The sequence below is a fragment of the Labrys sp. WJW genome, from assembly GCF_001676615.1.
GTDB classification, from domain to species: domain Bacteria; phylum Pseudomonadota; class Alphaproteobacteria; order Rhizobiales; family Labraceae; genus Labrys; species Labrys sedimenti.
On sequence record NZ_LYXZ01000049.1, the window covers coordinates 1 to 50,326 of the forward strand.

At 64.9% G+C, this 50,326-nt stretch carries 56 protein-coding genes, 1 pseudogene and 1 riboswitch; of the genes and pseudogenes, 34 read left to right on the plus strand and 23 right to left on the minus strand.

Going from position 1 to position 50,326, the window contains the following annotated elements; all coding sequences use genetic code 11:
* The 9 genes from BA190_RS25930 to BA190_RS25970 form a co-directional block, all read left to right on the plus strand.
* The coding region (locus tag BA190_RS25930) for an SDR family oxidoreductase (RefSeq protein WP_156771386.1) at nucleotides 1–261 on the plus strand (261 nt) is incomplete at its 5' end.
* Nucleotides 262–399: 138 nt separating this feature from the next.
* Entirely contained in the window at nucleotides 400–666 is a 267-nt protein-coding gene (locus BA190_RS25935) for a hypothetical protein (protein ID WP_068294658.1), read from the plus strand.
* 11 nt (nucleotides 667–677) lie between these two features.
* Nucleotides 678–1,259, plus strand: a complete 582-nt coding sequence (locus tag BA190_RS25940; protein WP_082980043.1) for a DUF924 family protein — start codon at nucleotides 678–680, stop codon at nucleotides 1,257–1,259.
* 244 nt (nucleotides 1,260–1,503) lie between these two features.
* Complete coding sequence (locus tag BA190_RS25945) at nucleotides 1,504–2,262, plus strand: heme ABC transporter permease (protein WP_068294661.1); 759 nt, start codon at nucleotides 1,504–1,506, stop codon at nucleotides 2,260–2,262.
* Nucleotide 2,263: 1 nt separating this feature from the next.
* On the plus strand, nucleotides 2,264–2,467 hold the full coding sequence (gene ccmD / locus BA190_RS25950) for a heme exporter protein CcmD (protein WP_245314960.1): 204 nt from the start codon (nucleotides 2,264–2,266) through the stop codon (nucleotides 2,465–2,467).
* Nucleotides 2,464–3,057, plus strand: a complete 594-nt coding sequence (locus BA190_RS25955; protein ID WP_068294664.1) for a DsbE family thiol:disulfide interchange protein — start codon at nucleotides 2,464–2,466, stop codon at nucleotides 3,055–3,057. The genes ccmD and BA190_RS25955 overlap by 4 nt, the downstream gene beginning before the upstream one ends.
* 37 nt (nucleotides 3,058–3,094) lie before the next feature.
* Nucleotides 3,095–3,598, plus strand: coding sequence for an RNA pyrophosphohydrolase (locus BA190_RS25960; RefSeq protein WP_068294667.1), 504 nt, complete (start codon nucleotides 3,095–3,097; stop codon nucleotides 3,596–3,598).
* Nucleotides 3,598–4,095 (plus strand): RNA pyrophosphohydrolase, encoded by a 498-nt coding sequence (locus BA190_RS25965; RefSeq protein WP_068294669.1) that lies wholly within the window; start codon nucleotides 3,598–3,600, stop codon nucleotides 4,093–4,095. The genes BA190_RS25960 and BA190_RS25965 overlap by 1 nt, the downstream gene beginning before the upstream one ends.
* A gap of 175 nt (nucleotides 4,096–4,270) precedes the next feature.
* Entirely contained in the window at nucleotides 4,271–4,681 is a 411-nt protein-coding gene (locus BA190_RS25970; protein ID WP_202908525.1) for a thioesterase family protein, read from the plus strand.
* 99 nt (nucleotides 4,682–4,780) lie between these two features.
* Here the strand turns inward: BA190_RS25970 and BA190_RS25975 are convergent, their stop codons facing one another.
* Nucleotides 4,781–5,671, minus strand: a complete 891-nt coding sequence (locus BA190_RS25975; protein ID WP_068294673.1) for a DMT family transporter — start codon at nucleotides 5,669–5,671, stop codon at nucleotides 4,781–4,783.
* A 208-nt stretch (nucleotides 5,672–5,879) separates the two neighbouring features.
* Nucleotides 5,880–6,314, minus strand: coding sequence for a group III truncated hemoglobin (locus BA190_RS25980; protein ID WP_068294677.1), 435 nt, complete (start codon nucleotides 6,312–6,314; stop codon nucleotides 5,880–5,882).
* Between the two features lie 135 nt (nucleotides 6,315–6,449).
* On the opposite strand from BA190_RS25980, the gene BA190_RS25985 reads away from it, so the two are divergent.
* The 3 genes from BA190_RS25985 to BA190_RS25995 all read left to right on the plus strand — a co-directional run bounded on the left by BA190_RS25985 (nucleotide 6,450) and on the right by BA190_RS25995 (nucleotide 10,584).
* Entirely contained in the window at nucleotides 6,450–7,766 is a 1,317-nt protein-coding gene (locus BA190_RS25985) for a S41 family peptidase (RefSeq protein ID WP_068294808.1), read from the plus strand.
* 247 nt (nucleotides 7,767–8,013) lie between these two features.
* On the plus strand, nucleotides 8,014–9,678 hold the full coding sequence (locus tag BA190_RS25990) for a GSCFA domain-containing protein (RefSeq protein WP_256390552.1): 1,665 nt from the start codon (nucleotides 8,014–8,016) through the stop codon (nucleotides 9,676–9,678).
* Between the two features lie 30 nt (nucleotides 9,679–9,708).
* Nucleotides 9,709–10,584, plus strand: coding sequence for a phytanoyl-CoA dioxygenase family protein (locus BA190_RS25995; RefSeq protein WP_068294683.1), 876 nt, complete (start codon nucleotides 9,709–9,711; stop codon nucleotides 10,582–10,584).
* Nucleotides 10,585–10,848: 264 nt separating this feature from the next.
* On the opposite strand, the gene BA190_RS26000 is transcribed toward BA190_RS25995, so the two are convergent.
* Entirely contained in the window at nucleotides 10,849–11,199 is a 351-nt protein-coding gene (locus BA190_RS26000) for a GFA family protein (protein ID WP_068294685.1), read from the minus strand.
* 208 nt (nucleotides 11,200–11,407) lie between these two features.
* Here BA190_RS26000 and BA190_RS26005 point away from each other — a divergent pair, with 208 nt between their 5' ends.
* Nucleotides 11,408–12,727 carry an LLM class flavin-dependent oxidoreductase gene (locus BA190_RS26005; protein ID WP_068294688.1) on the plus strand — a complete coding sequence of 440 codons (1,320 nt, stop codon included), beginning with the start codon at nucleotides 11,408–11,410 and terminating at the stop codon, nucleotides 12,725–12,727.
* Nucleotides 12,728–12,890: 163 nt separating this feature from the next.
* Here BA190_RS26005 and BA190_RS26010 read toward each other — a convergent pair whose 3' ends face one another.
* From BA190_RS26010 to BA190_RS26040, 7 genes are all read right to left on the minus strand, one after another.
* The gene (locus tag BA190_RS26010) at nucleotides 12,891–13,718 is read right to left on the minus strand and encodes an aldo/keto reductase (RefSeq protein ID WP_068294691.1); all 828 of its coding nucleotides are present in this window, start codon (nucleotides 13,716–13,718) and stop codon (nucleotides 12,891–12,893) included.
* A gap of 154 nt (nucleotides 13,719–13,872) precedes the next feature.
* Complete coding sequence (locus BA190_RS26015) at nucleotides 13,873–14,853, minus strand: aldo/keto reductase (protein ID WP_068294694.1); 981 nt, start codon at nucleotides 14,851–14,853, stop codon at nucleotides 13,873–13,875.
* Between the two features lie 343 nt (nucleotides 14,854–15,196).
* Nucleotides 15,197–16,162: an ROK family protein gene (locus BA190_RS26020; RefSeq protein ID WP_068294696.1), complete on the minus strand. Its 966-nt coding sequence runs from the start codon at nucleotides 16,160–16,162 to the stop codon at nucleotides 15,197–15,199.
* 3 nt (nucleotides 16,163–16,165) lie between these two features.
* Nucleotides 16,166–16,870 (minus strand): ribulose-phosphate 3-epimerase, encoded by a 705-nt coding sequence (locus BA190_RS26025; RefSeq protein ID WP_068294700.1) that lies wholly within the window; start codon nucleotides 16,868–16,870, stop codon nucleotides 16,166–16,168.
* Complete coding sequence (locus BA190_RS26030; RefSeq protein ID WP_068294703.1) at nucleotides 16,867–17,673, minus strand: alpha/beta fold hydrolase; 807 nt, start codon at nucleotides 17,671–17,673, stop codon at nucleotides 16,867–16,869. The genes BA190_RS26025 and BA190_RS26030 overlap by 4 nt, the downstream gene beginning before the upstream one ends.
* A gap of 177 nt (nucleotides 17,674–17,850) precedes the next feature.
* Nucleotides 17,851–18,687 carry a sugar phosphate isomerase/epimerase gene (locus BA190_RS26035; RefSeq protein WP_068294706.1) on the minus strand — a complete coding sequence of 279 codons (837 nt, stop codon included), beginning with the start codon at nucleotides 18,685–18,687 and terminating at the stop codon, nucleotides 17,851–17,853.
* A complete protein-coding gene (locus BA190_RS26040) occupies nucleotides 18,687–19,763 on the minus strand; it encodes a Gfo/Idh/MocA family protein (protein WP_068294709.1) in 1,077 nt (358 codons plus the stop codon). Before BA190_RS26040 ends, BA190_RS26035 begins: the two co-directional genes overlap by 1 nt.
* Nucleotides 19,764–20,120: 357 nt before the next feature.
* On the opposite strand from BA190_RS26040, the gene BA190_RS26045 reads away from it, so the two are divergent.
* The gene (locus BA190_RS26045; RefSeq protein ID WP_068294712.1) at nucleotides 20,121–21,293 is read left to right on the plus strand and encodes an ROK family transcriptional regulator; all 1,173 of its coding nucleotides are present in this window, start codon (nucleotides 20,121–20,123) and stop codon (nucleotides 21,291–21,293) included.
* A 33-nt stretch (nucleotides 21,294–21,326) separates the two neighbouring features.
* Here BA190_RS26045 and crcB read toward each other — a convergent pair whose 3' ends face one another.
* From crcB to BA190_RS26060, 4 genes are all read right to left on the minus strand, one after another.
* On the minus strand, nucleotides 21,327–21,764 hold the full coding sequence (gene crcB, locus BA190_RS26050) for a fluoride efflux transporter CrcB (protein WP_068294715.1): 438 nt from the start codon (nucleotides 21,762–21,764) through the stop codon (nucleotides 21,327–21,329).
* Between the two features lie 290 nt (nucleotides 21,765–22,054).
* Nucleotides 22,055–22,177: a hypothetical protein gene (locus BA190_RS37090; RefSeq protein WP_256390553.1), complete on the minus strand. Its 123-nt coding sequence runs from the start codon at nucleotides 22,175–22,177 to the stop codon at nucleotides 22,055–22,057.
* Nucleotides 22,178–22,251: 74 nt separating this feature from the next.
* Nucleotides 22,252–22,311, minus strand: a riboswitch (Fluoride riboswitch).
* Between the two features lie 29 nt (nucleotides 22,312–22,340).
* Nucleotides 22,341–23,930 carry an ABC-F family ATP-binding cassette domain-containing protein gene (locus tag BA190_RS26055; RefSeq protein WP_068294718.1) on the minus strand — a complete coding sequence of 530 codons (1,590 nt, stop codon included), beginning with the start codon at nucleotides 23,928–23,930 and terminating at the stop codon, nucleotides 22,341–22,343.
* Between the two features lie 94 nt (nucleotides 23,931–24,024).
* Nucleotides 24,025–24,948 carry a LysR family transcriptional regulator gene (locus BA190_RS26060; protein ID WP_068294721.1) on the minus strand — a complete coding sequence of 308 codons (924 nt, stop codon included), beginning with the start codon at nucleotides 24,946–24,948 and terminating at the stop codon, nucleotides 24,025–24,027.
* A 124-nt stretch (nucleotides 24,949–25,072) separates the two neighbouring features.
* On the opposite strand from BA190_RS26060, the gene BA190_RS26065 reads away from it, so the two are divergent.
* Together BA190_RS26065 and BA190_RS26070 are read left to right on the plus strand one after the other, a co-directional pair.
* The gene (locus BA190_RS26065; protein WP_068294724.1) at nucleotides 25,073–25,684 is read left to right on the plus strand and encodes a glutathione S-transferase family protein; all 612 of its coding nucleotides are present in this window, start codon (nucleotides 25,073–25,075) and stop codon (nucleotides 25,682–25,684) included.
* Between the two features lie 138 nt (nucleotides 25,685–25,822).
* Nucleotides 25,823–26,830 carry a pyridoxamine 5'-phosphate oxidase family protein gene (locus BA190_RS26070; protein ID WP_068294727.1) on the plus strand — a complete coding sequence of 336 codons (1,008 nt, stop codon included), beginning with the start codon at nucleotides 25,823–25,825 and terminating at the stop codon, nucleotides 26,828–26,830.
* Here BA190_RS26070 and BA190_RS26075 read toward each other — a convergent pair.
* A complete protein-coding gene (locus BA190_RS26075) occupies nucleotides 26,817–27,884 on the minus strand; it encodes a YeiH family protein (RefSeq protein WP_245314961.1) in 1,068 nt (355 codons plus the stop codon). The two genes, BA190_RS26070 and BA190_RS26075, sit on opposite strands and share 14 nt — an antisense overlap.
* Before the next feature lie 263 nt (nucleotides 27,885–28,147).
* Here BA190_RS26075 and BA190_RS26080 point away from each other — a divergent pair, with 263 nt between their 5' ends.
* Nucleotides 28,148–29,035 (plus strand): LysR family transcriptional regulator, encoded by an 888-nt coding sequence (locus tag BA190_RS26080; protein WP_068294730.1) that lies wholly within the window; start codon nucleotides 28,148–28,150, stop codon nucleotides 29,033–29,035.
* Between the two features lie 9 nt (nucleotides 29,036–29,044).
* Here BA190_RS26080 and BA190_RS26085 read toward each other — a convergent pair whose 3' ends face one another.
* Entirely contained in the window at nucleotides 29,045–29,968 is a 924-nt protein-coding gene (locus tag BA190_RS26085) for a DMT family transporter (RefSeq protein ID WP_068294733.1), read from the minus strand.
* A gap of 69 nt (nucleotides 29,969–30,037) precedes the next feature.
* Here BA190_RS26085 and BA190_RS26090 point away from each other — a divergent pair, with 69 nt between their 5' ends.
* On the plus strand, nucleotides 30,038–30,922 hold the full coding sequence (locus tag BA190_RS26090; RefSeq protein WP_068294736.1) for a LysR substrate-binding domain-containing protein: 885 nt from the start codon (nucleotides 30,038–30,040) through the stop codon (nucleotides 30,920–30,922).
* 112 nt (nucleotides 30,923–31,034) lie between these two features.
* Entirely contained in the window at nucleotides 31,035–31,460 is a 426-nt protein-coding gene (locus tag BA190_RS26095; RefSeq protein WP_068294739.1) for a cupin domain-containing protein, read from the plus strand.
* Between the two features lie 6 nt (nucleotides 31,461–31,466).
* On the opposite strand, the gene BA190_RS26100 is transcribed toward BA190_RS26095, so the two are convergent.
* Nucleotides 31,467–32,336 (minus strand): LysR family transcriptional regulator, encoded by an 870-nt coding sequence (locus tag BA190_RS26100; protein WP_068294742.1) that lies wholly within the window; start codon nucleotides 32,334–32,336, stop codon nucleotides 31,467–31,469.
* A gap of 170 nt (nucleotides 32,337–32,506) precedes the next feature.
* Between BA190_RS26100 and BA190_RS26105 the strand changes: the two genes are divergently transcribed.
* The 8 genes from BA190_RS26105 to BA190_RS26140 all read left to right on the plus strand — a co-directional run bounded on the left by BA190_RS26105 (nucleotide 32,507) and on the right by BA190_RS26140 (nucleotide 39,491).
* Nucleotides 32,507–33,238: a transglycosylase domain-containing protein gene (locus tag BA190_RS26105; RefSeq protein WP_082980046.1), complete on the plus strand. Its 732-nt coding sequence runs from the start codon at nucleotides 32,507–32,509 to the stop codon at nucleotides 33,236–33,238.
* Between the two features lie 257 nt (nucleotides 33,239–33,495).
* Complete coding sequence (rpmF, locus tag BA190_RS26110) at nucleotides 33,496–33,681, plus strand: 50S ribosomal protein L32 (RefSeq protein ID WP_068294749.1); 186 nt, start codon at nucleotides 33,496–33,498, stop codon at nucleotides 33,679–33,681.
* Nucleotides 33,682–34,128: 447 nt separating this feature from the next.
* Complete coding sequence (locus BA190_RS26115) at nucleotides 34,129–34,689, plus strand: F0F1 ATP synthase subunit delta (RefSeq protein WP_068294752.1); 561 nt, start codon at nucleotides 34,129–34,131, stop codon at nucleotides 34,687–34,689.
* Entirely contained in the window at nucleotides 34,689–36,215 is a 1,527-nt protein-coding gene (atpA, locus tag BA190_RS26120; protein WP_068294755.1) for a F0F1 ATP synthase subunit alpha, read from the plus strand. Before BA190_RS26115 ends, atpA begins: the two co-directional genes overlap by 1 nt.
* A gap of 29 nt (nucleotides 36,216–36,244) precedes the next feature.
* A complete protein-coding gene (locus BA190_RS26125) occupies nucleotides 36,245–37,120 on the plus strand; it encodes a F0F1 ATP synthase subunit gamma (protein ID WP_068294758.1) in 876 nt (291 codons plus the stop codon).
* Between the two features lie 39 nt (nucleotides 37,121–37,159).
* Nucleotides 37,160–37,564, plus strand: a complete 405-nt coding sequence (locus BA190_RS26130; protein WP_068294760.1) for an organic hydroperoxide resistance protein — start codon at nucleotides 37,160–37,162, stop codon at nucleotides 37,562–37,564.
* Between the two features lie 37 nt (nucleotides 37,565–37,601).
* Entirely contained in the window at nucleotides 37,602–39,032 is a 1,431-nt protein-coding gene (gene atpD, locus BA190_RS26135) for a F0F1 ATP synthase subunit beta (protein ID WP_068294763.1), read from the plus strand.
* Nucleotides 39,033–39,089: 57 nt separating this feature from the next.
* Entirely contained in the window at nucleotides 39,090–39,491 is a 402-nt protein-coding gene (locus BA190_RS26140) for a F0F1 ATP synthase subunit epsilon (protein ID WP_068294766.1), read from the plus strand.
* 164 nt (nucleotides 39,492–39,655) lie between these two features.
* Here the strand turns inward: BA190_RS26140 and BA190_RS26145 are convergent, their stop codons facing one another.
* Complete coding sequence (locus BA190_RS26145) at nucleotides 39,656–39,868, minus strand: hypothetical protein (protein WP_068294769.1); 213 nt, start codon at nucleotides 39,866–39,868, stop codon at nucleotides 39,656–39,658.
* 296 nt (nucleotides 39,869–40,164) lie between these two features.
* Between BA190_RS26145 and betI the strand changes: the two genes are divergently transcribed.
* From betI to betA, 3 genes are all read left to right on the plus strand, one after another.
* Complete coding sequence (gene betI, locus BA190_RS26150; protein WP_082980047.1) at nucleotides 40,165–40,797, plus strand: transcriptional regulator BetI; 633 nt, start codon at nucleotides 40,165–40,167, stop codon at nucleotides 40,795–40,797.
* 151 nt (nucleotides 40,798–40,948) lie between these two features.
* Nucleotides 40,949–42,412, plus strand: a complete 1,464-nt coding sequence (gene betB, locus BA190_RS26155; protein WP_068294771.1) for a betaine-aldehyde dehydrogenase — start codon at nucleotides 40,949–40,951, stop codon at nucleotides 42,410–42,412.
* A gap of 120 nt (nucleotides 42,413–42,532) precedes the next feature.
* Nucleotides 42,533–44,191 carry a choline dehydrogenase gene (gene betA, locus BA190_RS26160; RefSeq protein ID WP_068294774.1) on the plus strand — a complete coding sequence of 553 codons (1,659 nt, stop codon included), beginning with the start codon at nucleotides 42,533–42,535 and terminating at the stop codon, nucleotides 44,189–44,191.
* Between the two features lie 98 nt (nucleotides 44,192–44,289).
* Here the strand turns inward: betA and BA190_RS26165 are convergent, their stop codons facing one another.
* Nucleotides 44,290–45,312: a Tim44 domain-containing protein gene (locus BA190_RS26165; RefSeq protein WP_068294777.1), complete on the minus strand. Its 1,023-nt coding sequence runs from the start codon at nucleotides 45,310–45,312 to the stop codon at nucleotides 44,290–44,292.
* Nucleotides 45,313–45,738: 426 nt separating this feature from the next.
* Between BA190_RS26165 and obgE the strand changes: the two genes are divergently transcribed.
* Nucleotides 45,739–46,788 (plus strand): GTPase ObgE, encoded by a 1,050-nt coding sequence (gene obgE, locus BA190_RS26170; protein WP_068294780.1) that lies wholly within the window; start codon nucleotides 45,739–45,741, stop codon nucleotides 46,786–46,788.
* A gap of 69 nt (nucleotides 46,789–46,857) precedes the next feature.
* Complete coding sequence (locus BA190_RS26175) at nucleotides 46,858–47,340, plus strand: hypothetical protein (protein ID WP_068294783.1); 483 nt, start codon at nucleotides 46,858–46,860, stop codon at nucleotides 47,338–47,340.
* A gap of 221 nt (nucleotides 47,341–47,561) precedes the next feature.
* Here BA190_RS26175 and BA190_RS26180 read toward each other — a convergent pair whose 3' ends face one another.
* Nucleotides 47,562–48,023 carry an Hsp20 family protein gene (locus BA190_RS26180; RefSeq protein WP_068294786.1) on the minus strand — a complete coding sequence of 154 codons (462 nt, stop codon included), beginning with the start codon at nucleotides 48,021–48,023 and terminating at the stop codon, nucleotides 47,562–47,564.
* Nucleotides 48,024–48,232: 209 nt separating this feature from the next.
* On the opposite strand from BA190_RS26180, the gene BA190_RS26185 reads away from it, so the two are divergent.
* Both BA190_RS26185 and BA190_RS26190 read left to right on the plus strand, forming a co-directional pair.
* Complete coding sequence (locus BA190_RS26185) at nucleotides 48,233–48,490, plus strand: DUF1272 domain-containing protein (protein ID WP_068294789.1); 258 nt, start codon at nucleotides 48,233–48,235, stop codon at nucleotides 48,488–48,490.
* Between the two features lie 99 nt (nucleotides 48,491–48,589).
* A complete protein-coding gene (locus BA190_RS26190; protein ID WP_068294792.1) occupies nucleotides 48,590–49,210 on the plus strand; it encodes an urease accessory protein UreE in 621 nt (206 codons plus the stop codon).
* A 93-nt stretch (nucleotides 49,211–49,303) separates the two neighbouring features.
* On the opposite strand, the gene BA190_RS26195 is transcribed toward BA190_RS26190, so the two are convergent.
* The 3 genes and pseudogenes from BA190_RS26195 to BA190_RS36520 form a co-directional block, all read right to left on the minus strand.
* The gene (locus tag BA190_RS26195; RefSeq protein WP_068294795.1) at nucleotides 49,304–49,603 is read right to left on the minus strand and encodes a GCG_CRPN prefix-to-repeats domain-containing protein; all 300 of its coding nucleotides are present in this window, start codon (nucleotides 49,601–49,603) and stop codon (nucleotides 49,304–49,306) included.
* Nucleotides 49,604–49,686: 83 nt separating this feature from the next.
* Nucleotides 49,687–50,139, minus strand: a complete 453-nt coding sequence (locus BA190_RS26200; RefSeq protein WP_068294798.1) for a periplasmic heavy metal sensor — start codon at nucleotides 50,137–50,139, stop codon at nucleotides 49,687–49,689.
* Between the two features lie 2 nt (nucleotides 50,140–50,141).
* A pseudogene (locus BA190_RS36520) lies at nucleotides 50,142–50,326 on the minus strand (hypothetical protein); the annotation flags it as partial.

Consider the following 50,326-nt stretch of genomic DNA (forward strand, 5'->3'; position numbering starts at 1 on the left):
GCCGCCTCCAAGGAGTTCGGCGAGCGCGGCATCTCGGTGACCGCCATCGGCCCCGGCCCGATGGACACGTCCTTCTTCTATCCGGCCGAGGGCGCCGATGCCGTCGCCTACCACAAGAGCGCGGCGGCCCTGTCGAAATTCTCCAAGACCGGCCTCACCGACATCGAGGACATCGTGCCCTATATCCGCTTCCTCGTCTCCGACGGCTGGTGGATGACCGGACAGACCATCCTGGTGAATGGCGGCTACACCACCAAGTGAGACGAAGCCAGCGGCGGGTCGGTGGCCCGCCGCTGCCGGGTTCGATGCCTTCGGCAGCACAAGGCCATGCTGATCGGCAACCCCGACGTGCTTCTCGCCAAGAATCCGAGTGTGTTTTCATGAGATGGAGAGCCGTGCATGCATATGGCGATGGTGATCGGCGGTGGCCTTGTTCTGCTCGGCCTGTTCTGCCTCTTCGGTAGGCTCTGGGGCGGCTCGATGCCCGATCTCGCGCTTGCCGCCAAGGCGTTCGTTCCGGTCTGGCTGATCATCTCGCTCGTCAACATGTGGGTCGGCGTCACGAAGGCGGGATATTCGGTGCGGGACGAATTGCCGATTCTCGTCATCGTCTTCCTCGTGCCGGCGTTGGTCGCCGGCCTGGCGATCTGGCGCCTGGCTCGCTGAGTACCGGCGCAATGAAACGTCCCGGCATTTTGCGGTCGCTGCATCGGAGCGGCAATGATCCACGGGGGCCGGAGGGCGTGGTGGCCTTCTGGCAGGCCTCAGCAGGCCAATGGTTCGCCAAGGATCCTGCCTTCGACACAGATTTTCGCAGGCGCTTTCTCGATCTTCACATGGCGGTCGCGGCGCGTCGGCACGATGATTGGGGCACGACGGCGCAAGGATCTCTGGCCCTGCTGATCCTGACCGACCAGTTTCCCCGCAACGCCTTTCGTGGCACCGGGCATATGTATGCGACCGATCCCCTCGCCCGCCACTATGCCCGCGCTGCGCTCGATACTGGCCATATGGAGCAGGTCGAGCCCGCGTTGAGGCTGTTTTTCTGCCTGCCCTTCGCCCATTCGGAAGCGCTCGCCGACCAGGACCTGTCGGTGGTGCTCAACGCCAGGCTCGGTCGATCCTGGCTCGATCATGCCGAGGGACATCGGGACATCATCCGCCGCTTCGGCCGGTTTCCGCATCGAAACGCCATCCTTGCCCGCACCACGACGGCAGAGGAAGCTGCCTTCCTCGAAGACGGAGGCTTCCGGGGTTGAGGGGGGCAACGCGGCCGGGGATTGGTCGGTTGCCGAGTTGCGTCGAATTTCGTCACGGATTGGAGGAAGTCCTTCGCGCTAGAGCAAAGCGTTCAGGTGTGAACGCTCATTTGCTCCAACTCTTTGGTTCGACGCGTCTTTGCGATTTGAAATGATTCGTTCAAACCGCAAAACGCTTTGGCTCTCGGATATTTGTGTTCCCTTCGTCATTGTTTCGCCGCCGCTGCGAAGCTAAAACAGACGCATGTGGAAATACGCCAATCCCACCCTGTTCATGGGCCTTGCCGGCCGCCTCCTGCCGTGGCTGGCAGGGGTAACGGTGCTGTTGTTCGCCGCCGGCCTCTATGGCGCCGCCTTCGCGCCGGACGATTACCAGCAGGGCGCCACCGTGAAGATCATGTATATCCACGTGCCCTGCGCCTGGCTGGCCATGGCCGGCTGGGGGGCGATGTCGCTTTCGGCGCTCGGCGTGCTGGTCTGGCGCCACCCGCTCGCCGAAGTGGCGATGAAGGCGGCCATGCCGATCGGCGCCGCCTTCACCTTGCTGTGCCTGATCACAGGTTCGCTCTGGGGCCAGCCGATGTGGGGCACCTGGTGGGTCTGGGATGCACGCCTGACTTCCGTGTTGGTGCTGTTCCTGATGTATCTGGCACTGATGGCGCTGTGGCACGCCATCGAGGATCCGGGCAAGGCGGCGCGGATCTCGGCCGTGCTGGTGCTGGTCGGGGCCGTCAACATTCCCATCATCAAATTCTCGGTCGAGTGGTGGAACACCCTGCATCAGGGCGCCTCGGTGTTCCGCATCGGCGGCTCCACCATCTATTCCTGGAACATGCTCTGGCCGCTGCTCGACATGGCGCTGGCCTTCACCCTGCTGTTCGTCACGCTGCATCTGGCGGCGATGCGCAACGAAATCCTGCGCCGCCGCATCCGCACCATGCGCCTGATGGCCGCGGCCGGCGTCACCCCGGCCATGACCGCTTCGCTGCCGGTGGAGGCCTGAGATGATAGTGCTCGGCATGGATCTCGGGCCGCACTGGGTCTTCATCGTCTGGGCCTACGGCCTGGCGGCGGCGGTGATCGCAGCGCTGATCACTTGGGTGGTGCTGGATCACAAGGCCCAGCACCGAACCTTAGCTGAATTGGAAGCCCAGGGCCTGCGCCGCCGTTCGCGCCGGGACGCCAAGCCGGACGGACAATTGCCATGAGCGACAGCCAGACCCTGCCGCCGGCGCCGCGCCGCCGCGCGTTGGTGTTCCTGCCCCTGATCGTGTTCGCGGCGCTTGCCGGCCTGTTCTTCTACCAGCTCCGCTCCGGCGGCGACCCCTCGGCGCTGCCCTCCACCCTGATCGGCAAGCCGGTGCCGCAGATGAGCCTGCCGCCGCTCGCCGAGCTCGTGCGGGACGGCAAGGCACTTCCGGGCCTTGCCACCGCCGATCTCAAATCGGGCGGCGTCAGCGTGGTCAACATCTTCGCCTCCTGGTGCGGCCCCTGCCGGGACGAGCATCCGGTGCTGATGAAACTGGCCGGCCTCGGCAAGGGACGCCTGGTCGCGATCAACTACAAGGATGATCCTGACAATGCCCGCCGCTATCTCGGCACCTTCGGCAACCCCTATGAAGCGGTAGGCGTCGATGTGAACGGCCGCTCTGCCATCGACTGGGGCGTCTATGGCGTGCCGGAGACCTTCGTGGTCAATGGCAAGGGTGAGATCGTCGACAAGATCGTCGGCCCGCTGAGCGAAGACAGCCTGAGGACCAGGCTGCTGCCTGCGATCGAGGCCGCCTCCAAATCCTGACCTGCGATTTCCAGATCTGCGACATTCGGGCCCTGCAATGACCGACCGCTCCACGCTTCCCTACCGCCCCTGTGCCGGCGCGGCGCTGTTCAATGCGCAAGGCAAGGTCTTCGTCGGCCGCCGCAAGCCGCGCGCCGGAAGCGCGCCCGGCAGCTTCGAATGGCAGATGCCGCAGGGCGGCATCGACGAGGGCGAGGACCCCCGCGAGGCGGCGATCCGCGAACTCCATGAGGAGACCAATGTGCGCTCGATCGCCTTTCTGGCCGAGGCGCCGGACTGGTATTCCTACGATTTGCCAGCCGAGGCGGTTGGCGGCGGCTGGACGGCGCGATATCGTGGCCAGACCCAGAAATGGTTCGCCTTCCGCTTTACCGGTCCGGACAGCGAGATCGACGTGCTCCGGCCGGCCGGTGGCAAGCACCAGGCCGAGTTCGAGGACTGGCGTTGGGAAGACCTTGCCGCCTTGCCTGGCTTGATCGTGCCGTTCAAGCGCGGCGTCTATGCCGAGGTGGTGGCGGCCTTCCGGTATCTGGTGGCGTGATGGATGCGACGAAACCCTATCGGCCGAATGTCGGTATCGCCCTGTTCAATGCCGAGGGGCTGGTGCTCGCGGGCCGGGCCGAGACCTCCGGGCCGGAGCTGATCGTGCCGGGCCTCGAATGGCAATGCCCACAAGGCGGGATCGACGAGGGCGAGGACATCGTCGCGGCCGCCAAGCGCGAGCTCTGGGAGGAAACCAATGTCCGCAACGCCTCCGTGCTGGCGGTGACGGAGGAATGGTGGCCTTACGACTTCCCGCCCTATGACGGACCGCCGCACAAATTGTCGCCCTTTCGCGGCCAGAAGCAACGCTGGGCGGCCTTGCGCTTCGAGGGGCAGGACAGCGAGATCGACGTCGTCAATCTGCCGACGGGCGAGCCGCAGGAATTCTTCGGCTGGCGCTGGGAAAGGCTGGCGCGGCTGCCCGACCTGGTGACGCCGCATAAGCGCCCGGTCTATCTGCTGATGGCGCAGGCCTTTGCCGGATTCGGGGCCTGACGGGCCTGGAACCTTTCGCCGACCCACCTGTTCAGCGTAGATCCATTGGACGGATTGGCGCCATGCCATGCTTGTGCCAAGCTATGCTGCTTCAATGGCACTTGGGCTGTATCGGGGGCTGCATTTCGGAGGTGGCGTCCCCATATGCCGATTTTGGCGCGGAGGCGCGGAAGCGATGTTTCGGAACGTCATGCCCTATGATTATACCGTCGGTATCGATCGCTCGGATATCGACTTCATGGGCCATGTCAACAATGCCAGCTACCTGAAATGGGTGCAGGCGGCGATCATCAGCCATTGGGAGCGCCTGGCGCCCGCCGAGGCGCTGAAGAAGCATGCCTGGGTGGCGCTCCGCCACGAGATCACCTATCGCAAGCCGGCCTTCCTCGAGGACGACGTGATCGCTACCGTCATTCTCGAGAAGGTGCATGGCGCGAAGGCCTTCTACGGCATCATCATCAAGCGCGGCGAGGAAGTGCTCGCCGAGGTGAAGTCGAGCTGGTGCTGCCTGGACGTGGCCACCAAGCGGCCGAAGCGGCTTTCGAGCGCCATCATCGAGCGTTTCCTCGGCAGGCCGGCGAACTAAAGCGTTTTGCGATTAGGCGGAATCATCTCGAATCGCATAGACGCGTCGCACCAAAGAGCGAGAGCAAAACAGCCTAAACGCGCTTTGCACTAGAGAACCTCAGGCTTCCACCACTGGCTTGCGTGCCGGGAAAAGCTGGTCGCGCGAGGCGATGAGCGCCCCGCCGACGATAAGCAGCACGGCAAGCGCCAAGGCCAGGCTCGGCGAAGCGATACCGACGGCGACCAGGATCAGCGTCGACAGCACAGGCGTGGCATAGGAAGCGACGCCCAGCAGGCGGATGTCGCCATGCTTGACCCCGCGATCCCAGGCATAGAAGGCCAGACCCACCGGTCCGAGGCCAAGCCCGACGATGGCGAGCCATTCCTTGGCATCAGGCCACACCGTGGTCTCGAACAGGCCGTGGCAGATCAGCGCCAGCACGCAGGTCACCCCGCAAAAACCCACCACCGCATCCGTCGGCACCGCCTTGAAACGGCGCGACAGGACCGAATAGCCCGACCAGATGAAGGCGCAGGCGAGCGCCAGCGCATAGCCCGGCGCATTGGCCGTCTCGAAGCCCGACACTCCCTTTGCGAGGGCGAGTGCCAGCACGCCGGCGAAGCCGAGCAGGGCGCCGGCGACATGATACCAGCGCAGCCGCTCGCCGGGTAGCATGGCGGAGAACAGCACGATCAGGAGCGGCCAGAGATAGGCGATGAGGCTGGCTTCGGCCGGCGGTGCCCGCTTGAGCGCTTCGAAATAGACGGCGTGATAGCCGAACAGGCCGCCGACACCGAGTGTCCAGACCGGCCAGGGCTGGCGCAGGGCCGCCGTGGCGCCTGGCCGGAAGGGCCAGGAGGCCGCGCCCATCAGTGTCGCTACCGCAAAGGTCAGCCCGAGCAGTTCGAAGGAGGGGATGCGGTAAGTGAGCGCGGTGGTCAGGGCCAGGACGGACCAGAGCAGGATGGCGATCAGGCCGATCAGGGTGGCGAGCAGTTTGGCGGGCATGGACGGTTCTTTCGGTTGCGCCTGCTATGCCGCAAAATCGGGAAAGGCGCCATCCGGGATTTTTGGGCGACGTGCCAGCCATATGTCTGCTGGAGGCTATTCTGATGCCGTCATTGCGAGCGGAGCGAAGCAATCCAGTCCAGGCCGAGGAGCGCTCACGATTTCTGGATTGCTTCGCTCCGCTCGTAATGACAGTCAGCAAGGTTATTTAAGCCGGCAGCCTTCTCGCCTGGTGCCGCGGCGGCCGGATCTCGCCGCGCTGGGTGCCGATCGACATCTCGAAACTGTCGGCGATGCGGCGGGCGCGATCGATGAACAGCAGGGCGGCGTCGCGGGGCAGCACGTCGAGGGCCATGCGCTCGAACAGATCGAGCCAGCGATCGAAATGCCGGCCTTCCAGCGGCAGCATCAGATGGGGGCGGAGCGGGCGGCCGTCATAGCGGCCGCTGCGCAGGATGACCGATGACCAGAAGGCGCAGAGCTTGGCCAGATGGTCGTCCCAATCGGCGACCTTTGCATTGAAGATCGGCCCGATCAGATCATCCTGCCGCACCCGGCCATAGAAGGTGTGGACCAGGCGCTCGATCATCGCCTCGCTGACCGCGGTGCCGTTCGGCTCGCTCATATTGATGCTGGCTGCCATGGCCGTCTCTATGCCGCAAAAGACAGGCCGGTACCAATGCGCTGGTGTCGCAGCAGCTATTTTTCGGCGGTGGTACTGACATTCGAACCGCGCGTCACCATGTAATTGGAAATCATTGGAAGAGTGGAGGCCGCCATGCGCATGCGTCCACTTGCGATAGCTGTTCTTCTTCTTGGCTTGATTGCAGTTCCGGCCAGGGCTCAACAACAGCCGGACCCTGAAAACCCGGACAACGATACTCGCGAGCAACTTTACGAGCTCGGTCGTTTCATTGCGATCTATCAGCGGGTGCTCGCCACTTATGTCGACAAGCCCGCACCGGACGTGCTGATCCAGGGCGCCATCGGCGGCATGATGTCGAAGCTCGATCCCCATTCACGCTATGTCGATCCCAAGGCCATGTCCGACATGCAGCAGGAGCTTGCCGGCAAGCGCGTCGGGCTTGGCCTCGAAGTCGAGGTGCTGGGCGGGCTGGTCAAGGTGGAACATGTCCTGGACGCCACGCCAGCTGCCACGGCGGGACTGAAGGCAGGAGACATCATCCTCAAGCTGGACGGCGATGTCGTGCGGGGGCTGAGCCCGGCAGCGATGCTGCAGCGCATGGAAGGGCCGGTGGGCAGTTCCGCCATCCTGACCATCCGGCGGCGCGGCAATGCGGTGCCGCTGTCCTATACGCTTACGCGCGAGATCATCCGGGCCGAAAGCGTGCGCTTCGAGGTGATGGGAGAGGATGTCGGCTATATCCGCATCCGGGAATTCAACGAGCAGACGCCCGATAGCCTGAGGCGGATCGCCGAACGCCTGCCGACAGCCTTCCGGCCCGGTGCCTTGAAGGGCATCATTCTCGACCTGCGCAACAATCCTGGCGGTCTGCTCGATCCGGCTATCATGGTGTCGGCAGCTTTCATCGGCAAAGGGGTGCTGCTGTCGATCCGCGGGCGCGAGCCCGACCAGTCGAAGGTCTATATCGCCCATGGCGAGGACATCACCGGCGGCGTGCCGCTGGTGGTGCTGATCAATGGCGGTACCGCCTCGGCGGCGGAGATCGTCGCCGGTGCCTTGCAGGATTTCAAGCGTGCCACCATCCTGGGCACGCGCTCCTTCGGCAAGGGCTCGATCCAGACGGTCACCCGCCTGCCCGACGACAGTGCCCTGGTGCTGACCACGGCGCGCTACTACACCCCGCTCGGCCGCTCGATCCAGGCACAGGGCATCGAGCCGGACATCGCCGTGCGGCAGCAGGATCCGACCGGTGCCGGCCTCGGCCACGCCACGCTGGGCGAAGCAGGCCTGACGGGCCATCTCAAGGGAACGGGGCCCAGGGACGAGAGCGGCTCATCCTTCTATGTGCCGCCAGACCCCACCGACGACGTCCAGCTTCACATCGCCCTCGACATGCTGCGCAGCACGGAACGCGAGCGCAGTGAATTGTGGCGGCCTCCCGGGAACTGAGCGGCGGCGCTTCGGGTGAAACAATGCGCTGCCTGGTGTCGGACCGGGAAGGCGTTTTGCAACCCTCGGCTGCGGCCCAGGGTCGATATGCGCCGGTGACGTGCGGGACAGCGGCGGGAAGCCGGGGGACGCAGCCACAAAATCGTCACAAAGCTGTCTCTTGACGCCGAGCAACATTCTATGGACTCATAGAAGTCATCGAGTCAGGAGAACATAGCTCAGTTCGAACAAAATCATAAGAGGTCCCGTGCCGCTATACAAATCGTCTGCTGTAGATGCAATCAAGCTTCGTAAGGCGAATGAATACAGTTTCTGGGGGGCGAGAAATGCTGCTAATCGAGTTGAGCCGATTGCCAGTCCGCATTTTGATTTTGAGTTAGATCTGGAGCCGGGTGACAAGATCTTCACTGTTGGATCGTGTTTCGCACGCAATGTGGAAGGTCGGCTTGCTACCGCGGGCTATCGCCTGCCGATGCGGGATTTGATGGACGATCGCAGCTTCGCGGGCGTGCATCCGCGGGCGCTCAACAACTTCAGTACGCCGTCCATCTGGAACGAATTGGGCTGGGCTACCGGGGAATTGCAGTTCGATGCCGATCAGGCCATCGTCGAATATGGCTCCGGCAAATGGCTCGATCTGCACGTCACCCACAATGTGCAGCCCGCACCGCGGGAGACGGTACTGCGCCGACGCTCGGCCATCACCAAGGCCTATGGCAGCTTCAAAGATTGCAAGCTGATCATCGTCACGCTCGGCCTGGTCGAAGTCTGGTACGACAATGTGGCTGGCACCTATCTCAACAGCCTGCCGCCGCCGCCGCTGGTCCGCCGCTACCCCGAGCGTTTCGAGCTTCATGTGCTCTCTCATGACGAGACGCTGGACTATTGCGACCGGGCCATCGGCTTGCTGCGCAAATATGGGCGGAGCGATGCGGTCGTCCTGATGAGCGTATCGCCGGTGGCGCTCGGGATTACGCATCGTCCCGAAGACGTGATGGTGGCAAATTGCTACAGCAAGTCCGTCCTGCGCACGGTCACCGAGGAAATGGTCGCGCGCTACGACAATGTGCACTACTTCCCCAGCTATGAATCCGTGCTCCAGAGCGACCGGCAGATTGCCTGGATGAATGATTTCACCCATGTCAGCGAGACGCTGATCGCTCATAATGTCGACCGCCTGGTCCGGCACTTCGACGCAGGCGGCGTGGGCGACGACGGCCTGGAGAGCGCCCAGGCCAGTATCGAGGCGGGCGGGGCATCGGCGGCGCATTTGCATGCCGTCGAGGCGCGCAAGGGCGATCCGAGCTCGGCGGCGCGCTTCTTCTCCGAATTCGGTGAGTGGTCGGGGAAGTCACCGACCTTTGCGACCGAGCACATCGAGTGGCTGGTCGATCAGAAGCAGGCCGCCAGGGCGCTGGAGATCGCTTCGCTGACCGATGCCCGCTCCGAGCGGATCAAGATGGCGAAGGCGCGTGCCCTGTTGATGCTCAAGCGCAACCGGGAGGCGCTGGACATCCTCTACGATCCAAAGCTGGAGGAAGCGCGGTCAAGCCGCTACTGGTCGCTTCGGGTCGAAGCGGAAGGAAACAATGGCGATATCGCCGCGCTGGAGACCACGCTCAGTGGCTGGTCGCGCGCCCTGCCCAAGCACGCTTCGCAGGCGCGGATCCATGTGGCGCGCGCCTTGCTGGCGCAATCGTCGGTTGGGCGTGCGCTGGAACTGCTCGAGCTTGCGCTGGTCGACAATCCCAAATCGGCGCTTGGCCATATCCTTTCCGCCGAGGCGTATCTCCTGCGTGGTGATCTTGCCGCCGCCAGGCAGAGCTTCGCCCAGGCGGAGCCGGCAACGCCCAGCGAAAACCGCCGCTACAACAAACTGAAGGACAGGATCGGCGAATTGGTCGGTGCGTAATTGATTTGAAGCAGGAGCTTGGGGGCGCCTATGCTAAGCGAAGTTCAGAAAAACTCATTCGTCGACAAGGGCTATTGCACCGTCCAGATAGACCTGGACGCCAAATGGACGAACTGGGCGATCAACCTGACCTGGAGCCAGATCGACAGCCATTTCGATCGTGACGATCCCAAGACCTGGATCGGCGAGATCGAGGACGATTGCCGGTCCGCCACGCTCGCCAAACGCCGCGGCCGGCTGAAGTTCAAGGATAATGTGTTCCGGCATCCCGAACTGATCCGGATGATGTACGGCAACGGTCCGGTGATGTCGGCCGTGCGCAGCCTGATCGGCGATCGCTGCGTCGGTCGCCATGCGACGCGCGGCCTCTATCCGATCTTTCCGACCCCGCAATCGAGCGACACGATCAAGGGTGGGATGGATGCGCATCCCTTCCAGGTGAATGCCGTGCTCTATCTCGACGACGTTGCCGAGGATGGCGGCGCCTTCAGCGTCTGGGAAGGGAGCCACTACATCATGGCGAAGGCGTTTGCCGGCCGCGCATCCTACAAATTGCTCGATAATGTCGAAGCCTTGCGCCTGGAAGCGGAGGCCCGTTGCCGTCATGTGATGCTGCCCGGGGCGCGCGGCACGCTGGTGCTGTGGCACCATCGGCTCCTGCACACGCCGACGACGAACCGGACCGACAAGATTCGTTATGCCTTGCTCGCGGACTACTACCGTGACGACTGGCTCGACCAGGCCGACGAGCCCCACACGGACGATTTCTGGGAAGGGTGGCCGCTGTCTGCGTCGCCATCGTCGAGGCCCGCTTACGAGCCTGAAGAGCCCGGCTTGACCATTTCGCCGCGAAACACAAGGACGCGCCGAAACAAGGAGGTGGCGCAATCAGGCGCTTCGGCCTGAAGGGGGGGGCGCTCTCACATGAGGGTGCCGCCTGCCGCTGCATGAGGGCGATGCGCCGGCGCTAGAGCGTTTTGCGATTTGGTGGAATCACCAAGAATCGCAAAGACGCGTCCCATCAAAGAGTGAGAGCAATGCAGCGCTTCCGTCTAAACGCGCTTTGCTCTAGAGCAAAGTGCGGTTTCTCGGAATCGCACTTTTTCTCTATCTCCTTGTTTTGACGCGTTTTCTTCATCGAAAAGTCTATCAACTCTTCCGGAAAACGCTCTAGGTGCTCGCGCCGTCGAATTTGTGAATCTCGAGCGCATCGAGGTCGATGGCCGGCACGCAGCGCAGATTGATCGCCACCATTGCGGCCCCGTCGGGCCGCTTTGCTTTGGCAAAGGCCTGAGTGCCGCAGGTCTCGCAGAACTGGTGTTCGATGCGGTGCTTGTTGAACTGGTAGGTCTTGAGCCTGGCCGGGTCGGCGGAGATGGTCACCGCCTCGGCCGGCAGGAAGGCCAGGAGCGAGCCCTTGCGGCGGCAATAGGAGCAATTGCAGCTCACTGCGCTGGTCGGCGCGTCGGCCTCGGCCGTAAAGGAAACCGCGCCGCAATGACAACTGCCTTCGAAGCTCATGTCTCGTCCTCCCGGGATGGTTGTATGCAGGGCGCCAAATATAGTCCGGAGCGAGGGATTCGGGGATCCTGTTCCGGTGCCGGGAAGAGGACTTGCTTTTGTTTGTGCAGGGCCTTGGCAGACGTCAAAACCATACACACTCTATATTCTGAGTGATGTGCTCGACCGGGCCTCGCGGACCCGGCCTGCCCTTTCATGGGAGATCTTCATGGCCCGCCAATTGCGGCTCGGCGCCTTCATGCGTCCGGCGAGCATTCATACCGGAGCCTGGCGCTATCCGGGCGCCTGGCCCGACGCCAATTTCAACTTCGCCCATCTCAAGCACCTGGCCCAGCGCCTCGAAAGCGCCCGCTTCGACGCCTTCTTCATGGCCGATCATCTCGCCGTGCTCAACATGCCGGTGGAAGCGCTCAAGCGCAGCCATACGGTGACGTCGTTCGAGCCCTTCACCCTGCTGTCGGCCCTGTCGGCCGTCACCGAGCATATCGGTCTGGTCGCCACCGCCTCCACCACCTTCGATGCCCCCTACCATGTCGCCCGCCGCTTTGCCTCGCTCGATCATCTCAGCGGCGGCCGGGCGGGCTGGAACATCGTGACCACGTCCAATCCCGATGCGGCCCTGAATTTCGGCCTGGACGATCATATGGGGCACGACGAGCGCTACCGCCGCGCGCGGGAATTCTATGACGTGGTCACCGGCCTGTGGGACAGCTGGGCCGACGACGCCTTCACTCGCGACGTCGAAAGCGGCCTCTATTTCGACCCGGACAAGCTGCATGTGCTCGGCCACAAAAGCGAGTACCTCTCCGTGCGCGGGCCGCTGAACATCGCCCGCCCGGTGCAGGGCTGGCCGGTGATCGTGCAGGCGGGTTCTTCCGAGCCGGGCCGGCAGCTCGCGGCCGAGACGGCGGAGGCGGTGTTCACCGCCCCGCCCAATCTGGCGGAAGGGCGCCGCTTCTATGCCGACGTCAAGGGCAGGATGGCCAGGCTCGGCCGCGACAGGGATCATATGAAGATCCTGCCGGCTGCCTTCGTGGTGGTCGGCGACAGCGTGGAGGAGGCCAGGGCCAAGCGCGCCAGGCTCGACAGCCTGGTGCATTACGACAGCGCCATCGCCTCGCTCTCCATCGCGCTCGGCCATGATGTCTCGGGTCTGGATCCCGACGGCCGGCTGCCGGCCATTCCCGAGACCAATGCCAGCAAGAGCGGCCGCGAACGGGTGCTGCAACTGGCCGAAAGCGAGGGCCTCACCGTGCGCCAGCTGGCCCAGCGCCTCGGCGGCTATGCCGGCCTTGCCTTTGTGGGCACGCCCGCCAGCATTGCCGATGACATGGCGGAATGGCTCGAAAGCGAGGGCTCGGATGGCTTCAACGTGATGTTCCCCTATCTGCCTGGCGGTCTCGACGATTTCGTCGACAAGGTCGTGCCGGTGCTGCAGGAGCGTGGTCTGTTCCGGCGGGAGTATGAGGGGCGGACGCTGCGCGAGAATCTCGGCTTGCCGCGGCCGCAGAACCGGTTCTTCAAATAAGAGAAAATTTTCTGCAGAGTTGGGGCGGTTGGAGTGTCAGCCTCCTGGCTGACATCTTGGAAACGCAGCCCTTGCTGGCAAGCAGAATGTCAGCCAGGAGGCTGACAATCCGCATATCCTGCGCTCTTTCATGCAAACGCAACTGTCGTCCTAAACTCGACCTTCATACCATTGCGAAGCTGTCGGGATCCGGGCCGATCTTGCCCTTGGGGTCGTCGAGCTTCTCGATGGCGGCGATGTCCTCCGGCGCCAGCTTGAAATCGAAGACCTGGAAGTTCTCGACGATACGGGCCGGCGTCACCGATTTGGGAATGACGACATTGCCGATGTCGAGATGCCAGCGCAGGATCACCTGGGCAGAGCTCTTCCCGTATTTCTTGCCGATGGCCGTCAGCGCGGGGTCGCTGAGCAGCGTACCCTGGCCGAGCGGGCTCCAGGCCTCGGTCGCGATGCCCTCCTTGGCGTGGTAGGCGCGCAGGGCCTTCTGCTGGAAGCGTGGATGCAGTTCGACCTGGTTGATCGCCGGCACCACACCGGTCTCGGCCTTCAGGCGCTCGAGATGGGCGATCTGGAAATTGGAGACGCCGATAGAGGCGACGAGCCCCTCCTCGCGCAGCTTGATCAGGGCCTTCCAGCTTTCGACATAAAGATCGCGTGAAGGCACCGGCCAGTGAATGAGATAGAGATCGATCGTCTCCAGGCGCAGTTTCTTCAGGCTGGCCTCGAAGGCCCGCAGGGCCGTGTCATAGCCCTGGTCGCCGTTCCACAGCTTGGTGGTGACGAAGATGTCCTTGACGGGAACGCTGGAGGCGGCGAACGCGTCGCCCACGCCGGCTTCGTTGCCATAGATGGCGGCGGTGTCGATCGAGCGGTAGCCGGCCTCGATCGCCGCCGTCACGGCGGCGTTCGCGCCGTCATTCGGCACCTGCCAGACGCCGAAGCCGAGTTGCGGGATTTCCTTGCCGTCATTGAAGCGGATGGTCGGACTCATGGGGGATCTTTCCTGAAATCGACGAAGGGAAGAAAGGGATGATGGCAAAGCGCCGGCTCCGTTCCCAGGAAGGCGGATCGCCGGCAGGAGGGATGCGGCCGCTGAGGCTACATCCCTCATCTATGGTCTGGTTCGCGAAGCGCAACCGCCAGCCTCATTGAAAGCCGGCGATACCATGCGGGACATAGGGGGCTTCGAGCGTTGCGATTTCCTCGCTTGTCAATTTCAAGTCGAGTGCTGCGACGGCATCGGTGAGGTGATGCGGCTTGGAGGCGCCGACGATCGGGGTTGTCACACCGCTCTTCTGCGCCACCCAGGCGAGGGCCACCTGCGCCCGGGACACGCCGCGCGCCTTGGCGATGGCGGCCACGGCCTCGATGACCCTGCGGTCGGCATCCTGCGTGGCGTCATAGAGCGCCGTGCCGACATTGTCGCTCTGCTGGCGCTCACTGCTCTCGCTCCAATCGCGCGTCAGCCGGCCGCGGGCGAGCGGGCTCCAGGGCAGGACGGCGATGCCCTGGTCGTGGCAGAGCGGCAGCATCTCGCGCTCCTCTTCGCGATAGAGCAAGTTGAGGTGGTCCTGCATGCTGACGAATTCGGTCCAGCCATGAAGGCGGGAGGTGTAGAGCGCCTTGGTGAACTGCCAGGCATGCATGGAGGAGGCGCCGATATAGCGGGCCTTGCCGGCCTTCACCACGTCATGAAGGGCCTCCAGCGTCTCCTCGATCGGCGTCGACGCATCCCAGCGATGGATCTGGTAGAGGTCGACATAATCGGTGCCGAGACGCCGGAGGCTGTTGTCGATCTCGGCCAGGATGGCGCGGCGCGACAAGCCCTCGCCATTGGGGCCGGGGCGGGTGCGAAAGAAGATCTTGGTCGCCAGCACGATCTCCTCGCGCCGCGAAAACTCCTTGATGGCCCGGCCGACGATTTCCTCGGAGGTCCCGTCCGAATAGGTATTGGCGGTATCGAGGAAATTGATGCCGGCCTCGATGGCCTGGCGGATCAGGGGGCGGCTCTGTTCCTCGGGCAGGGTCCAGGCATGGTTGCCACGATCGGGATCGCCATAGGTCATGCAGCCAAGGCACAGGCGTGACACTTCGAGCCCCGTCGAGCCGAGCTTGACGTAATCCATGGATGAAAACTCCTCGCTGAAAATCTATTTCGGGCGGCGCCATCCGAAGGGCCACGCGAACCGACTAATCCCGCTACTCGATGGATTGGATCGATTGTGAAACGGCCGAGTGTCGAAGTCCAGCTTCAAAGCAGGGCAGAATGACCCGCCGACGTTCGCGCGGTACCCGGCCCGGATGAGTTGGGCTTGGGCATTGAACCAGACGTTGCGGGCATTGAAGGGAAACGCCGTTTCCCGACCGGCGGTATGACTCCTTCGATGGTCGGCATCGATATGGCCTCTGGCGAAGAGCTCGAAGCTGCCGATCACTTGCAGCAAGGGCTCCGGCCCCCCGATCAGAGGATCAACGGGCTCGCTCGCCGAACATCACCAAGGCCGCGGCGCCGACCAAGCCGGCATTGTCGCCGAGGGCGGCTTTCACCACCGGCACGTCGCGGAAGGAGGGCAGGGCGTTGCGCCGGATGATTCCGTGGATCGCCTCCGCCATCAAGTCGAAGCCATGCGAGACACCGCCGCCCATCACCACTTTCTCGGGGCTATAGAGATGGATGAGGCTGACAAAGCCCTCGCCGAGCAAATTGGCTTCTTCGTCGAGGAGCGCGAGCGCCGTCGCATCGCCGCCGCGGGCGGCTTCGACGATGTGCCCGGCGGTCGGCGCCGCCAGGCGCGCGAGGCTGCTGCCGGGATGAGCGAGCGCGGCTTCGCGTGCGCGCCGGTCCAGCGCGGTGCCGGCCGCGTAGGCTTCGAAACACCCGACGGCGCCGCAGCTGCAGCGCGGTTCGTCCCCAGCCGGACGGAGATTCTGCGCCAGGCGGAAATGGCCGACATGGGCGGTCATGCCGCGCCTGCCATGCAGGAGCCGGCCATCGCTGACCACACCACCGCCGATGCCGGTGGAGACGGTGACATAGAGGAGATGGTCGAGCCCGCGGCCGGCGCCGAAACGCCATTCGCCGTAGCAGGCGGCGATGGCGTCGCCTTCGACCACGACCGGCCGGCCGAGCACGGCGGAGAGTTCGTCGCGCAGGGGGAAGTCTTCCCAGCCCGGCAAGGTCGGCACATGGATGAAGGTGCCGGTGTGGCTGTCGAGCGGGCCAGGCGCGCAGACGCCGATACCGGAGAGCGAACCGAGGCTCTCGTCGTCGGTCACCTCATCGATGAGGCGGCGGAATTGCGCCATCACGGCTTTCGGGCCACCGGCCACATCGGTGCGAGCGGCGGCGCGCCTGAGCACGGCGCCGGTATCATCAACGAGGGCGGCGCGCACCTGCGTACCGCCGAGATCGATGCCGATGGCGCGCCGAACCATGGGTCAGGGCTCCCGCTGCAGGCCATGGACCCAGGCGATGCGGGCGGCCAGATCCGGCGCACCGAAGGCCAGAGACCCCATCACGATGGTCTCGGCGCCGGCGAGACGCAGATTGGGCACGGTGTGCTCGCGATTGCCGCCATCGGAAGCGAGAATGATGCGGTGCCCGGCCTTCCCCGCGATCAGCTTGCGGGCTTCGCGCAGACGCGCCAGGGCCGAATCGTCGAGGCCGACGCCCTTGATGCCGATCAGGGTGCCGAGCAGGGTCAGCATATCCAGCCGGTCGAGGAAGGGCTCCGCCGCCGCCACGGGCGTGTGGAGCTGCAGCACCATGCCGGTGGCAAGGCCGTGCTCGCGGATGCGAACCAGCGCCGCGTCGGCATTGGCGTTCTCGGCATGGATGCTGATCAGGTCGGCGCCGGCTTCGGCGAATTGGTCTATCTGGTCGAGGAGGATGTCGTCCGTCGTCATCAGGTGGACGTGAATTGGCTTGGCGGTGACCTTGCGCACGGCCGCCGTCAGGTCCGGAAAATAGAGCAGGGCCGGCGAGAAATGGCCGTCCGCGACATCGACATGGAAGATGTCGACATGGGGCTCGACCCGGGCGATGTCGTCGGCGAGACGGCCGAGATCGGCGGACCAGAGCGAGAATTCGGCGAGGAGGCGGTCGGCGGGCAGGGCCTGGAGCCAGCCGGAAGCGGGTTTCATGCAGGAATCTCCGAGAGAAACTGCGCCAGAGCGGCGCGAAAATCCTGGACGTAGCGCGGCTTGTCCAGTGCCTTGGGGGTGATACGGGCGAGCCGGGCGCCGGGAATGAGCGCGGCGAGCGTCTCGGCATGGCCGAGCGGGTGGATGGCATCGACCTCTGTGCCGATGACGAGCGTGGGGATCCTCAGGGCGGCGATATCGGCGCGGGAGACGCCGGGTCCATCCGCCGAAATGCGGGCGAGCAGGGCTGCGGTGACGGCCTGGGGCTCCCGTGTGAAGAAGCTGCGCAGCGAGGCGAGGTTGTCCGGGGCGCCGGCGGCAAGATCGCGCGCCGTATCGGAGGCCTCGAACAGCGCCCTTGCTTCGGCGGCCTCGTGGCCCGCGAGCAGCGCGCCGACCTGAGCATTGGGCGCCATATTGGCGGGGCCGGCTTCGGCGATCCAGGCCGGGCGGGCCAGCACCAGTGCCCGCACCAGGTCCGGCCTGGTGACGGCGAGGCGCAGGGCGATCGCCGCGCCCATCGAGATGCCGCCGAGGACGACCGGGCCGAGCGCCAGGCTGTCGAGCCAGTGCGCCAGGTCGTCGGTGAAGGTTGCGATCGAGAGAAGCCCGGTGTCGCCGGCGTCCGAGCCGCCATGGCCACGGCATTCGAGCGTGAGGCAGCGCGCCGGCAGCTCGAAGGGAAAGATTTCGGCCGGCTGGGCAGCATCCCCGCACAGGCCATGCTGGAAGACTACGGGCACGCCGCTGCCGCGGTCATGCACCGCGAGGCTGAGGTTGTCGCGCTGGAAGTGCGTGTTCATCGGATCAAGCGCCCCGCGGTGCGGTCGGCCTTCTCCCCTTGCGGGAGAAGGTGCCCCGAAGGGGCCGATGAGGGGTCTCGCTACGCGGGTCGAATGTGGTGCAACACCCCTCATCCCCCTGCCGGGACCTTCTCCCGCAAGGGGAGAAGGGAGTGGTTCTGCGGGGTTCGGCGCCCCTCATCGCGCAATCACCTCCGCCAGCTTCCGGCCGAGAAACGCGGCAACCTCTGCCGCCTCCCCGGCGGCGAGGCCATGAGTGACCAGGGGACCGTTGAAGCCGATGCGAGCGAGGCCGGCGAGATAATGGTCGTAGTCGAGCACGCCCTTGCCGGCCGTGGTGAAACCGCCGACGGCATCCCTGTCCTTGGCATGGGCCATGACGATGCGGTCGGCCAGGAGGTCGATGGCCTCGGAGACCAGGCGCTGCTGCTCGGCGAGCGAGGCGATCTCGAAGAGATTGGCCGGGTCGAGGATGATCTTCAGCCGGGGGCTCGCCATCTCGTCGATGATGGCGCGGGCCTTGGCGGCCGAATCGATGACATTGGCCAGCTCCGGCTCGATGCCGAGATCGACATCGTGCCGCTCGGCGATATCGAGCGCCGTTTCCAGGCTGGCGGCGAGATCGCGCCAGGCCTCCGGCGTGGCGTTGTCGGGATGGCCGCGCCACTGGTCGTCAGGATCGCGCGTGCCGGTACACAAAGTGAGCAGGCGGGTCCTCATGCCATGGGCCGCACCGGCGATGATTTCAAGGCTGTCATGGCCGCGCCAGCGCTGGGCCGGATCGGGATGGATCATGTTGTAGGTGGCGGAGACGGCTGCGACATCGAGCTTCTGGCCGAGAGCAGCAACATGGACCGCCTCGGCGACGCCGTCCGGAATGGCCGGGGGCATGGAGGGCAGGCCCGAGCAGGCCATGTTGTATTGCACGCTGTCATAGCCCGCCGCACGGGCGGCGGCCATCACCGTTCCCGGCGTGTCGCCGGGGAAAGTCTTGGCAAAGATGCCGAGCCGCATCACAGCTCTCCCTTGACGTCGGCGAGCCGCACGGCACGGCCCTCGCGAACGGATTGGGCGATGGCGATCATCGCCCTGACAGAGGCGACGCCGTCCTCGATGTTAGCACCGCGCATCGGCGCGCCCTCGAGGATGACGTCGGCGAAGCCCTCCAGCTGCCGGCGGTAGAAATGGCCGTCCGCACCGAGCACGCGGGTGGTGGCGCCGTCCTTCTCGCGGAAGATGTCGACGTCGCTGCTCTTGTAGTACCAGGGGTTATAGGTCTTGCCGAGCACGCTGCCATGCTCGCCATAGATCTGGAAGCCCTCGTGCCAATCCATGCGCACGGCTACGGTGAGGTCGAGATGGCCGAGCGTGCCATTGGCGAAGGCGATGTCGACGAACCAGCAGCGCGCGCCGAAGCGCTCGGAAAAACGCGCCTCGACCTCGACGATCTCGCCGCCGAAATAGCGCGCGGTGTCGACGAGATGGCTGCCATGGGCAAGCATGTAATAGCGCTGGAGGTCGGCCTTGGGATCGCCGGCCGGCTTGCGGGCCTGCTTGCTGGTGACCATCAAGGGCTGGACGGCATCCGTCATCGGGTAGCGATGGGTCGAATCGCAATACCAGGCCTTGAGGGCGAGCATCTCGCCCATTTCCGTGTCGATGAAGGCCTTGGCCGCTTCCAGCCCGGCATCGAAGCGCTTCATATGGCCGACCTGCAACACCTTGCCGCTGGCAGCCACGGCGGTGCGCAAGGTTTCCACTTCCTCGACGCCGACGCCGATGGGCTTTTCGCTGAGCACATGCTTGCCCGCTTCCAGCGCGGCGATCGAGGCCGGCACGTGGAAGGCGTCCGAGGTCGCCACGATCACCGCATCGAGTTCGGGATCTGCCAGCATGGCGGCATAGTCCGAAAAGGTCTTCTCGGGCTGGTGCGTCCAGGCCATGCGCTCCAGCAAATCGGGTGCGACGTCGCAGATGGCGTAGAGGTCGGCATTGCGCGCCTTGGTGCAGCTCTCGAAATGAGCGGCCTGCGCGATCGGGCCGCAACCCAGCACGCCGACCTTGAGGCGGCGCTCTTCCTTCTTCGGCATGATGGAATCCTGCGATTTCTATAATTTATTTATTATCTAAACAAATATGATGTGCAAGGCTTTTGGTGCTATCGGTACCAGGATGCGTGGCGATGGGACAAAATTGCCTCGAATGGCAAAGGCGCTTGCAAACAAGGCCATAGGAGTCTCTGGAGAATAGATGAAGCGAATGGGCTCAACCTTTGTCATTGCCGGGCTTGACCCGACAATCCGGCCTGCCCTTCGAGACATCGAACGAGGCGCCGCTGGATGCCCGGGTCAAGCCCGGGCATGACAGGGGTGGCTGAGGTGTCTTCGTGATTCGTAATGATACTGCCAAATCGCGAAGCGCCGTCGAGATTCGGGTAGAGTGAGATCATGGCTGACCAGACCTTCGCGCGTTATGTGAACGAGCGGCGTATTCTCACCCAGTTGCGCCTGCAAGGGGCGATGCCCCGGGCCGAACTCGCCCGGCGTCTCGGCCTGACCCCCGCCACCATCACCAACCTGGTCGAGAATCTCACGGCCAGCTCTCTCCTGGTCGAGCGGCGCACCTCTCGCGAGGACAATGCGCGCCGGGATGTCGGCCGGCCCGGCGTCGACATCACCCTCAATCCGAGCGGCGGCTACTTTCTCGGGGCCGAGATCGGCGTCGGCGTGGTGCGCTTTGCCCTGATCGACCTGGCGCTCGGGGTGGTCGACAGCCGTACGGCCCGCCTGGCTCATCCGGTTGGCCCGGAGGCGGCGGTCGATGCCATCGCGACCTATGCCCGCGGCCTGGCGCAGCCCTTGCGCTCGATCGGCATCACCGTGCCCGGCCTGGTGCGCTCGGACGGCTATGTCGTGCACCTGCCCATGCTGGGCTGGAAGGATCTCAACCTGAAGGCCCTGGCGGAGCAGGCGCTCAGCGCGCCTGTCTTCGTCGAGAACAACGCCCATGCCGCCGCCTTTGGCGAGGTTTATACCCAGCCCGGGCTGCAGGCAGATGCCATCGTCTATCTCAAGCTCGGGGCCGGCTGCGGCGGGGCCGCCATCGTCAACGGGCGCCTCGTGCGCGGAGCCGGCGGCACGGGCAACGAGTTCGGCCATATCCGCATCCGCGAGAGGGGCCCGCGCTGCTCCTGCGGGCAGGAGGGCTGCCTGGAGACCTTCGTCAACATTGCCGCGCTCGACCGGTCCTATCGCCCCGGCCAGGGCTTCGGCGTCGACAGTCTTTCGGCGCTGCCGGCGATGGTGGCCGCCGCCGCCCATGCCGGGGATCGCAACGCCGGCGCGGCCATCGACGAACTCGCGGACCATCTCATCATCGGGCTGACATCGCTGACCAACATCTTCAACCCCAGCACGATCGTGCTCGGCGGCGCCATGCGCCCGGTGCTCGCCGCCCGCCTCGACAGGTTGTCGCAGGCGGTCGGCGCCGGCATCGTGCCGGGGATGACGAAACCGCAGATCCGCTTGTCGACCCTGGGCGAGATGGAATGCGCTATCGGTGCCGCCACCATCGCCCATCATCAGGATTTCGACGTTTCCAACATCGAGATCGGCGGCTGATGCCAGGTGCGGCACCTGGCTGGGGATCCGAAGTCAGGATGCTTCCTCGTCCACCTGAACCTGCGCTGCCTGCTGCGTGCCATTGATGGTTGCCGCACCATAGAAGCCCAGTGCGGACGCCGCGACGCAGAGCACCACGGATACGCCGACATTGATCAGCGCCCGCACGGGCATGTTCATGTGCAGGAGTTCGAAGGTCTGCAGGCTGAAGGAGGAGAAGGTGGTGAAGCCGCCGCAGATGCCGACCATGAAGAACAGCCGCCAGAGATCGGGCAGGGGCGCCCGGCCATTGGCGATGGTCAGCGTGCCGAAGAAGGTGATGGCGAAGGAGCCGGCGATGTTGATGAGGATGGTGGCCCAGGGCAGGTTTTCGCTGTAGGGCGCCATCAGCAAGCCGATCCAATAGCGTCCCACGGAGCCGATGGCGCCGCCGATGGCGATCATGATGGTGTTGGCGAGCACGGGTGACATGGATGCTCCGAAAATTCGGTGAGAGAGATGAAGGTTTCGGCGGCAATAGGCTGGTCCGATGAGGGGTAGCCGGGGCTTAGGCCCAATGCGGATCATTCAGCAAGGAAACACTACGATTTGTCATAGCCGGGCTTGACCCGGCTATCCAGAAACCCGCGACTTGAACGGACTCCGGGCTGGATTGCCGGGTCAAGTCCGGCAATGACAAGGATAGTGCAAACGCGAAGGCGCTCTAGTGAACGGTATTGGGTTTAGGCCACCGCCAATCTGAAATCCCGGCAATGCTTGATTCACGGCGGAATCAGCCCCAGGCGCCAGGCGATGGCAAGCCCGAGCAGGCCGAGAAAGGCCAGGACGAGCCAGATTCGGAGAAGCAGGAAGGGTATCGGCCGTCTTGGTCGCGAAGGGCGCATGGCATACCTCCAGGGAGATCGCTGCGGCACTTCGACGAAAGCGGGAGCTGGGACGAACTCCTACCGGCGCGAAGCACCTGGTAGGAGTCATCAGCCTTGCGGCGGTTTGGGGGGACTCCATCCCCTATCGATGCCCCACAATACGGCCCGGGCCCCGGCGGGGTCAAGTCGCCGGCGGCAGTTCCAGCCTGTGCGAGATGCCGATGGCATCAAGGAAGCTCTCGTCGTGGCTGACCACCAGCAGGGCGCCATCATAGGCACGCAAGCCTGCTTCCACCGCCTCGATCGCATCGATGTCGAGATGATTGGTCGGCTCGTCCAGGATCAGCAATTGCGGCGGCCGCTCTCCGCCCAGGACGCAGGCGAGGCCGGCCCGCAGCATCTGCCCGCCGCTGAGGCTGCCGGCCTTCTGGAGAGCCGCGTCTGCCCGGAACATGAAACGGGCCAGCGCGGAACGGCAGGCATTCTCGTCCGATTGCGGATTGAGCCGCTTGAAATTGTCGCGGATCGTCTCCTGCGGGTCGAGCAGACTTACCTCCTGGTCGAGCAGGGCGAAACCGGGAAGGACCTGCACCTGGCCTGCCTGCGGCCGGAGGCGGCCGGTAATCAGGTCGAGCAATGTCGTCTTGCCGCTGCCGTTCGGCCCGACGACGGCGACGCGCTGCGGCCCGGCGAGCGTGAAGGAGAGGCCGTTCAGGATCGGTTGCCCCGGCTCGTAGCCGAACTGCAGCGCATCGAGGTGCAGGACGATCCTGTCGGCGGGCAGGCCCGTGGGCGCGAGCCTCACCGACAAGGGTTGCAGGATCTCGAGGCGCTCGCGCGCCTTGGAGAGGGCCTCTGTCGCCTGTGACTGCTGGCGTTCGGCCAGGCGAGCGCCGGCACCTCCGCTCTTTTCGCTGCGCTCCTTCTTGGCGTCGAGGAGCAGCAGGGGCGCATCGCCCTTGGCCCGGGCCTTGCGGCCCGCACTGTCCTTGCGCGCCTTGCGTTCCGCCGCGATCTGGGCTTTTCGCTCAGCCGCGTCGAGCCGCTTCTCCGCCTCGCCCAAATCGTGGCGGGCGGCCGCCAGTTCCAGGGCCTTGCGCGCCCGATACTGGCTCCAATTGCCGCCATAGACGCCGGCGCCGAGCGAGCTCAGCTCTACGATGGCGTCCATGGTCTCCAGCAATTCGCGATCGTGGCTGACCACCAGCGCCCCGCCGCGCCAGCCGGCGAGCAACTCGATGACGGCCTTTCGGCCGTCCCGGTCGAGATTGTTGGTCGGCTCGTCCAGCAGCAGGAAGTCCGGCTCGGCGAAGACCAGCGCTTCCAGGCCGATGCGGGTGCGCTGCCCGCCCGAGAGCATCGTCAGCACAGTGTCGGGTTCGATGGGAAGGCCGAGCCGGGCGAAGGCGGCCGCGAGGCGGGCCTCCAGTGTCCAGTCAGCCTTGGCGAGCTCCTCGGCGCTGGCCTGGCCCGATTCTGCCCGGGCAAGCAAGGCGAGGGCGTCCGTCACGCCGAACAGATCGGCGACGGTCTCCTCCGGGCCGAACTGGACGGCCTGGCGCAGGCGTCCCAGGCTGCCATGGACGATGATACGTCCGGAGCGGGGCTGGAGGTCTCCCGCCATCAGTTTGAGCAAGGTCGTCTTGCCGACACCGTTGCGGCCGACGAGGCCGGACCGTTCGGGGCCGAAGCTCAGGTCGAGCCCGGAGAACAGCGCATGGCCGTCAGGCGTGGACCAGGAGAGATTGGAGAGCGTGATCGAAGCAGGCATGAGAATGATTGATCCCTGACACAAGGCAAAGCGGCGTTGCGTTCAGGTTCAGATCCATTGCTTCTCACTCACCGGGGTTGACGACGTCTCCTATCTAGGAGGATGGGCGAGCCTGCGCAAGGTCTCCGAAGATCGGGTTCGCCCGCAGGCGTTCCACGGCAAAGTCGACGAAGGAGCGTACCTTGGCGGAGGGAGCCCGGCCACCGGCATGCACGATATGGATCGGCACCGGCTCTTCCTCGAACTCGGTCAGCACCGTACAAAGCGTGCCTTCTTTCAGGGCCGCATCGACCTGATAGGCGAAGACGCGCACCAGCCCCCAGCCCGAGATGGCAGCCGAGATCCCCGATTCGTTGAGATTGCACATCAGCCGCGGCTGGATGCCGACATGGATCTTCTCGTCGCGGCCGAAGCGCCATTCCAGCCGCGGCCAGGCGCCGATCCTGGCGATGACGCTGTGGCCGGCAAGGTCGGCCGGATTGCGCGGCTGGCCATGCTCGGCGAGATAGGCGGGCGAGGCGCAGATCACCCGCCGCATGCTGCCGACGCGGATCGCCGTCAGCTCCGAATCCGGCAAATGGCTGATGCGGATGGCGACGTCCATGCCCTCCTCGACCAGATTGGTGATGCGGTCGAGAAACAGGGTCTGCGCGCTCACGACCGGATGCCGGCCGAGATAGTCCATCACCACGGGCAGGATATGGAGCTGGCCGAACATCACGGGCGCGGTGACGATCAGCGTGCCAGTCGGCGTGGTGTAGGAACCGGCGGCGGCCGCTTCGGCGTCGGCAAGGTCGGCCAGGATGCGCTGGCAGTCATGCAGGTAGCGTTCTCCGGTCTCCGTGAGCTTGAGCGACCGGGTGGTGCGCACCAGAAGCTGCGCGCCGATGGCATCTTCGAGAAAAGCGACGGCCCGGGTAACCGCGGGCGGGCTCATGAACAGGCGACGGGCGGCCTCGGCGAAGCCGCCGCTCTCGGCCACCTTCACGAACACCCGCATGGCCTGCCAGCGATCCATGACGCCTCCCTTTTCTGATTGTTTCGATATCTGGAATGATGCCTTCCAATCAATCGATATTCTCTATCTGTATCGAAATGATCAAAATCCTCCGATAGCGCCGGTATCGGCGTGGAGGTCAGCCATGAAACTCTATCATTATCCCTTGTCGGGCCATTCCCATCGGGCCCACTTGTTTCTGTCGCTGGTGGGCGTGCCGCATGAATTGGTCGGCGTCGACCTGAAGGCCGGCGAGCACAAGACGCCGGATTTCCTCAAGCTCAATACGCTGGGCCAGGTGCCGGTCCTGGATGATGGCGGCGTGATCGTGCCCGATTCGCTCGCCATCATCGTCTATGTCGCCCGCAAGCTCGGCCTGGAGAACTGGCTCCCGACCGAGCCGTCCGCTGCGGCCGCCGTGCAACGCTGGTTCTCGGTGGCAGCCGGCCAGCTCCGTATGGGGCCGGCCGCCGCTCGTTTGATCACGGTCTTCGGGGCCAAATACGATGTCGAGCAGACATTGGTGGCAGCGCACGCCATCCTCAAACTGATCAACGAAGAATTGATCGGACACGATTGGATCGTTCTCGACCGCCCGACCGCAGCTGATGTGGCGCTCTACAGCTACATCGCTTCGGCCCCGGAGGGGAATGTCGATCTGACGCCCTATCCGCAGATCGGCGCCTGGCTGGGCCATGTCGAGGCCCTGCCGGGCTTCGTGCCGTTCCAGAAGACCGCAATCGGCCTGGCCGCCTGATTCTTTCCTGGGACCGCCAGCATCCTGCTGGCTCTTCTTTCTTCGGAGCATGGTGTGTCCAAGAGCCAGCAGGATGCTGGCGGTCCCAGGAGTGTCTCGGCGGGGCCGCGTTTCATCGTTTCTGGAAAGGCAAATGTCATGGATGGCAATGTCGATGTTGCCACGGATTCGCCGTGGCATGAGGGCGAGCTAGCCCTGCAGCGCCGGGCCGGTGCTGCCGAGCGCATGGATATGGTCGGGCGGCGCGTGCTGCGCGACCATCTGATCGAGCAGCATCGCGAATTCTACCCGCTGCTTCCCTTCATCGTCGTCGGAGCCGCCGATCGTGCCGGCGAGATCTGGGCGACGATCCTGGCCGGCCGGCCGGGATTCCTCCATTCGCCCGAGCCCCACACGCTGCATGTGGAGGCTGCGGCTGCTCCCGATGACCCCGCGGCCTCTGGCCTGGGGAATGGTGCCGCGATCGGCCTGCTCGGTATCGAGCTGCATACCAGGCGGCGCAACCGGCTCAACGGCACGGTGCTGCGCACCGGCCCCGATGCCTTCGACATCGAGGTCGGCGAGAGCTTCGGCAATTGCCCGCGCTATATCCGCTTGCGCGACTTCAGCTTCACGCGCGATCCGGCCGCGGTTTCCACGCTGCCGGCCCAGCACTTCGATCGCGTCGAAGGTTCCGCGGCGGCCCTGATCGCCGGTGCCGAGACGCTCTTCATCGCGTCTTCGGTGGTGGGCGCGGACGGGCACCGGCAGGTTGACGTCTCCCATCGCGGCGGCAGGCCGGGCTTCGTGGCGATGCAGGATGACGGCAGCCTGCTGATGCCGGATTTTGCCGGCAACCTCTTTTTCAACACGCTGGGCAACATCCTGGTCGATCCGCGCTGTGGCTTCACCTTCGTCGATTTCAAGAGGGGGGACCTGCTCCAGCTTTCGGGGGACGGTGAGGTGATCCTGGAGGGGCCGGAGATCGCCGCCTTCGAAGGTGCCGAGCAGTTGCTGCGGTTTCGGCCGAAGCAGATCGTATGGCGGCCGGGCGCCCTGCCGCTGCGCTGGCATTCACCCGAAGGCGGTGCCTCGCCGCATTCGCTCGCGACGGGGAACTGGGACGAGGCGCGCGCCGTGCTGAAAACGGTCTTCAGGCAACCTTGAGCAGGACGATCAGCGCGTAGCTGATCACGCCGAGGGCGAGCAGGGACAGAATCACCGTCGAGGTCACGCGCGGTCCGGCCTTGGCGACGGCGCGGATGTCGACCGTGAGGCCGAGCGCGGCCATCGAGACGATGGTGAGCGTGTTGGCCGCCGAGGCGATCGGCTGCAGCGAGGCCTGCGGCAGGAGGCCGAAGGAGCGCAAAGCCATCATCGCCAGGAAGCCGATGATGAACCAGGGTACGATCTGGCTGAGGCGGGGGCGCGCCTGGGCGGGCATGCCCGCTGCCGAGGCATCCGCCTTGCGCCTGATATCGCTGACGAGGGCCAGAATCACGATGACCGGGCCGAGCATCAGCACCCGGGCGAGCTTGACCAGGGTGCCGATCTGCACGCTGAGGGCGGCGACGGGCGCGGTGGCGGCGAGAACCTGCGGCACGGCATAGACGGTCAGTCCGGCGAAGACGCCATATTGGCCTGGGGTGAGGTCGAGGGCCGGCACCAGCAGCGGCAGGCCGATCACGGCAACCACGCCGAGCACGGCGGTGAAGGCGATCGAAGCGGCGACGTCCTTGCCGTTGGCGCCGATCACCGGCGCCGTCGCCGCGATGGCGGAGTTGCCGCAGATCGAATTGCCGCAGGCGACCAGCAGGGCCATGTTGTGCGGCAGGCCGAAGGCGCGGCCGATGCCGAAGCTCAGCATGATCGACACCATCACCACGCCGGCAATGCCCGCCATCAGGCCGAGCCCGGCATCGGCGATGGCAGCAGCGCTGACCGAGGCGCCGAGCAGGACGACGGCGACCTCGAGCAGGGTCTTGGCGCCGAAGGTGATGCCGCGATCGAAGCGGGCATGCGGCTGGGCGAAGGTGCGGATCAGGGCGCCGATCAGGATGGCGAGGACGAGAGCCTCCAGCCAGGCCTTGCCGAACAATGTGGTCTCGATGAGCTCGGCGGCCATGGCGAGGGCGGTGACGATGATGCACAGGCCTGCACCGGGAAGAATCCCGCGAAGTCCCGTCATGTCGCTCAACCGGCTGCCGAGTTTGCTGCTCATGATCCACCTGCAATTCACAGGTTTCTTCTGCCTTATTGGCTCTGTTCAATCCATTTCAAAATAGTGTAGAGATCATTCGATTAAATCGAATGATTGGTTTGAGGAGGTCAAATGGCCGCTGACGGCTCGGATTTGTCATGCCCGGGCTTGACCCGGGCATCCAGGCTAGATCACCGGGTCAAGCCCGGTGATGACAAGCGAAGCGTTTCCTTGTTTCCTGTTCACCATCTTTGCGGATCGCAAACGCAGCGAACGATCGCGAGATGACCCTGGAACAATTGCGGATTTTCGTGGCCGTGGCCGAGCGCGAGCACCTGACGCAGGCGGCGGGCGAACTTCACCTCACGCCCTCTGCCGTGAGCTCCGCCATCCGCGTGCTGGAGGATCGTTATGGCGCGGCTTTGTTCCATCGCGTCGGCCGCCGCATCGAGATGACGCCGGGCGGGCGGGAATTCCTGCCGACGGCGCGGGCGACGCTCGCTTCGGCCAAGGCGGCGGAACTGGCTCTGTCCGAACTCGGCAGCGGGGCGCGGGGCTCGCTGGTGGTGCATGCCAGCCAGACCATTGCGAGCTATTGGGTAGCGCCCTTCCTGGCGCGCTATCACGACGTCCATCCACATGTCGATCTCAGGCTGGAGATCGGCAATACCCTCAGCGTCACCCAGGCCGTGCTGGAGGGGGCGGCCGAGATCGGCTTCATCGAGGGCGCCATCGACGAGCCGGCCCTGTCGGTGCAGACGGTGGCGCATGACCGCCTGATCGTGGTGGTGGCGCCGGGCCATCCCTGGGCCGACGGGCGCACGGTGCGGCCCTATGACATCGCCACTGCGCGCTGGATCATGCGTGAGGAAGGGTCGGGCACCCGCTCCGTCTTCGAGGAGGCGTTGCGGGGGCGGGACGTCGATCCGGCCGCCCTCGAGATCGCCCTGGTGCTGCCGTCCAACGAGGCCGTGCGTTCGGCGGTGCGCTCGGGGCCTTTTGCGACCGTGATGTCGGAATTGGTGGCGGCGCCCGATTTGCAGGCGGGGCGGCTGGTGCGAATCGCCTTCGACATGCCGCCCCGCGCCTTCCGCATGCTGCGCCACCGCGAGCGTTACCGCACCAAGGCCTCTCAGATGCTGGAGATGGTGATCACCCAGACCGGCGGGTGAGATCGTCTCTCAGCCGCCGCTGGTCGCGGGGAGCCGGGTCAGCCAATAGCCGCCGGCGAGGATGGTGAGGCAGCCGAGCCCGGCCTTGAGGTCGGGAACCTCGCCGAAGGCGAGGAGGCCGAGCAGGGCGGCGAACACGATCCAGCTATAGCCGATCGGCCCGGCCACGGCGATGTCCGCGAGCCGATAGCCCCTGATATTGCAATATTGGGCGAGGATCGCCACTGGCCCGAGCATCAGGCAGGCCAGGATCGGGCCGGGACCGACGCTCTTCCAGCTCAGCCAGGCCGGCACCAGCATCAGGAGGAAGCTGAACAGGTTGACATGGGCCAGCATGGAAAGCGGCGTGTCGCCCTTGGTCAGCCGTTTCACATAGATGATCTCGAATGCCATCAGCACGGCGCCGAGCAGCGCCATCGCCGCGGGGATGGTGACGTCGCCGAACGGCGTGGTGGCCGAGTGCTGGCCGATCACCACCGCGAGCGCCCCGAGGCCGCAGGTGAGGCCGGCCAGCCAATGGCGCCAGCCCACGGTCTCACCCAGCATGACCACGGCAAGCGCCACCACGAAGATGCCTTCGAGCAGGCCGATGGCGCTGGCGGCGGCAACCGGCATGTGGGCGGCGGCATAGATGGCCGACAGGCCGCCGAAACAGCCGAAGCAGGCGCGCAGGAAATGCTGGCCCGGCCGCGGACTGCGCAGGCTAACGAGCGAATGTCCGCCAGCCTTGGCCACGACGAGCAGGGTGACGAAGCCGCTGGCATAGCGCAGCAGCAGGATCTGAGGGATCGCGAGCAAGGGGCCGGCAAAACGGCCCGAGGCGAAGATCAGGGTAAACAAAGCGGTGCCGATCAGGAGCCAGAGGGCACCCCTGGCGTTGGCACTCATGCCGGGCGCCCCGGCCAGCGGCGTTGATTTTGCTGCAATCGTCATGCTTGATGAGGTCACAGATTTCATCCCTGCAAACAAACGCGTTCTTTGATTGCTGCATGAGGAAAATCGATGCAGGCGCCTCGTCGTCTTCCATCCCTCAACGCCGTGCGCGTCTTCGAAGCGGCGGCTCGCCTCGGCAGCCTGAAGGCGGCGGGCGAGGAACTGGGCGTGACGGCCAGCGCCGTCAGCCACCAGGTGCGCCATCTGGAGGAAGGGCTCGGCGTGCGCCTGTTCGCCCGCTCCAACAATGCCATCGAGCTGACGGCGGAGGGCGCCCGTTTTGCGGCAGCGACCGCACCGGCGCTCGACATCATCGCCTCGGCAGCCTCGGCGCTGCAGCGCGACGCCAACGAGGTTCTCGTGCGCGCCTCGGTGTCGCTGGCCTTGCGCTGGCTGATTCCGCGCCTCGGACGCTTCCGCCAGGCTCATCCTTCCATCCGTGTCCGCCTGGAGACACCGGTCTCGGCCATGGCTGATCATGACGATATCGATCTCGTCATCGGCTATTCGCGCGCGGAAAATCCCGTCCAGGGAGGAGCAGTGCTGTTCGACGATGTCTGCGTCGTGGTGGCCGCACCCGATGTGGCCGCCCGCTATCGCGATGCCGGTGCCGCCGAACTGGCTGCTTCGGGAGCCCTGATCTCGGCGACGCAGGACGACTGGGACTGGCGCCGCTGGGCAGAGGTCAATGGCGTCGAATGGCGCGAGGTGCGCATGGCCAATCGCTTCGAGATCGACGATGCGGCTTGGGAAGCGGCGAGCGCGGGCCTCGGCATGACGCTGGCCTCGCCGCGTCTGATCGAGCGGGAACTACGCAACGGTCTGCTTGCCGTCGTCGGCCTGCAGGAAGGGTTGCTGCTCGGCAATTACTGGGTGCGCGCCCGCCCGCCCATCCGCCGGGGCGCGGAACTCTTCCTGGCCTGGCTGCTGGAGACCGCGGCCGAGGCCGCCTGAGAAGCTGCGCCGGAAGGCAAAGTCCGCCCTTGTCGGGGAGGGGATTGGAGCGCAAGCTCATAGGGAACGACCGCTCATCTCTGTCTCGGAACTGTCGACCGGGGACTGCATCATGCCGGAAATCATCAGCATCAAGGGCCTGGAACTTCGCTTCCTGCACAGCAAGGCGGACACGTGGGGCAGCCTCGATATGTTCGAGATGGTCGTTCAACCACACGCCCGCATGCCGGTCGCGCACTATCACGAAAGCTGGGATGAAACGGTCTATGGCCTCGAAGGCGAGATGACCTTCCGAATCGGAGACGGCGAAGTTGGATTGAGTGTGGGAGAGACGCTCTTCATCCCGCGCGGCACTGTCCATGCCTTCCGCAATGACGGGCCGGTGCCGGCGACCTGCCTCGTCGTGCTGACGCCCGGCGTGCTCGGCATCGACTACTTTCGCGAAGTGGCGGCACTGCTGGCGTCCGACACGCCCGATCTTGCCCAGATGGGCGCGATCATGCGGCGATACGGGCTGGTGCCTGCTCCCCTGAACTGAAGCACGCTACTTGCCGATCGGCAGCAGTTCCAGGAAGGCCTGGCCGGCGGGACTGATGTCCTGCTTGCGAACGGAGGCATGCAGGTCGCGGCGCAGCGGCGGCGTCAGCCGGCGGACTGCGAGGCCGCTGGTGTCGTCCGGCAAGGTGAGGTCGGGCATGACGGTGAGGCCGATGCCCTCGCGCACCATGCCGAAGATGGTGGCATTGTCACGCACCAGGAACAGGATGTTCGGCTTGCTACGGGCTGCCGCCAGCGCGTCGTCGAGCTGGCGGTTGCCGCCTCCGCCCGAAAAGATGGCGCGCTCGCCATCGATCGCCTCCAGGCCGATCGAGGCGTTCTTGGCCAGGGGGTGGCCGCCGGGCAGAATCAACACGAAATCGTCGTTGGCGACGATGGTATTGTCGAGTTCGGGATGCGGTTCTCCGCTGATGCCGATATCGACGGCGTCGGCAAGCACCCAATCGTTCACTTCCTCGTCGGTGCCCAGATGCAGGGTGATGCCGGCTTGCGGATAGAGCGCCCGGAACGGCTTGAGCCAGCCCGGCAGCAGTTTGGCTGCCGCGCTCTGCACCGAGCCAATGCGCAGCGTCGTACCGGAAAGCTTGTCGCTGGCCTTGGTGACGGCGGCCAGGCGCTGGGCGCCCGCCAGCAGGGCCTGCGCCTCGACCAGGGCGGCTTCGCCGAGATCGGTGAGCTTCACGCCGACGCGCGTGCGGGTCAGCAGCTTGGCGCCGAGGGCATCCTCCAGCCCGGCGATCGCCTGGCTCACGGCCGATTGGGTGAGGTGGATGCGCTGGGCGGCGGCGGTGAAACCGCCGGTTTCGGCCGCGGCGACGAAACAGCGCAACTGGGTGAAGGTGATATTAGGATGCATGATCGATGAAGCCTGGCGAAGCAGTTCTCCTAATATGAGGGGTGCCAGCCTTCTTGCCTAGCGCGGGCGCCGGCCGCGGGCGCCGCTGTCGCCTCTTTCTTACGAGCCGGATGCGCGGGCTGGCGCTTTGCGCTATGACGAGGCGTGAAACGAGGGATCGGGCAGGGGTGATGGCTGACGCGGCAGCGCCCGAAGACAGGCCGAAACTTGGGGTTGCAATGGCCGTCAGGAGAAGCTCGCGCACGCTATGGCGGCGCCTCGTCATGGTTGCGATCGGGCTCGCTGCCCTGCCGGTGGTGCTCACCATCGTCTATACGGTGGTGCCGCCGATATCGCTGCCCATGCTGGGGCGCTATCTCACCGGCCAGGCCGTCGACAGGCGCTGGACGCCGATCGAGAATATCGCGCCGGTCGCCCGCTTTTCGGTGATGGCCTCCGAGGACGGCCAATTCTGCCGCCATTGGGGCGTCGATTTCGGTGCGATCGCCGATGTCCTGGAGCGCGGCGGTGAAAAGGGCCCTTCGCGCGGTGCCTCTACCATCGCCATGCAGACCGTGAAGAACCTCTATCTATGGCCGCTGCCGGCCTTTGCCCGCAAGCCGCTCGAGGTGCCGCTGGCAGTGTGGACCGACCTGGTCTGGTCGAAGAAGCGGGTATTGGAGGTCTATCTCAACGTGGCCGAATGGGGCGATGGCATCTACGGCATCGAAGCCGCGGCCCAGCATTATTTCAAGAAGCCGGCCTCCAGGCTCAATGCCCGCGAGGCGGCTCAACTCGCCGTGGTGCTGCCCAATCCGATCCGGCGCAGTGCCGGCTCGCCGACGCGGCGCCTGCGCAACCTGGCCGGCCTGATCGTCAATCGTGCCCGCAACTCGTCCGGCTATTTCGACTGTGTGAGATAGGCTATGGAGATTCGGGGGAGGGGGAATGCCTGGGACGGCGGACGTCTCGTCCGCTCTTCCTTCCGGCATGCACTATGCTTCCAAGAGGCGGACGAGACGTCCGCGGTCCCAGGCGTGGCGTTTCCCGCGCGAAAGAATCTCGCTCCAGCCTCTTTCTTCCTGAGTTCTCTTCCTGTATAGGCTGCGCCTTCAATCGATTTTGTCATCGGCCTGTCGTGACTGTCACGGCATCCGCACGCCACGAAGAAGATACCCCAATGGCTGTTCCGAAGCGAAAAACCTCCCGCATGAAGCGCGGCTTCCGCCGTTCCGCTGATGCCCTCAAGGCCCCGACCTATGTCGAGGACAAGGATTCGGGCGAACTGCGCCGTCCGCACCATGTCGATCTGAAGACCGGCATGTATCGCGGCCGCCAGATCCTGACCCAGAAGTCCGACGCCTGAGAGCCGGCGCGGTTCTCCGCGCGGCATCTCGTCCGGGCCGGCTGATTGCCGGCCCTTTTGTTTGTCTTGAGTACGGGCACCGGGGCGGGGCCCCGGAACTTTTCTTGCACTGAAACACGGGACGTAACGCGCAAGCGTGTGGTCGAATCCGACCTCCGATCCGGGATGGCGGAAGGCGTCCTCGCCGCTCTCATTCGAGAACCGTGACAAACGGGGCGGGTTCTGCCGGTGGATTGAGGTTTTTTCGCCGCGTTTTCGGTGTTTCCCTCATGTTGCGTCGGCCAAGCCTGTGTGTTAGGTGAGCGCTCGTGTTGCGGGGGCGGGACCTTGTCCTTCCTGCAACCGTGAGGAAATTCAACATATCCGCCAAGGGGTTGGGCGGTCGGGTGCGGGGAATCCCGGCTGGACTGCTGTTCTCCCGAAGTGGTTTCAGCAGAGAGACACGCGGTGGCAGGGGAAGAACCGATCGTATCCGGCATGGCAAGCCGCTATGCCAATGCCTTGTTCGAGCTCGCCAGTGAGCAGAACGCCATCGATTCCGTTGCTGCCGATCTCGGCCGTTTCAATGGCCTCGTCGAGGAAAGCGCCGATCTCAAGCGCCTCGTCCGCAGCCCCGTCTTTTCCTCCGAAGAGCAGACCAAAGCCGTGACGGCCGTGCTCGAGCGCGCCGGTATCGGTGGTATTGCCGCCAATTTCATCAAGCTTGCCGCCCATAACCGCCGCCTCTTCGCGGTTGGCGACATGATCTCCGCCTTCACCGCGCTGGTCGCCAAGGCGCGCGGACAGGCGAGCGCCGAAGTCACGGCGGCCCAGCCGCTTTCCGACGACAATCTCAATATCCTCAAGGACTCGCTCAAGAGCGCGACCGGCAAGGATGTTACCCTCAACGTCAAGGTCGACCCGAGCCTGATCGGCGGTCTGATCGTCAAGATCGGCAGCCGTATGATCGACGCCTCGCTCAAGACCAAACTCCAATCGATCAAGATCGCCATGAAAGAGGTCGGCTGATGGACATCCGCGCCGCAGAAATTTCCGCCATTCTGAAGGACCAGATCAAGAATTTCGGCCAGGAAGCCGAAGTCTCCGAAGTCGGTCAGGTTCTCTCCGTCGGTGACGGTATTGCCCGCGTCTATGGCCTCGACAACGTCCAGGCCGGTGAAATGGTCGAGTTCCCCGGCGGCGTGCGCGGCATGGCGCTGAACCTCGAAACCGACAATGTCGGTATCGTGCTGTTCGGTTCGGACCGCGAGATCAAGGAAGGCGACACCGTCAAGCGCACCCGCGCCATCGTGGACGTGCCCGTCGGCAAGGGCCTGCTCGGCCGCGTCGTCGACGCCCTCGGCAACCCGATCGACGGCAAGGGCCCGATCCAGGCCGACACCCGCGCCCGCGTGGATGTCAAGGCTCCCGGCATCATCCCGCGCAAATCGGTGAACGAGCCGATGGCGACGGGCCTGAAGGCCATCGACGCCCTGATCCCGATCGGCCGCGGCCAGCGCGAGCTGATCATCGGCGACCGCCAGACCGGCAAGACCGCCGTGGCGCTGGACACCATCCTCAACCAGAAGCCGCTCAACCAGGGCGACGACGAGACCAAGAAGCTCTATTGCGTCTACGTCGCCGTCGGCCAGAAGCGCTCCACCGTCGCCCAGTTCGTGAAGGTGCTGGAGGAGAACGGTGCGCTCGACTACTCGATCGTCGTCGCCGCGACCGCCTCCGACCCGGCCCCGATGCAGTTCCTGGCGCCCTTCGCCGGCTGCGCCATGGGCGAATATTTCCGCGACAACGGCATGCATGCCGTGATCATCTATGACGACCTTTCCAAGCAGGCCGTCGCCTATCGCCAGATGTCGCTGCTGCTGCGCCGTCCGCCGGGCCGCGAAGCCTATCCGGGCGACGTGTTCTATCTCCACTCCCGCCTGCTCGAGCGCGCCGCCAAGATGGGCAAGGACGCCGGTTTGGGATCGCTGACCGCCCTGCCGGTCATCGAAACCCAGGCGAACGACGTGTCGGCCTACATTCCGACCAACGTGATCTCGATCACCGACGGCCAGATCTTCCTCGAGACCGACCTGTTCTACCAGGGCATCCGCCCCGCCGTGAACGTGGGTCTGTCGGTGTCGCGTGTCGGCTCCTCGGCCCAGACCAAGGCGATGAAGAAGGTTGCCGGCAAGATCAAGGGCGAGCTCGCCCAGTATCGCGAAATGGCCGCCTTCGCCCAGTTCGGTTCCGACCTCGACGCCACCACCCAGCGCCTGCTCGCCCGCGGCGCCCGCCTGACCGAGCTCCTGAAGCAGGGCCAGTTCTCGCCGCTGAAGATGGAAGAGCAGGTCGTGGTGATCTATGCCGGCGTCAACGGCTATCTCGACAAGATCGAGGTCAGCAAGGTGAAGCCCTTCGAAACCGGCCTGCTCGCCAAGCTGCGCGCCGAGGGCTCGATCCTCGAGGCGATCCGTTCCTCCGGCGATCTCAGCGACGACGTTGCCGCCAAGCTCAAGGACCAGGTCGAGGCGTTCGCCAAGACCTTCGCCTGATCCGCAAGCACTGATAGGAAGGCGAAGCGATGGCATCGCTTAAGGACCTTAGAAACCGCATTGCCTCGGTGAAGGCGACGCAGAAGATCACCAAGGCCATGCAGATGGTCGCGGCCGCCAAGTTGCGCCGCGCCCAGACGGCGGCCGAGGCGGCGCGTCCCTATGCCGAGCGCATCGACGCCGTGCTGGCCAATCTGGCCGGCTCGATCGCCGATCCGCGCCAGGCCCCGCCGCTGCTGGCGGGCAATGGCAAGGACCAGACCCATCTCCTGGTGGTCTGCACCGGCGAGCGCGGCCTGTGCGGTGCCTTCAACACCGCGATCGCCCGTCTCGCCCGCGAACAGGCGACGGCGCTGCTCGGCCAGGGCAAGACGGTCAAGATCCTCTGTGTCGGCCGCAAGGGCTATGACGTGCTCAAGCGCCAGTTCGAGAAGCACATCATCGAGCTGGTCGACTTCCGCTCTGTTCGTCAGCTCGGCTTCGAGCATGCCGACCAGGTCGGTGTGAAGATCCGCAAGCTCTATGCCGAAGGCGCCTTTGACGTCTGCACGCTCTATTATTCGACCTTCAAGTCGGTGATTTCGCAGATCCCGACCGCCAAGCGCCTGATTCCGGCCGAAGTACCGGCTGTCCAGGAAGGTGCGCAGAAAGTTGCCTATGACTATGAGCCGGACGAAGGCGCCATCCTCGCCGACCTCCTGCCGCGCAACATCTCGGTGCAGGTGCTGCGTGCGCTGCTCGAGAACAACGCCTCCTTCTACGGGGCGCAGATGAGCGCCATGGACAACGCCACCCGCAATGCCGGCGAGATGATCAAGAAGCAGACGATCACCTACAACCGCACGCGCCAGGCGATGATTACCAAGGAACTGATCGAAATCATCTCGGGTGCGGAAGCACTCTGAGACGGTAACGATCGGTAAACGGGAACAAGGAGATTCGTGATGTCTTATACGACTTCTGCCTCGACCAAGGGTGGCCGTGAAGGCCGCGCGATTCTCGACAATGGCGGGCTGGCGCTCGCCATGGCGTTCCCCAAGGAGCTGGGCGGCAATGGCGAAGGCCACAACCCCGAGCAGCTCTTCGCATTGGGCTATTCGGCCTGCTACGGCCAGGCGATCGTGGCCCTCGGCCGCAAGCATGGCATCGACGGCAACACCGCCAAGATCACCTGCCAGGTCACCCTCAGCAAGGACGATGTCAGCTTCGCCCTCGCGGTGGAGCTGAAGGTGCATGTTCCCGGTGCCGATCCCGCCGCCGTCAAGGCGCTGGTCGAAGACGCCCACCAGATCTGCCCCTATTCCCGCGCGACCCGTAACAACGTCCCGGTTACGTTGACCGTCGTCTGACCCGTTTCAAGTATAGAAGAGACTTTTGGAGAACCCCATGGCCAACAAGACCGGACGCGTTGTGCAGGTCATCGGCGCCGTCGTCGACGTCCAGTTCGACGAGCATCTGCCCGAGATTCTGAACGCGCTTGAGACCACCAACAACGGCCAGCGCCTCGTGCTGGAAGTCGCCCAGCATCTGGGCGAGTCCACCGTGCGCTGCATCGCCATGGACGTGTCCGAAGGTCTGGTCCGCGGCCAGGAAGTCACCGACACCGGCACCCCGATCGCGGTGCCCGTCGGCAATGCCACGCTCGGCCGCATCATGAACGTGATCGGCGAGCCGATCGACGAGGCCGGCCCGGTCAATGGCGACGGCGTTCGCCCGATCCACGCTGCGGCGCCCACCTTCGCCGAGCAGTCGACCGAAGCCCAGATCCTGGTCACCGGCATCAAGGTCGTCGACCTCCTCGCTCCCTACGCCAAGGGCGGCAAGATCGGCCTGTTCGGCGGCGCCGGCGTCGGCAAGACCGTGCTCATTCAGGAACTGATCAACAACATCGCCAAGACCCATGGCGGCTTCTCGGTGTTCGCCGGCGTCGGCGAGCGCACCCGCGAAGGCAACGACCTCTATCACGAGTTCATCGAAGCCGGCGTGAACGACGATCCGCACAACCCCAAGGGCATCCAGTCCAAGTGTGCCCTGGTGTTCGGCCAGATGAACGAACCGCCGGGCGCCCGTGCCCGCGTCGCCCTGACCGGCCTGACCGTCGCCGAGAACTTCCGCGACCAGGGCCAGGACGTGCTGTTCTTCGTCGACAACATCTTCCGCTTCACCCAGGCGGGCTCTGAAGTGTCGGCGCTTCTCGGCCGTATTCCTTCGGCCGTGGGCTACCAGCCGACGCTCGCCACCGACATGGGCGCGCTGCAGGAGCGCATCACCACCACGACCAAGGGCTCGATCACCTCGGTGCAGGCCATCTACGTGCCGGCCGACGACTTGACCGACCCGGCGCCCGCCACCTCCTTCGCCCATCTTGACGCCACGACCGTGCTGTCGCGTTCGATCGCCGAAAAGGGCATCTATCCGGCGGTGGACCCGCTCGACTCCACCTCGCGCATGCTTTCTCCGGCCGTGGTCGGCGAGGAGCATTACGCGGTGGCCCGTTCGGTGCAGCAGATCCTGCAGCGCTACAAGTCTCTCCAGGACATCATCGCCATTCTCGGCATGGACGAACTGTCCGAAGAGGACAAGCTGACCGTGGCCCGCGCCCGCAAGGTCGAGCGCTTCCTGTCGCAGCCCTTCGACGTCGCCAAGGTCTTCACCGGCTCGGACGGCGTGCAGGTTCCGATCGAGGACACCGTCAAGGGCTTCAAGGGCATCGTGGAAGGCCAGTACGATTACCTGCCGGAAGCCGCCTTCTACATGGTCGGCACGATCGAGCAGGCCGTCGAGAAGGGCAAGCGCCTCGCCGCCGAGGCTGCGTAACACCGCTAACGGGGGCGCCGCCAGGCGCCTCCCTTCTGGAAATCAAGGACCGCATCGATGGCCAGCTTCCAATTCGAACTCGTCACGCCTGAGAAGCTGCTGTTCTCCGGCCCTGTCGAATCCGTCGTCGTGCCGGGCAGCGAAGGCGATTTCGAGGTGCTGTCCCAGCACGCTCCGGTGATGTCGACCATCCGGCCCGGCATCATCGTGGTCAAGGAAACCGTCGGCGGCTCTTCCCGTCACCTGTTCGTTCGGGGGGGCTTTGCGGACGTCAATCCGCAGGGGCTCACCATCCTGGCCGAGCAGGCTGTTCCGATCGAGGAAATGACCCCCGACAAGCTGAGCCAGGAAATCGCGGCCGCCGAGGCTGCGGTCCAGGCCGCCGTCGACGATGCCGCCAAGGCCCTGGCCGACCTCAAGCTCGGCCAGATCAAGGAATTGCAGAAGGCCCTGAGCTGAGTTCGCTCACCAATTCTTCAAATCGGAAAAGCGCGCTTCGGCGCGCTTTTTGTTTTTGCGAAGGCTGCCGGCCATGGTCGGCGCATGAAGGCCTGGCGGGAGGGACGCGCCCGTGCAGGGGGGGCGCGGCATGCCGGCATGGAGCGGCAGTCCGGCCGCTTCATTCAACCGTTCAGCTGGATCGTGGTCAGCAGGGCCTTGGCGACTTCGGTCGTGACGCGGCGCTTGTAGCGTTCATGCACCACCTGCCCGTTATGGAAGACCTTGTGCTCGACATAGACCATATGGCCGTCCCAGCGCAGGACATTATCTGTTTCTGTCGTCTCGATGACATTAAGCCCTGGTACGAGCTGGCCGTCGGTCGACTTGTCGCGCATCCGGTTGTTCCTCCCGTCTGATTCCTGAAGCAAAGCGCGTTCATGTCTGAACGCTTGTCTGCTCCAACTCCTTATTTTCAAGCCAATCCAAAGGATTGGCCAGAGCGCCTCCGCGATTTCCGGTGATTCCGCAAATCGCAAAAGCCTTGGCTCGTCGCCAGCCAGCATGCCCGACTTCGCAAGAAAATGGAAAGGGGATCGTCACGCCGATTTCCAGTTCCGATCGCCATGAAGAATCAGCGCCGGGACGGCGATCCGCTCTTGACTGATTGAACGTTCAAAATATTGTATTGGCCATGGCCGCTCAGCTCACCTCGTCCAATCAACGTCCGATCCGTCTGCGTCGAGTCGACGCCGGCGATGTGCGGCGTCGCCAGCTGATCGAGGCGACCATCGAGGCGATCGGCGAAGTCGGCTTCAATGCCACGACGATTGCTGAGATTGCCCGGCGTGCCGACGTCTCCACCGGCCTGGTCTCCTTCTATTTCGGGGACAAGGACGGGCTGCTGGAAGCCACGCTGCGCCATCTCGCCCGGCAGTTGTCGCGGGGGGCAGCCGCACGCCTGCGCGACGCCACGACGCCGCGGGCCCGTGTCCAGGCGGTGATCGAGACCATGCTCGGCGTCAGCCAGTTCGAACGGCGCATCGGCACGGTCTGGCTGGCTTTCTGGGGGCAGGTGCCGCATTCGCCGCGCTTTGCCCGGGTGCAGCGGGCCTATCATCGCCGCATCGCGGGCAATCTTGCCCATGCGCTGCTCCCGGTGCTCAGGCCGGAACCGGCGCGGGCGCTGGCCGAGACCATCGCGGCGATGATCGACGGGCTGTGGCTGCGCGCCACCCTGGCCAATGATCCGGATGGCCGCATGGCCAGGAGCGTGGCAACCGGCTTCGTCGACAGCCAGTTCATGCTGCTCGGCCTCGGTCGTTGAAATCTTGCGTTGAAGCCCGGCGCTGACATTTGGCGCTGGGGCCTTTGCCGGACACCAGGGCGCCGGCTCGCATTTGGAAGTTGAGTTCTTATCGAAAAACGGAAAACGGTCCCGATAAAGCGGCGGCCCTTCCAGGCGGGGAGTTTGAAGAATGCGCTACGGCGTTGTGAAGAACCATATCGGCGGCGCCTTCGTCGACGCCACCTCGGGCGAGACCTTCCCCTCGGTCGATCCGGCCACCGGCGAGACCATCGCCGAGGTCGAGCAGGCCGGTGAAGCCGACATCGAGCGGGCGATCGAGGCGGCCAAGGCTGGCTTCAAGGTGTGGTCGCGCATGACGGGCGCCGAGCGCGGCCGCATCCTCAAGCGCACGGCGGATATCCTGCGCGAGAAGAATGCGGCACTGGCCGAGATCGAGACCCGCGATACCGGCAAGCCGATCCAGGAAACCATCGCCGTCGACGTGCTGTCGGGTGCAGACTGCCTGGAATATTTCGCCGGCATCGCCGCCACCCTCACCGGCGAGCATGTCGATCTCGGCCCGTCTGCCTTCGGTTACACCCGCCGCGAGCCGCTCGGCGTCGTCGCCGGCATCGGTGCCTGGAACTACCCGATCCAGATCGCTTGCTGGAAATCCGCCCCGGCGCTCGCCTGCGGCAATGCCATGATCTTCAAGCCCTCCGAGGTGACGCCTTTGACCGCGCCCTACCTCGCCGAGGCCTTCAAGGAAGCCGGCCTGCCGGATGGCGTCTTCAACGTGGTGCAGGGCGATGCCCGTGTCGGCAAGGCGCTGGTCGCCCATCCCGCCATCAAGAAGATTTCGCTGACGGGCGAAGCTGGCACCGGCCGTATCATCATGGCCAACGCGGCCAAGACGCTGAAGCACGTCACGCTCGAACTCGGCGGCAAGTCGCCCCTGATCGTGTTCGAGGACGCCAAGCTCGACAATGCCGTCTCCGGCGCCCTGCTCGGCAATTTCTATTCGGCCGGCGAGGTCTGCTCGAACGGCACGCGCGTTTTCGTGCACAAATCGGTGAAGGACGCCTTCCTCGCCAAACTCAAGGCTCGCGTCGAGAAGATGGTGATCGGCGATCCCCTCGATCCCAACACCCATGTCGGCGCGCTCGTCAGCCAGGAGCATCTGGAAAAGGTGATGTCCTATGTCGAGAAGGGCAAGGCAGAAGGGGCGAAGCTGCTCACCGGAGGCCATCGGGTCACCACCGGCGCGCTCGCCAAGGGCGCCTTCGTCGCCCCCACCATCTTCGACGGCTGCCAGGACGACATGGCCATCGTGCGCGAGGAGATCTTCGGCCCGGTGATGACCGTGCTGAGCTTCGACGACGAGGACGAGGTGGTCGCCCGCGCCAACGACACCGAATATGGCCTGGCGGCTGGCGTGTTCACCAACGACCTTTCCCGCGGTCATCGCGTCATCGCCAATCTCGAGGCCGGCACCTGCTGGATCAACCAGTACAACGTCACGCCGATCGAGCTGCCCTTCGGCGGGGTGAAGCTCTCCGGCCTCGGGCGCGAGAATTCGCGCGCGGCGGTGGAGCACTACACCCAGATCAAGAGCGTCTACGTCGCCCTGGGCGACATCGACGCGCCGTACTGAGCTCTGGGAACGCGGACGTCACAGCGACATGCCGGCATGTCCCGGCGTCCGCACCTGGAAACGCGACGATTGCAGGATGGGACGAGCGGACGAGACGTCCGCGCACCCCGGGATTGAACCATGACTGAGACATTCGACTATGTGATCGTGGGCGCCGGCTCGGCAGGCTGCGTGATGGCCAGCCGGCTGACGGAGGATGGTACGAATCGCGTCAAGCTGCTGGAATTCGGTGGCAGCGACGGCTCGGTGTTCATCCAGATGCCGAGCGCGCTCTCCATCCCGATGAACTCGCCGCGCTATGACTGGCGCTACCATGCCGAGCCGGAACCGGCTCTGGGGGGACGCAGCCTGCACACGCCGCGCGGCAAGGTGCTGGGCGGCTCGTCCTCGATCAACGGCATGGTCTATATCCGCGGCAATGCCCTGGACTACGACGCCTGGCAGGAAGCGGGCGCGCGCGGGTGGAACTATGCCGGCGTGCTGCCCTATTTCCGCCGGGCGGAAGGACGCGAGGAGGGCGGCGACGAATATCGCGGCGCCGACGGTCCGCTCAAGACCTCCTATGGCAAGCTCGCCAACCCGCTCTACCAGGCCTTCATCGATGCAGCCGTCGAAGCCGGCTATCCCGCTACCGGTGATGTGAACGGCTATCAGCAGGAGGGTTTCGGCCGCATGGACATGACGGTCCATAAGGGTCGGCGCTGGTCCACCGCGAATGCCTATCTCAAGCCGGCGATGAAACGGGCCAATCTCTCGGTGGAGACGCATGCGCTGGCAAGCCGCATCCTGTTCGAGGGCAGAAAGGCGGTCGGCGTCGAATATTGGCAGGGCTCCGTGCTCAAGCGCGTGATGGCGCGGCGTGAGGTGATCCTGGCCGCCGGGCCGATCAACGATCCCCAGCTTCTGAAGGTTTCGGGCGTGGGGCCGCAGGCCGAACTCAAGGGCCAGGGCATCGACGTCGTGCATGACCTGCCGGGCGTTGGCGAGAATCTGCAGGACCATCTCGAATTTTATTTCCAGATGGCGAGCACGCAGCCGATCACCCTCTACTCCGTCACCAACCCGATCGCCAAGGGCATGGTCGGCGTGCAATGGCTGCTGCGCAAGGACGGCCTCGGCGCCACCAACCATTTCGAGAGCTGCGGCTTCATCCGTTCGCGCGCCGGCATTCCCTATCCCGACATCCAGTATCATTTCCTGCCGATGGCGGTGAGCTACAACGGCAATTCGCTTGCCTCCGAGCATGGTTTCCAGGCCCATGTCGGGCCGATGCGCTCCAAGAGCCGTGGCCATATCCGCCTGAAATCGCGCGACGTGCGCGAGGCGCCGCTGATCCGCTTCAACTATATGAGCCATCCCGACGACTGGACGGAGATGCGGGCCTGCGTCCGGCTGACCCGCGAAATCTTCCAGCAGAAGGCCTTCGAACCCTATCGCGGCCGCGAGATCTCGCCCGGTGCCGACGTCACCTCGGACGAGGCGATCGACGCCTTCATCGCCCAGCATGTCGAGAGCGCCTTCCACCCCTCCGGTACCTGCAAGATGGGTGATCCGGCCGACCCGATGACGGTGGTGGATTTCGAGACCCGCGTGGTGGGCCTGGAGAATCTGCGCATCGCGGATTCCTCGATCATCCCTCTGATCACCAACGGCAACCTCAACGCGCCCTCGATCATGATCGGCGAGAAGGCATCCGACCACATCCTCGGCAAGCCGCTGCTACCGCCCTCCAATGCACCGGTCTATCAGGCAAAGGATTGGGAGACGAAGCAGCGATAGTTGCAGCCGCACATGTAAGCCACTGCAGATGGCGGAAAAGTCGTCAGACATGGCAGGTCGGGCTGGCCTGAAGGCCAGCCCGACGAGTGTTCAAACCGTCACGCTTCCTGGATCGCCGAGAGCTTCCAGTCTTCGCCGCGGCGGCGCACGAAGGTCCAGATCTCCGTCGTTTCGCTCGGCTCGTCCTTGCCTTCGACGATCGCGCCCGTGGTGCGGTCCCTGAGGACGTCGACCGACTGGTAGCGGAAGGCGGCGCTGGCATAGTCCTCATCGCCCTCCCGCCAGGCTTCGGCAATGTCGGCCTGGAGCAGGCGTGTGTCGCGCACATCGTTGCGGACGCCGCGCTTGGCGTTGTCGGCCAGCTCCTCGGAGAAGTAGGATACGATTTCCGGCGTCGTCAGGCGGCGCAGGGCGGCGTGATCCTCCTTGGCGAAGGCATCCTGGACCTCGGTCAGCCGGTGCTCGAAGGTGTCGAGATCGGCCTGCGTGGTCTCCAGCGCCTCGCCACGGGCAGGGCTGGCGGCCGCCGGGGATGACAGGCCGAAGAAACCGGTGCGGCCGCTCGTGGTCGGCTGCGCGTCGCGGTTGAAGCCCTGATTGCCCAAGCCCTGATTGCCAAAGCCCTGGTTGCCAAAGTCGAAGCCGCGCGACATTTGCGGCCCGCCTGCCGTCGCAGTCGAGGGCGTGCGGCGCGAACGCCACCAGGAGATCGCGAAGAAGGCGATCACGGCGATCAGGGCCGCCTGCAGCAGGAAGCCGAGCATGCCGGCGAGGCCGCCGAAGCCATAGCCCAGCAGCGCGCCGATCAGGCCGCCGACCAAAAGGCCGCGCATCAGGCCGCCGGCGCCGCCGAACAGGCCGGGCCGCTGCTGCGCGGCGCCTTGCGCCAGCGGCGAAGCGGGCTGGGTCGCGCTCGGGCCGGGATTGGGCGTCATCGAACGCTGCACCGGCGCGGCCTGGTCCGGCGCGGTACGAGTGGCCGGCACGGAATCATAGGTACGCGCCCCGCGGCTGCCGATGCTGCCGCCGCGGCGGGCTTCGGACAGATCCACCGCCGCCAGCGTAAACGCCAGGGAGAGGGCGGTGACCAGGGAAAAGAGACGAGTCTTGCTGAAGCGCATATCGGCAACCTATCTTGCTGTTGCCCGCTTCGATGTCTGCGAACGGGCCCTTTTTCAGCGGTCCGACATCACGTGCGCATCAAGCGCGACGTCAGAGGGGCCCGGCCCGCAGGTGAAATGTGGGGACATGGCCACATGGTTGCAAGTGTATTTCCTGTAATCATTGCCGCCGGCGTCCCGGCGAAGCGGGAAAGCCGGGGCTGCCGGGGACGATCGGGGGCGGGCCGATGGCCTGCGGCGGGGCGAGCCGGCGGCCAATGTGAAATCCCTCGCTTTTTTCCCGCAAAGGCACTATGTCAGCCCCATCAGCGTGACAGCATCGACAGTGTGAGCGTGGGCCGTTCGGCTTGCGTGACGGGAGAATTGGCCGAGAGACCTCGTTTCGGATCTGGCTTGACCATCTTCCATTGGGAATAGAACCGAGCCATGAAGTTTCTCGATCAAGCCAAGATCTATGTCAAAGCCGGCGATGGCGGTGGGGGGGCGGTGTCCTTCCGGCGTGAAAAATTCATCGAATTCGGCGGGCCCGACGGCGGTGACGGCGGCAAGGGCGGTTCGGTCGTGGCCGAATGCGTCGACCATCTCAACACGCTGATCGACTATCGCTACCAGCAGCATTTCAAGGCGCGCGTGGGCATGCACGGCATGGGCCGCAACCGCACCGGTGCCAATTCGGCCGATGTGGTGCTGAAGGTGCCGGTCGGTACCCAGATCTATGAGGAGGACGGCGAGACCATGATCGCCGACTTCACCGAGGTCGGCCAGCGCGCCCTGATCTGCAAGGGTGGCAATGGCGGCTTCGGCAACGCCTATTTCAAGACCTCGACCAACCAGGCGCCGCGCCGCGCCAATCCCGGCCTGCCGGGCGAGGAGAAGACGATCTGGCTGCGCCTCAAGCTGATCGCCGATGCCGGCCTTGTCGGCCTGCCCAATGCCGGCAAGTCGACCTTCCTGGCCTCGGTGACGGCCGCCAAGCCCAAGATCGCCGACTATCCCTTTACCACGCTCTATCCCGGCCTCGGCGTCGTCAGGGTGGATGGGCGTGAATTCGTGCTTGCCGACATTCCCGGCCTGATCGAGGGCGCGCATGAAGGACACGGCCTCGGCGACCGCTTCCTCGGCCATGTCGAGCGCTGCCGCGTGCTGCTGCATCTGGTCGACGGTACCTGCGAGCATGCCGGCAAGGCCTACAAGGTCATTCGCAACGAACTGGCGGCCTATAGCGAAGACCTCGCCGCCAAGCCGGAGATCGTGGCGCTGTCGAAAACGGATTCGCTCTCGCCTGAACTCTTGAAGGAACAGGTGGCGCGGCTGAAGCGGGCGGCGAAGAAGACGCCGATCATCCTGTCGTCCATCTCCGGCGCCGGCGTGCAGGAGGCCTTGCGCGAGCTTTTCGAGGTGATCGGTGCGGCCAAGGCCGCCGACGCCATCATCGAAAAGCCGGTTTTGGAAAAGAACAATACCTGGCAGCCCTGAACCGGATCGCCGTGAACTTTTCAGCCCTGGTCAGTGTTGAGATATCGGATGGCGGCAGGAGTTGAAGCAATGGCCTTGAGCAAGACGACAGCGCTGTCGCGCCTGTTGGCCGGGGCCTTCCTGGCCCTTGCGACCCTGGTCGTGGCCGTGCCCGCGCTTGCCGATACGCTGACGCCGAAGGCTGCGATCCGAGTGATGACGCAGGCCGGCTATTCCGGCATCGGCGGCGTGACCCATGACCTCAATTTCTATTACGCAGCTGCCGTTGACGCCAAGCGTCGGCGCGTGCGTGTGACCGTCGACGATCAGAGCGGCAAGATCGTCGCCGTGGTGCCGCTGCGGGGCAGCGGTGCGGCACTGCCGGCATCGCAGGCCCTGAGGCCGATGCCTCCGCTGCAGAAGACTGAAATCAAGCCGGTGCCCCGCATCGTCCCGCTCACCGTGCCGCCCCCGGCGCTGCGAACGCCCGGACGCTACGCCTACCCGCTCAATTCGAGGGGGCAGCTGACGCCGGGTTGGTGCCGCTACCGCCAGATCGCGCCGGGGTGCTGAGGAATCAAAACGGCGGCTATGCTTGACCCGTGCGTCATTGCAAGCGTAGCGAAGCAATCCAGGAGCCATGGCCACCACGTTTTCCAGCACTGGATTGCTTCGCTACGCTCGCAATGACGGTGCTCGATCGGTCGAACATCAATGCCGTTGGCAGAAGTCCCCAACGCAAAAGGCGCCCCGGTTTCCCGGAGCGCCCTGACTTTCAGTTCTATCCTGTTGGCTTAGGCGGCCTTGGCTTCGACCTGCCGGGGAGCCGAACCATTGATCGGGATCAGCCGGGGCTTCTTGGCCTCCGGGATCTCGCGGACAAGATCGACATGGAGCAGGCCGTTCTCGAGGCTGGCACCCGTCACCTGAACGTAATCGGCGAGCTGGAAGCGGCGCTCGAAAGCGCGGGCGGCGATACCCTGATGCAGGATCTCACCCTTGCCGGCTTCCTTGCTCTCGGACTTCTCGCCGCGAATGGTGAGGGAATTTTCCTTCACTTCGATGGCGATGTCGCTCTCTGCGAAGCCGGCGACAGCAACCGAGATGCGATAGGTGTTATCCGAGGTGCGCTCGATATTGTAGGGCGGGTAGGTGGTGGCCGAAGCATCGATGCCGGCAACCTGATCGAGCGCCGAGAACAGGCGGTCGAAACCAACGGTGGAACGGTAAAGGGGCGAAAAATCAAACTGACGCATGGCTATCCTCCTTTGAAGCGACAAGCCGTTGAAATGCTCCGCCATCTGGCCGGAGCTGACATGTGCAGCCCGTCCGGGCCTGCACAAACCATGATTTGGTGCGGGTTCCGGCGGTTTCAAGGGGGAGGGTTTCGATTCTTGACCGGGCTTGTCTTGTCCGCCCGATCGCGCAAGATGACGTCGTTCCAGGCCGTTCTCCAAGGTAAGCCATGCTGAAACTGCGCCCCAATTGCGAATGCTGCGACAAGGACCTGCCTCCCGAAGCGCGTGAAGCGATGATCTGTACCTTCGAATGCACCTTCTGCGCCGGTTGCGCCGCGAATGTCTTCGCCGGTACCTGTCCCAATTGCGGCGGCGACCTCGTGCGCAGGCCGGTTCGTCCTGCCGCGCTGCTGGCCAAATATCCCCCTTCGACCGAGCGTGTGCTGCGCAACGGCGACTGTCTTGCCAAGCGCGATGCGGCCTGAGCCGTGGACGTCGTTCGCCTGCCTCGCGATGATTTCGCCCCTGCACATCGGCGCGAAGCAGTCTATATGAGGCAGTGAACATCCCTGCAGGAAACATCCATGCTTCACGCCCATTCCTTCGTGCCGGCCCGCGAGGTCGAAGCCAAGTCCATTGCCGACAGCGTCGTGCTGACCTTCGAGGATCGCTGCCAGCGCCAGGGCGTGGTGCAGACGGTGGGCGGCCTCGATATCCTGTTGGATCTTGCCGAGGCGCCGGCCCTCGCCCATGGCGATGCCTATCGGCTGGAGGATGGCCGGTTGATCGAGATCGTGGCCGAGGCGGAGCCGCTGCTCGAGATCAAGGGCCGCGATCCCCTGCACCTGATGCGCCTGGCCTGGCATCTCGGTGACCGCCATCGCGAAACCGAGATCGGGACGAAATGGCTGCGCATTCGCCAGGATGCCGAGATTGCCGAGGTCCTCAAAGGGCTCGGCGCCAAGGTCGTGGCGATCGAAGGGCCATTCCAGCCGGAGGGCGGAGATCACAGCCACGACGCGCATGGGCATGATCATGGCCATCATCACGGCCATGACCACAAGCATGACCATCATCACCATGATCACGGGCATAAGCACGATCACGATCACGATCATGGCCACCATCACCACGATCATGGCGAGGCTTGCGGCTGTGGGCACGACCATGATCATGGGCATCACGGCAAGCACGGCCACGACTGAGCGGCACACTGCCGGGAAGCGACGACAGGATTTGCCGCACCGGATCCGATCTCGAATCCGGTGCTTTGAGCGATCAGCCCGTCGCTGCTGGACCTACCAGCGATGCCAGGGGTGCCTGTAATAGGGGCGATGCCATCCCCCGCCCCAGCCATAATAGTAGACGGGGCGGCTCCAGCCATAGCTGCCATAGCTGTAGACCGGATATTGCGGTACGCAACGCCCCCAGATGTTGGGGCGCCAGCCAGGGCCGCAGCCCCAGGCCACCTGCTGCACCAGAGGTGCGGAGGCCGGGGCGGGAGAAGCCAGCGGCATGGCTGAGGCGCCTATCGTCGTGGCGGCCAGGCCAGGCAGGCCGAGCGAGGCGATGGCGGCGATTTGAATGATACGCTTCATGATGGAACTCCACCGGGTACTGCTTGCGGAAGGCCGGTGTGGCCTCCTGCAAGCTTGAACGCGGGCCGCAGGGAAATCCGTCGCTATTGGGCTGTTTTTTTCGGCGGCGGCGGCGCGTGGATATAGCGGCTCAGCCCCTCGGCCAGGATGGCTCGATCGGCCGGCGAACTCGTGGCCGCGAATTCGACGATGCGCTGTTCGAGCGCGGCCCGCATGGCGGAGTCGGCGATGCGGGCGCGTTCCAGGGCCGCAAGCAGGGCCGGGGCATCCAGTGTCGGCTGCCGCAGCAGAGCGGCGGCATCGCGCCGGGCCTGCTGTCCGTCCAGGATGGTCTGGCGGGCCTGATGGCGCGCCTCGCGCAGGGTCTTGTAGAAGGCGTCGCGTTCCGGCGCCGGAAGCTGGTTGCCCAGGGCCTGGAGCGAGGCGCGCGGCATGGATCTGCGCGCTTCGAACCAGGCGATGCCGCCGGCGATCGCCCCGACCAGGAAGATGTTGAGGGTGATCGAGACGACGAGGGGAAGGCGCGAGCCGGCCATGTTTACGATCCTTCCTCGCTGATCTCCGTATCGGGTCCGGCATCTCCAAAGGCCGTGACTGTCGTGCCCAGGCCGAGATGCTCCGTCCTCGCCGGTGTATCGAGCAGGGCGATCGCCAGGGTTCCGGCCAGGGCGCCGGCAAGGCCGGCGCCCGCCAGGCCGAGCCCCAGCCACCAGCGGCGGGCCC

What these genes read in the sequence shown, in the direction of transcription:
- BA190_RS25935 (WP_068294658.1), top strand. Translation starts at nt 400, where the DNA reads ATGCATATGGCGATGGTGATCGGCGGTGGCCTTGTTCTGCTCGGCCTG.
- BA190_RS25940 (WP_082980043.1), top strand. Translation starts at nt 678, where the DNA reads ATGAAACGTCCCGGCATTTTGCGGTCGCTGCATCGGAGCGGCAATGAT.
- BA190_RS25945 (WP_068294661.1), top strand. Translation starts at nt 1,504, where the DNA reads ATGTGGAAATACGCCAATCCCACCCTGTTCATGGGCCTTGCCGGCCGC.
- ccmD (WP_245314960.1), top strand. Translation starts at nt 2,264, where the DNA reads ATGATAGTGCTCGGCATGGATCTCGGGCCGCACTGGGTCTTCATCGTC.
- BA190_RS25955 (WP_068294664.1), top strand. Translation starts at nt 2,464, where the DNA reads ATGAGCGACAGCCAGACCCTGCCGCCGGCGCCGCGCCGCCGCGCGTTG.
- BA190_RS25960 (WP_068294667.1), top strand. Translation starts at nt 3,095, where the DNA reads ATGACCGACCGCTCCACGCTTCCCTACCGCCCCTGTGCCGGCGCGGCG.
- BA190_RS25965 (WP_068294669.1), top strand. Translation starts at nt 3,598, where the DNA reads ATGGATGCGACGAAACCCTATCGGCCGAATGTCGGTATCGCCCTGTTC.
- BA190_RS25970 (WP_202908525.1), top strand. Translation starts at nt 4,271, where the DNA reads ATGTTTCGGAACGTCATGCCCTATGATTATACCGTCGGTATCGATCGC.
- BA190_RS25975 (WP_068294673.1), bottom strand. Translation starts at nt 5,671, where the DNA reads ATGCCCGCCAAACTGCTCGCCACCCTGATCGGCCTGATCGCCATCCTG.
- BA190_RS25980 (WP_068294677.1), bottom strand. Translation starts at nt 6,314, where the DNA reads ATGGCAGCCAGCATCAATATGAGCGAGCCGAACGGCACCGCGGTCAGC.
- BA190_RS25985 (WP_068294808.1), top strand. Translation starts at nt 6,450, where the DNA reads ATGCGCATGCGTCCACTTGCGATAGCTGTTCTTCTTCTTGGCTTGATT.
- BA190_RS25995 (WP_068294683.1), top strand. Translation starts at nt 9,709, where the DNA reads ATGCTAAGCGAAGTTCAGAAAAACTCATTCGTCGACAAGGGCTATTGC.
- BA190_RS26000 (WP_068294685.1), bottom strand. Translation starts at nt 11,199, where the DNA reads ATGAGCTTCGAAGGCAGTTGTCATTGCGGCGCGGTTTCCTTTACGGCC.
- BA190_RS26005 (WP_068294688.1), top strand. Translation starts at nt 11,408, where the DNA reads ATGGCCCGCCAATTGCGGCTCGGCGCCTTCATGCGTCCGGCGAGCATT.
- BA190_RS26010 (WP_068294691.1), bottom strand. Translation starts at nt 13,718, where the DNA reads ATGAGTCCGACCATCCGCTTCAATGACGGCAAGGAAATCCCGCAACTC.
- BA190_RS26015 (WP_068294694.1), bottom strand. Translation starts at nt 14,853, where the DNA reads ATGGATTACGTCAAGCTCGGCTCGACGGGGCTCGAAGTGTCACGCCTG.
- BA190_RS26020 (WP_068294696.1), bottom strand. Translation starts at nt 16,162, where the DNA reads ATGGTTCGGCGCGCCATCGGCATCGATCTCGGCGGTACGCAGGTGCGC.
- BA190_RS26025 (WP_068294700.1), bottom strand. Translation starts at nt 16,870, where the DNA reads ATGAAACCCGCTTCCGGCTGGCTCCAGGCCCTGCCCGCCGACCGCCTC.
- BA190_RS26030 (WP_068294703.1), bottom strand. Translation starts at nt 17,673, where the DNA reads ATGAACACGCACTTCCAGCGCGACAACCTCAGCCTCGCGGTGCATGAC.
- BA190_RS26035 (WP_068294706.1), bottom strand. Translation starts at nt 18,687, where the DNA reads ATGCGGCTCGGCATCTTTGCCAAGACTTTCCCCGGCGACACGCCGGGA.
- BA190_RS26040 (WP_068294709.1), bottom strand. Translation starts at nt 19,763, where the DNA reads ATGCCGAAGAAGGAAGAGCGCCGCCTCAAGGTCGGCGTGCTGGGTTGC.
- BA190_RS26045 (WP_068294712.1), top strand. Translation starts at nt 20,121, where the DNA reads ATGGCTGACCAGACCTTCGCGCGTTATGTGAACGAGCGGCGTATTCTC.
- crcB (WP_068294715.1), bottom strand. Translation starts at nt 21,764, where the DNA reads ATGTCACCCGTGCTCGCCAACACCATCATGATCGCCATCGGCGGCGCC.
- BA190_RS37090 (WP_256390553.1), bottom strand. Translation starts at nt 22,177, where the DNA reads ATGCGCCCTTCGCGACCAAGACGGCCGATACCCTTCCTGCTTCTCCGA.
- BA190_RS26055 (WP_068294718.1), bottom strand. Translation starts at nt 23,930, where the DNA reads ATGCCTGCTTCGATCACGCTCTCCAATCTCTCCTGGTCCACGCCTGAC.
- BA190_RS26060 (WP_068294721.1), bottom strand. Translation starts at nt 24,948, where the DNA reads ATGGATCGCTGGCAGGCCATGCGGGTGTTCGTGAAGGTGGCCGAGAGC.
- BA190_RS26065 (WP_068294724.1), top strand. Translation starts at nt 25,073, where the DNA reads ATGAAACTCTATCATTATCCCTTGTCGGGCCATTCCCATCGGGCCCAC.
- BA190_RS26070 (WP_068294727.1), top strand. Translation starts at nt 25,823, where the DNA reads ATGGATGGCAATGTCGATGTTGCCACGGATTCGCCGTGGCATGAGGGC.
- BA190_RS26075 (WP_245314961.1), bottom strand. Translation starts at nt 27,884, where the DNA reads ATGAGCAGCAAACTCGGCAGCCGGTTGAGCGACATGACGGGACTTCGC.
- BA190_RS26080 (WP_068294730.1), top strand. Translation starts at nt 28,148, where the DNA reads ATGACCCTGGAACAATTGCGGATTTTCGTGGCCGTGGCCGAGCGCGAG.
- BA190_RS26085 (WP_068294733.1), bottom strand. Translation starts at nt 29,968, where the DNA reads ATGACGATTGCAGCAAAATCAACGCCGCTGGCCGGGGCGCCCGGCATG.
- BA190_RS26090 (WP_068294736.1), top strand. Translation starts at nt 30,038, where the DNA reads ATGCAGGCGCCTCGTCGTCTTCCATCCCTCAACGCCGTGCGCGTCTTC.
- BA190_RS26095 (WP_068294739.1), top strand. Translation starts at nt 31,035, where the DNA reads ATGCCGGAAATCATCAGCATCAAGGGCCTGGAACTTCGCTTCCTGCAC.
- BA190_RS26100 (WP_068294742.1), bottom strand. Translation starts at nt 32,336, where the DNA reads ATGCATCCTAATATCACCTTCACCCAGTTGCGCTGTTTCGTCGCCGCG.
- BA190_RS26105 (WP_082980046.1), top strand. Translation starts at nt 32,507, where the DNA reads ATGGCTGACGCGGCAGCGCCCGAAGACAGGCCGAAACTTGGGGTTGCA.
- rpmF (WP_068294749.1), top strand. Translation starts at nt 33,496, where the DNA reads ATGGCTGTTCCGAAGCGAAAAACCTCCCGCATGAAGCGCGGCTTCCGC.
- atpA (WP_068294755.1), top strand. Translation starts at nt 34,689, where the DNA reads ATGGACATCCGCGCCGCAGAAATTTCCGCCATTCTGAAGGACCAGATC.
- BA190_RS26125 (WP_068294758.1), top strand. Translation starts at nt 36,245, where the DNA reads ATGGCATCGCTTAAGGACCTTAGAAACCGCATTGCCTCGGTGAAGGCG.
- BA190_RS26130 (WP_068294760.1), top strand. Translation starts at nt 37,160, where the DNA reads ATGTCTTATACGACTTCTGCCTCGACCAAGGGTGGCCGTGAAGGCCGC.
- atpD (WP_068294763.1), top strand. Translation starts at nt 37,602, where the DNA reads ATGGCCAACAAGACCGGACGCGTTGTGCAGGTCATCGGCGCCGTCGTC.
- BA190_RS26140 (WP_068294766.1), top strand. Translation starts at nt 39,090, where the DNA reads ATGGCCAGCTTCCAATTCGAACTCGTCACGCCTGAGAAGCTGCTGTTC.
- BA190_RS26145 (WP_068294769.1), bottom strand. Translation starts at nt 39,868, where the DNA reads ATGCGCGACAAGTCGACCGACGGCCAGCTCGTACCAGGGCTTAATGTC.
- betI (WP_082980047.1), top strand. Translation starts at nt 40,165, where the DNA reads ATGGCCGCTCAGCTCACCTCGTCCAATCAACGTCCGATCCGTCTGCGT.
- betB (WP_068294771.1), top strand. Translation starts at nt 40,949, where the DNA reads ATGCGCTACGGCGTTGTGAAGAACCATATCGGCGGCGCCTTCGTCGAC.
- betA (WP_068294774.1), top strand. Translation starts at nt 42,533, where the DNA reads ATGACTGAGACATTCGACTATGTGATCGTGGGCGCCGGCTCGGCAGGC.
- BA190_RS26165 (WP_068294777.1), bottom strand. Translation starts at nt 45,312, where the DNA reads ATGCGCTTCAGCAAGACTCGTCTCTTTTCCCTGGTCACCGCCCTCTCC.
- obgE (WP_068294780.1), top strand. Translation starts at nt 45,739, where the DNA reads ATGAAGTTTCTCGATCAAGCCAAGATCTATGTCAAAGCCGGCGATGGC.
- BA190_RS26175 (WP_068294783.1), top strand. Translation starts at nt 46,858, where the DNA reads ATGGCCTTGAGCAAGACGACAGCGCTGTCGCGCCTGTTGGCCGGGGCC.
- BA190_RS26180 (WP_068294786.1), bottom strand. Translation starts at nt 48,023, where the DNA reads ATGCGTCAGTTTGATTTTTCGCCCCTTTACCGTTCCACCGTTGGTTTC.
- BA190_RS26185 (WP_068294789.1), top strand. Translation starts at nt 48,233, where the DNA reads ATGCTGAAACTGCGCCCCAATTGCGAATGCTGCGACAAGGACCTGCCT.
- BA190_RS26190 (WP_068294792.1), top strand. Translation starts at nt 48,590, where the DNA reads ATGCTTCACGCCCATTCCTTCGTGCCGGCCCGCGAGGTCGAAGCCAAG.
- BA190_RS26195 (WP_068294795.1), bottom strand. Translation starts at nt 49,603, where the DNA reads ATGAAGCGTATCATTCAAATCGCCGCCATCGCCTCGCTCGGCCTGCCT.
- BA190_RS26200 (WP_068294798.1), bottom strand. Translation starts at nt 50,139, where the DNA reads ATGGCCGGCTCGCGCCTTCCCCTCGTCGTCTCGATCACCCTCAACATC.